This is a genomic window from Lyngbya sp. CCY1209, assembly GCF_055795065.1.
In genome coordinates, this window is sequence record NZ_JAYFER010000260.1 from 1 (window position 1) to 57,671 (window position 57,671).

Below are 57,671 nucleotides of genomic sequence, written 5' to 3' on the forward strand. Positions count from 1 at the left end.
CGACTAAAGCCGCCGTTCGTTTTTCCTCCCTGCTCTAAAGAGACAGAGCTTCCAAACGTATCGGAGATTTTACGTGACGCTCTGTCAGACAGCATACCCGCGATTTCCCACTCCTGTCGTCGGCAGTGAAAAGTGAACAGTGAAAAGTTCCCGATTCCCGATTCCCGACTCCCCTCATTTCCCCGCCGAAAACTCCGAGATATCCAAATGAGCGATCGCCTCAAAAAACTCGAACAGCCGCCCGGAAATCTCCGCCACACCGCCTTCGACATTCGATTCGATATTCAGCGGCAAAACGGGGTCGTGCAGCGACAGCCGCAGCAAAAACCACCCGTCCTCCGCCGGCGACTTGCACGCCACCCGCACCCCCTCGTAATTCTTGGGGACGATTTCCCAATCTTCCTGTTGGGAAACGAACTGTTTCAGGTCGTCGATGATTTGATTGCCGTAGGATTTGAAGTCGTCCGCCAAAATCTTGATGCGAATTTCCCGACTCTCCTCCGGTTCCCGCAAATTGGCGATCAAATCGGTCAAAGATTTGCCCTCTCGGTGGGTTTTCGCCAACTCGATCAATAACTTACTCACCAAATAGGCGCCGTCGTCCAAGAAGTAGTTTTCCTTCATGGCGCCGTGGCCGGAGGTTTCGATCGCCAGCCCGGATTCCTGTCCGCTTTCGTTCAATTTTATCGCTTCGTTGATCACATTTTTGTAACCCCGTTTGAAGCGGTGGTGCACTCCCTTCAATTCCCCTTCGATAAACTGGGTCAAACCGTCGGAGGTGATGGAGTCCGTGACAATCGTCGAACCCGGATGTTCCTGCAAGACGATCGCGGAAATTAACGCGATCAAACGATTTCGGTTGAGTTCCTTGCCATCTTTATCCACCGCCGCGCCGCGATCGACGTCCGTATCGAAAATAATACCAAAATCCGCCTGATTCTCAACTACCGCCTTGCAAATCGACTCCATCGCTGCCCCATTTTCCGGGTTGGGGACGTGGTTCGGAAACGTGCCGTCCGGTTCCAAAAATTGGCTTCCCGAAATATCCGCCCCCAGCGGTTTCAACACCTTTTCCGCGTAGAATCCCCCCGCACCGTTGCCGGCATCGACGATAATTTTTAATCCTTTTAAAGGCTTGTCAAAATCTTCGGGATGGTTCGCCCCTTTCCGAATGGTATTCACTAACCCTTCTGCATAGACGGAGATAAAATCATGTTGGGTGATGCTTCCCGGGGAATCGGAGGTGTTGAAATCGTTCTTTTCCGCCAATTCTAAAATATCGGAAATATTCCCCTTATCCAAGCCCCCATCGGCCGTAAAAAACTTCAAGCCGTTGCGGTTGAAAGGCAGGTGGCTGGCCGTCAACATGATCGCCCCGTCGCACTCCCATCCCGGCGTGACGGTACTCACGAACATGGCGGGAGTGGAGGCGATCGCAAAATCGTAAACCCGACACCCCGTCGAGGCGATTCCTTCCATCGTCGCCGCCATCAATTCGGGGCCGGAAATGCGGCTGTCCCGCCCCACGGCAACGGTCAATTCTGCGGGCGATCGCTTCAATTTTTCCGCCAACCAAGTGACGAATGCCTTGCCCAAAATCCCCGCAATTTCGGGAGTCAAATTGACGGGTTCATTCTCGACCCCTTCGAGGGCGACACCCCGGATATCGGAACCGTTTTGCAGTTTTTTCCAGTCTAACTCGGTGATTTGAATGGTCATCAACTTTTCCCCGGCTGCGATCGAGTGGTTATAGGTTATCATAGATAGATATCAGTATTCGGCGATCGGCCGTCAGCCCCGCCATATTTAAGGATAATTTAAGATTGTGTCGCGACAGTATGATATCAGATCCGGTTATTAACCGGATCGACTCCCTTAAGAGAGGCAATAGGCAATAGGCAACAGGCAATAGTTCGGGAAAAAGGAACGGGAAAACTCGACTCCCGACTCCCGACTCCCGACTCCCCATTCCCTAATTCTCGACTCCCGACTCCCGACTCCCGACTTTAAGATGAACCGACGCGGACGGGAAACAGTTTTTCGATCGCGCGGGTTCCCAACAATCCCAAACTGCTGAATCCCAACCCCAAAACCAGAATAGTGAGTTCGACGCTATCGAACCACATCGCCTGCGGTTGAATGAGGCTGATTCCCAACCCGGACAAAGCCGCCAAACTGCCGATCGCAAACCCGAATCGGACGCTCGTTGGCGACACGATAAACCCTTTAAAATCCGACAAAAAATAGGCGATCAAGGGAACCCACAACACCGAGGCATAGGCGGCGTAGAAGCACAAAATCAAGCCGACGATCTCCCCACCTCTGAGGGCGATGCCGAACGCCAACAGGGCGTTGAGCGATGTTACGAAGACGCGGTTGGTAAACCGATTTTCCACGAGTTCCAAATCCAGCACCGTTTTGGTTTGGATGCGGAGGATATTGCTGCCAATTCCCAAAGCCGGAACCGCCAAAATTAAAATCAATATAATACCGATCGCGGGGTGAGTCCGATTCCCCACCCAAAACAGGACGTAGGGAATTAAAGACTTTCCGTCGATCGCCCCCGGCAGGACTCCAGAACGTTGTGCCGCGATCGCTACCGCCCCCGGTAAAAACGCCAAAATCATCAGGCAAATGCCGGCGACGATACATCCCCAGCGGGCGATTTTAATACTTTTCGCCCGGACGACAAACTGCTGGCATTTCATATCGATCGCCACCAATAAAACGGTGGAAATCATCACTCCCAAGGTACCCCGGACATCCATCGCCCCGACTTCTGGCACAAAATTTTGGACGGTTTCAAAATAAGAAATACCGCCGTCTATTTGCCACAAACAATAGGCGAGGGCGAGGATATTAGAAAGGAGCAAAACCCGAAAGATTAAACTCGCCCGTTCGACGGGAAGAAGGGAAATCAAACAAAATGAAATAGCCAAAAAAATGAGACTCGTAAGGGTCGGAATTCCGGCGACGTTGAGGATGGCGGCGGCCGCGATCAACTGGACGGCGGCGATGCCGATCAATGAAGTCCAGGACATCAAACCGACGCCGATTTTGACGGGTTTGCCGTAGCGATCGCCGAGTAAAGTCCAAATTTGCTCGACTTCCACCCAGTAGAATTTGGCGAGAAACGCCAGGGCGATTGTCCCCAGTCCGATGGCGATCGCGTAGAGACTCCCCGCCGCCCCGTTCAAAAACGATTTTTCTGCCGTCCCCAGGATAAACCCCAAGCCGTAGTGGGCGGATACCAGTAAAGTGGCGAGGGAAACAAGTCCCAACTGTCGCTGTTCTTTCACCGCAGTGATCCCAACTTCAAGGATTACACCTCGCATGGTAAGGATTTTTTCGGGTTTTGGCAAATTAGAAAAAAATCGCGATCGGTTGTATCAATCCGTACAGAAAATTTGGCAAGTCGGAAAGTATTAAAAACACCAATTTCAATCTTTGCAGCCGTCCCACAAACTGGCCTCATGGGGGACAGTCTCTGCGGTGACGCTCAAATCCACCGGATTCAGGATGGGGATCGATGCCAGGGCCAGGGAACCGACGACGACGACCAGCACCATCCCCAGCAGATCTTCGTTGGGGGATATCCTTTCCAGGCGTTTGGAATATTCTCGAATGTTCATATTGATACTCCCGGTGTTCCGGACTACCGATACCAATTTTGTATCAAAAAATACAGACAAATCAATCTGTAACAAGAATTACAGAATTGGAGCGATCGCGGGTTCGGGGTGACGAAATCGCCCATCAAGTCCCGATCGCGAAGCAATCGCGACCTTTCTGTTTGGCTTGGTAGAGGGCGACATCGGCGGCGTGGAGGAGCCGGTCTGGGGAACTTTCCGGGGTGGGAATCAAGCTGAAAATACCCTGGCTGACCGTGAGGCGATCGCTGACGCCGGACGTCTCGTGGGGAATTTCGAGAGCCGCGATCGCGTCCTGGATGCGGCGAGCCACCTCCACAGCTCCCTGAGTATCGGTATTCGACAGGATGACGGCAAATTCCTCCCCCCCGTAGCGGGCCACCAAATCGGTTGGGCGCATCGCCGAGCGATCGAGGGCCCGGGCCACCTGAATCAGACAGTCGTCCCCCGCCAGATGTCCGTACTGGTCGTTGTAGTTTTTGAAATAGTCCACATCGCACAAAATGACCGCGAGCGGCGACCGTTCCCGCCGCATCCGCCGCCACTCCCGCCCCAAAACCTCGTCGAAATGGCGGCGGTTGGCGACCTGCGTCAGTCCGTCCAACCGGGCCAGCCGTTCCAGTTCCCGGTTCGCCTGTTGGAGCTGTTGGTAGAGGCGGGCCTGCTGGAGGGGAAAACTCAGTTGTGCGGCCACGGCCCGCACCAATTCCAAAGTCCGCGGCTGGCAGGGAATAGCCCGGGTATTGTAAAACACCAGAACCGCCGACACCTCGTCCCCCAGCAAAATCGGGACACCGAACATAGCCTTCAAACCCGCCCGCTCCGCAATGGGGGCGCGATCATAAATATCGGGGGAACAGGTCGAACAATCTTCGATCCATTCCGGTTGTCGGGAGAGCCAGACCCGGCCGGCAATCCCCCGTCCGGGGGCGAAAGTGCGCCGGCTCGAATCCCGTTGAAAGGCGGCAAATCGGGCGTCCGTGCCCTGGGGGTTGGCGATATATTCCAACACCTGGCACTCGGAGTCCGGCTGCCAAGCTTCCCCATATTCCCAGAGGATATTTTCGCAGACCGCATCCAGAACCGCCGCGATCGCCACCCGAAAATCCGGCGCGCGGCCGATCGCCCAAGTCGCCCTCAGCAGCAGGCGAGTTTCCCGGGCCGAGAGTTGCAACTCTCGATTTTGCTCGGCGAGGGTTTGATTGGTTTCTTGCAGTTGTTTTTGCAGGGAATGGAGGGCGAGTTGATTGCGGATGCGGGCGAGCACCTCTTCCATCTGAAACGGCTTCGTGATGTAGTCCGCCCCCCCCACCTCGAACGCCTTCGCCTTGTCCAACCCCTCATCCAAAGCGCTCAAAAAAATAACCGGAACGTTCCCCATTTCCGGGTCGGCTTTGATTTGCCGGCACACCTGGTAGCCGTCCATCTCCGGCATCATGATATCCAGGAGGATCAAATCCGGCGCAAAGCGCGTCAGGCTGCGGAGCGCCAACTTGCCGCTGGGGGCAAGGCGGACATCGTAGCCCTGTTTTCGCAGCAGATCTTGAAGCAGGCGCAGGTTGTTGGGAATGTCGTCAACGACGAGAATAGTTGAGGGAGTCGGAGGCTCATTCGGAAGGTTCATAATTCAAATCAGTTTGTTCTTCTAGCATCTGCCAAATCTGTTCGTAATCAAAGTTCTCCGCACAGTGCCGGAGCGCGATCGCCAACTCCGAGCGTTCCGGGGGAATTTCCCCCACCAGTCGCCGTATTTCCGTCTCGTTGAGCGTCATGACCGCATCGGCCAGGGCCGTGCGCCAGCCGGCGGACATTTGAGCCAATTGTTCGGCGACCCGAGCCACATCCGGGGGTTCGGACTCGACCACCGCCGCCACCTCGGCATCCGTGTAGCGGACGCCCAAGTAATCGGACATACAGGCGAGCAGGGTGGACATTTGGATCGGTTTGTAGAGAAAATCGTCGCAGCCCGCCTCGATCGCCAAAATCCGCTCCTCTTCAAAGGCGCTGGCGGTCAAAGCGACAATAATCGTCCGCTCCGGAGCGTCCCCGGACGGCGGTGCGGAGCGCTCCAATTTTCGGATCGTCCGGGTCGCCTCGTAGCCGTCCGCCCGGGGCATCCTCAGATCCATCCAAATCAGGTGGGGGCGAAACGACTGCCACACCGCGATCGCCTCCAGGCCGTCCCGAGCCTCCCGCAGCTCCACCCCCAGAGGGGAGAGCATCTGTTGGAGCAGTTGGCGGTTGTAAACCTTATCTTCCACGATCAGAATGCGGGGGCGGGTGTCCCCGTGGAGGGGCGGCGGGGCATCCGGGGGGAGGGCGATCGCTTCTTTTTGGGGGGGAGGCTCGGGTTCGGCCGACTCCGCCGGCATCACATCCAACTCGAATTCAAACGCCGTCCCCTGCCCCACTTCCGAGCGGATCTCCAGCCGAGCTCCGAGCAGGTGCAGGTATTTTTGACAGATCGACAACCCCAACCCCGTCCCCTCCTGGGATTCCCGACCCGCCCGAGCCTGAAAAAACGGCTCGCAGAGCTGCGAAACTTCCTCCGGGGTCATCCCCACCCCGGTGTCAGCCACCCCCAGGCGCAGGCGGCAGGTCGCTCCGGAGTCCGATGGAGAGACGCGAGACGCCCGCAACTCCACCCGGCCCCGGTCGGTGAACTTGATGGCGTTGCCCAGGAGGTTGATCAGGATCTGTCGCAATTTGAGGCGATCGCCGCGGATGAATTGCGGCACGTCCGGGGAGCGGACACAATTCAAATGGAGGTTTTTTTGGCTGGCCTTGAGACCGAACAGATCCCGAAGTTCGTCCATCATCCGCCACAGGTCGAAGGCCTCCTCGGCGATCGTCACCCGCCCCGCTTCAATTTTAGACAGGTCGAGGATGTCGTTGATCAGACTCAGCAAATGTTCGCCACTGCGCTGGATGATGCGGAGGTTGTTGTGCTGGCCGGCGGTGAGGTTGTCGGCGTGGCCGAGGATTTGGGCGAATCCCAGCACCGCATTCAACGGCGTCCGCAGCTCGTGGCTCATGTTCGCCAAAAAGGTACTTTTCGCCTGACTCGCCAACTCCGCCCTTTCCTTGGCCCGCAGCAACTCCTGGGCCGCCCGCTTGCGATCGCTCACGTCCAAAACCACCCCGTGCCAGACGACATCGCCATTTTCCCGGCGCTCCGGCCGGGAATTGCCCAAAATCCAGCGGGTTTCCCCCGAGGGGAGGACGTGGCGCCACTCGTGGGAAAAGGGGGTCAGGTCGGCCATGCTGGCGACGACTTTCCGGTAGTAGTCCTCGCGGTCGTCCGGGTGGATTTGGTTCGACAGCAGGTTCGGATCGGCCAACACCTGTTCCGGCTCCACCCCGAACAGTTCCCGAGAGCCCTCGCTCATGTATTCAAACCAAAACCTGTCCGGACAGCGGGCGACGTAGCTGTAAATGGCGCCGGGGATGTTCGTCGCCAGACTTTCCAGGCGGGCCTGGGAGCGTTTGAGGGCCTGTTGAGCCCGGCGGCGATCGCTGATGTCCACCACGATCGCCAGGTCGGAAATCGGCCGGCCCTCGGCATTGAAAATCAGGGACAGGCTCACCTGGGTCCAGACCGGCGTCCGGTCCTTGCGGATGTAGCGCTTCTCGATGCACAGGGACGGGATCTGTTGGTGGTAGAGTCTGGCCATCAGCCCGTCGTAGCGTTCCACGTCCTCCGGGTGCGTCACCTCCCGGTAGGTTTTCCGGTACAGTTCCGCCTCGGTGTAGCCCAACAACTCGCAAAAATGCCGGTTCGCCCGGATGAATAAACCGGAGTCAAAGTCCGCCTGGTTAATGCCCACCGCCGCCTGCTCGAAGATCGCCCGCAGTCGGGTTTCTCGCTCGGCCAGTTGCCGTTCCACCTGTTTGAGGTCGGTGATGTCCATCTCCAGGCCGTCCCAGATCGTCCCCCCGTCCGACCGGCGCCGGGGGACGGCTCGCAACTGAGACCAGCGGATGCTCCCGTCGGGGGTGCGCTTCCGCACCTGCATCGAAAAGCCCGACAGGTCGCGGCAGGAGATTTCCAGGAGGCGATCGTATCGCCGCCGGTCCTCCTCCACGATCAAATCGTACAAAATCCTCGGGTCGTCCATCACGGCCTCCGGCGTCACCCCCACCCAGCGCTCGATTCCCGCGCTGATGTGGGAAAAGTGGAACGAGCCGTCCGGCTCCCGGATCAGTTGGTAAATCACCCCCCGGTCTAGGTTGTCCCCCAGAGTCCGCAGCAGGCTCTCCCGCTCCCAGAGGGCCTCTTCCATTTCCCGCCGTTCCGTGATGTCGTCGAAGGTGCCCAAAATGCCCACCACGTTTCCCGAGGCGTCGTGGAGGGGAATTTTGCTGGTTTCGATCCACCGCAGCAACCCGTCGTGCCGCAGCATCGTCTCCAGGAAACGGTATTCGGGCCGGTCGGAATCCATCACCCGGCGATCGCACTGCCGGTACCAGTCCCCCTCCATCTCCCCCCAGGGCAAATCGTAATCCGTCTTGCCGAGCACATCCCGGGTCGATTCCAACCCGGCAACTTCGGCAAAATTTCGGTTGCACCCCCGATAGATTAAATCCCGATCTTTCCAAAAGATCGCCTGGGGGACGCTGTCCATGATCAGTTGCAGGAACTGCTGGTATTCCCAGAGGGCGGCTTCGGCCCGCTTGCGATCGGTGATGTCCTGGACCGTCCCGAAAATCTGCGCCACCCGCCCCGACGAGTCCCGGGACACTTCCCCCTTCCCCAGGGTGTGGCGCATCTCGCCGTCGGGCCCGAAGATCCGGATCTCGTGTTCGTAGGGTTCGCCTTCGGCGATGCAGCGTCGGACGTTTTCCTCGAAGAGCGGGATATCTTCGGGGTGGGTTTGTTCGAGCAGTTGTTCGTAGGTGGGATGGGCCAGCAGGGGGTCGAGTCCGTAGATGCGAAACACCTCATCGGACCAGGCGATGGTTCGGGAGTCCAGGTCGAAGGACCAGTAACCCAGGTGGGCGATGCGTTCCGCCTCCGCCAGACGGCTTTGGCTCTCCCGCAGAGCCTCCTCCACCGCCACGCGATCGCTGACATCGGTTTGCACGCCGATGAAGTGGGAGACGGCGCCATCTTCGTCGTGGACCGGGGAAATGTTCAGTTCGTTCCAGAAGGGCGTCCCGTCCCGGCGGTAGTTCTGGAGTCGCACCTGGCAGGGTTCCCCTGTATCCAGAGCCGCTCTCAGGGCAGCCAGGGCGGGCTGATCTCGCCGTTTGCCCTGCAGGAAGCGACAGTTTTTCCCCAAAACTTCTTCGCGCTTGTAGCCCGTGATCCGCTCGAACCCCCGGTTGACGTAGACGAGGGGGCGGTCTGGCGCCCCGGCGTCGGCGATCGCGATCCCGTTGGTGGATTCGGCAACGGCCCGCTCCAGAATTCTCAGCCGCCGGGTCGTGGCCTTGTGGTGTTCGACTTCCGCCTGCAATTGCCGTTGCAGCGATCGCAATTTCAGTTGATGTTCGACCCGGGCGATCACTTCCACGATTTCAAAGGGTTTGGTAATGTAGTCCGCCCCCCCGACCGAAAAGGCTTTCACCTTATTTAAGGATTCATGTAAAACGCTGATAAAAATCACGGGAATCTCCCCGGTTTCTCGGTCCGCTTTCAGGCGATCGCACACCTGGTAGCCGTCCATATCCGGCATCATGATATCGAGCAAGATCAGATCCGGCGGGTGAGACCGCGCCAACTCCAGGGCCAGGGCTCCGGAGTTCGCCACCTGCACCGCATATCCCCGCCTCGACAACATTCGAGTCAGCACTCTCAGGTTGGCGGGCGTATCATCGACGACGAGCACATTGGCCGGGGATGAAGCGGGTAACTCTGGATGCATGGCTGGCCTCTCAACAATTAATCATTCATAATTAATCATTAATAATTCTCTATTTTTTCTCCCCCCGATTGCGGATGAATTCCCCCGCGAAAGCCAGCATCCCCGACCCCAAAATTAACAGGACGCTGAGGGCGTTGATGTCCGGTTTCACCCCCGTCCGGATGCGGCTGAAAATTTCCATCGGCAACGTGGTCGCGCCGCTGCCGGCCGTAAAACTGGCAATCAAAAAATCGTCCATGCTCAGGACGAAGGCCAGCAGACACCCCGAAATAATTCCCGGCATCAGTTGGGGCAGGAGCACTTTCACGAACGCCTCCACCGGAGTCGCCCCCAAATCCAGGGCCGCTTCTTCCAAGTTCGGGTCTAAATCGGCGAGGCGGGTAGACACCACCAGGGCGACGTAGGCGAGGCAGAAGACGATGTGGGCGGAAACGATCGTCCAGAGGCTCAGGGGAATCGCCAAAGCCGCCAGAAACACCAGCGTCGAAACGGCGATCGCAATGTCGGGCACGATCAGCGGCAGGTAAGAAACCCCCAAATACAACCCCTTGCCCGGAAACCGAAATCGCGCCAGCCCCACCGCCATCAGCGTCCCCAGCACCGCCGAAATCGCCACCGCCGTCAAACCCACGGCGAGGCTATTTTTGAGGGCGTTGAGAATGCGGGTATCTTGGAACAGCCGGACGTACCACTGCCAGGTGAATCCCTCCCACCCCGCACTGTAGCGGGACTTGTTGAAACTGTAAAACGTCAGGACAAAAATCGGCAGGTACATATAGAAATACATGAAGCCGACAAAGATGACCTGCCAAGAAACCCGAAATTTAGGTTTAGCCTTTTCCATCTCTAAAGGGGCGTCAGAGCGGTGATGTTGGATATCCTGCATGGAATAATTGATAATTGACAATTGAGTTTCTTTCTCCCGACTCCCTAATACCGATTCCCTATTCCCTATTTTGACGGCCGGCCGTCGCCGTAGCGGATCAACAGGGCGATCGCGATGCTGACGCCGAAAATCAGCACCATGCTCAGGGCGGAACCGAAGCCCCAATTTTGGGTCGCCCCCAAAAATTGATTGTAGATGAGGCGGGAAACCGTCATGCTCGACGCGCCGCCGAGCAGTTCCGGATCGACGAAATCCCCCAGGGCGCTGATAAACACCAGCAGCCCCCCCGCCACGATCCCCGCCCTCGCCTGGGGGACGGTAATTTTCCAGAAGGTCGTCGCGGGTTGGGCTCCCAAATCCGCCGAGGCCTCCAGCAGGCGGCGATCGAGTTTTTCCAGGGAGGCGTAGAGCACCGTCACCATGTAGGGCAGGTAGCTGTAAGCCATGCCGATCAACACCGCCGGGGTGCGGTTGAGCAGTTCCAGGGCCGGCAGTCCGACGAAGCCCAAAAACGAGTTGAGGACCCCCGTCGGCCGCAGGATGGTGATCCAGGCGTAGGAGCGCAGCAGGGAAGAGGTCCACAGGGGGAGCACGAACCCCAACAATAAGAGGTTGCGCCAGGGTTTGGGGGCCATCTGGGCGATCCAGTAGGCGACGGGAAATCCCAGCAGCAGACAGAGGACGGTGGTGCCGGTGGCGAAAAAGACCGATCGCCCGATCACCCTCAAATTCACGGGGTCGAACACCCGCAGGTAGTTGGCGATGCCGTCGGGGTTGACCACATCCCCCGGGCGGATGTCGGCCACCAAACTGAGTTGAAAAATCACCAGGGTCGGCAGCACCAGCAGCAGCAGCAGCCACAGTCCGGCCGGCCCGAGAAGGAGCAGCGGCCCCGCCAATTTTGACCACTTTTGGCCGATGCCGGTTTTGGGTTGGGGCGGTGGGGGAGGCGTGAGTGGGGGGGTAGATACAGCCATAGCGTCAGCAACGGTGGAGGTAATGGTCGTCGATGTACCCGCCGCCAGTTAACCGCTGGTGAGACGGGTCCAGTAGCGATCGAACAGGGCGTTGATTTCCGGGGGCAGGGGCGAGAGGGTTTCACTCCGGGCGATCACGCTTTCCGGCGGAAACAGGGCTCGATCGTTGCGGAGTTCTTTGGGGAGTTTGCGGAACGCCACCCGGGAGGGGGTGGCGAAGCTGAGGCGTTCGACAATTTGGGCGGCCACGTCCGGCTGCAGCATGAAGTTGATCCACTGGTAGGCCCCGTCCGGGTTCGGCGCACTTTTGGGAATGACCAGGGTGTCGATCCACAGGGAGGAGCCGCTGTCCGGGGTGATGTAGGCCAGATCCTCATTTTCCGGCATCACTTCGGCCGCGTCGGAGGAGTAGCACATCGCCAGGAGCAGGTCCCCGACGATGATTTGGGGCCGCCATGCGTCGGTGGTGAAGGATGCGATCGCCGGCCGGATTTTCACCAATTCTTCGTAGGCGCGGCGGATGTGTTCGGGATCGGTGCTGTTGTAGGAGTGGCCCAACCGCCGCAAACTGGCTCCCATCACCTCCCGCACGTCGTTGACCAGGGTCATCCGCTTGGCGAGTTGGTCTTGATTCTCCCAAATATAGTCCCAGTCCTCCGGCTCGCTGTCGAGCAATTTGCGGTTGTAAATGAGCCCCGTGGTGCCCCAACTGATGGGGATGCTGTATTTGGAGTCCGGATCGTGGGCCGGGTTTTGGAATTGGGGAAATAGGTCTTCCAAACCGACGAGCAGAGAATGGTCCAATTCGGCCAGCAGCCCCAGTTCCACCATTTTCTGCACCATGTATTCGGAGGGGTAGATGACGCTGTAGGCACCCGCGCCCCCGGCCTGCACCCGCGCCAGCATCGACTCGTTGGAGTCGAACACGTCCGCCACCACCTTCAGGCCCGTTTCTTGGCTGAAGCGGTCCAGGAGGTCGCGATCGGTGTACCCCGCCCAGGTGTAGATGTACAGGGTATCCGAGGACACGCGGCTGCTGGCCTGGGTTTGTACCTCGGCCAGCGTCCACCCGCACCCGGACGCCGAAGATGCGATCGCCCCGGCCGCCGAGGTTTGCAAAAACTGGCGCCGGGTCATTCCCCCGGGAAATCGAACTGGACGGAAATTCTTTGGAGGCACTGTTATCTACCGTTGGCATCCAACCCGCGAACAATTAATCCCATTTTCCCACATTTGCAGCCAATGAATTATCAATTATCAATTATCAATTATCAATTATTTTCAGTTATCGTTCGGGGAGGGCGAGACCATCTTCGGGTTTCCAGCAGATGTAGGTGGGGTCCCAAACCGAGGGAATATCGCCGCCGCCAGGTCCCTGACGCACCATGACGGTTTCTCCCGTCTTCAGTTTCACCACATATTGAATGTGGGTCCCTAGATACATCCGGTCGATCAACTGACCTTCAAAGCTGTTGCACTGGCCGTCCGCCGGATGGGAGGTGAGGGAGATTTTCTCCGGCCGGACGCTGACCACCGCATCGGTCCCGGGTCGGAGTTGGACCGGCGTTCGCGACCCGGTGCCGGCGGCCCGCCGTTTGCCCGGGGCGATGACCAGTTGCAGGCCGGTTTCCGTCACCACTCGCAGGCCGGAGGCGTCGGCCGCTTTCACCCGACCCCGAAATAGGTTGGTATCCCCGATAAAGTCGGCGACAAAGGGCGATCGCGGATATTCGTAAATTTCGTTGGGGGTGCCGATCTGTTCGATGCGGCCTTCGTGCATGACCGCGATGCGATCGGACAGACTCATCGCCTCTTCTTGGTCGTGCGTAACCATAACAAACGTCAAACCCAGGTTGCGGTGCAGGTTGGACAGTTCGATCTGCATCTGTTTCCGCAGCTTCAGATCCAGCGCCCCCAGGGGTTCGTCCAACAGCAGCACCGCCGGACGGTTCACCAGGGCGCGGGCTAGGGCCACCCGCTGCTGCTGCCCGCCGGACATCTGGGCGGGGTAGCGGTTGGCAAACGATTCCATCTTCACCAGTTGCAGGGCTTCGCGCACTTTTTCTTCGATTTCCGCTTTCCCCCGCCGCTTCAGTTTCAACCCGAAGGCGATGTTGTCCCAGACGTTCATGTGGTTGAATAGGGCGTAACTTTGAAAGACGGTGTTGACGGGACGTTGGTAGGGGGGGATCTGGTTCATCGACTGGCCGCGGATGAGCACTTCTCCGGCCGAGGGCATCTCGAATCCGGCGACTAGGCGCAGCGTGGTGGTTTTTCCGCAGCCCGACGGCCCCAAGATGCTGAAAAATTCCCCCCGGCGGACATCGAGATCGACTCCCCGAACTGCCGTTTCGCCGTTGAAGACTTTGAAGACTTTGCGGAGTTCTACATCCAGTCCGGAGTCGCTTTGAACTGCACCCGGGTTTTGCGCTGCGGTTTGTAGCATAGTTGCCTCGCGTGTGAGGAGATGTCCCTCCCTTAGCTTATCTGATGGAATCTGGGCTGACAAGATGATGGGGCGATCGCGAGTCGGGAAAGAAGCTGTCGCCCGCCACGGCAACCGCCGGAACTGCTGGGATCGCGGAAAACCCCGAAATCTACTGAGAGGGGGCGATCGGCCGCAAGCTGACCGCTAAATTGGTGAGGACGAAAAAAAAATTTGTCAACCCCTATTTACAAAACGTAACGCTTCTGTTACATTTATTTACATAGCGGTCAAACAACGGAGCCAAGCACCATGTACACCACCGAGGATAACGGCCTTCTCAACAACTTTGCCAAGGAACCGAAGATGTATTGCGCCGATGCACCTTCGTCTCAGCAACAGCGCAACTATCTCCTCCAAGGTGCGGCGGCTATCCTCCTCCTCGCCTCTGTATTGGTGGTGGCAGTCAGCGTCAGCTAACCCGCGACAGTTTTGTTCTCCCTTCCTGCATGGAAGTCTCCTAATTGATATCTGAGCCGGCGATGCCGGTTTTTTTTTGCTTTTTAAAGTTTTTGTCCACAGATTTCGCAGATGATCGCAGATTATATTTTTCAAGAAACCGGGTTTCTACGAGGGTGTCTCTGTTGTCATGAGAGATGGACAAAGAAACCCGGTTGCTACTTCCCACCCGACAGTCAGTTCGTTCTAGGTGTCGATACCATTTTTAAAATTCAGATCTTGGACGAGCTGTTCTGCATCCTGAGCCGTCGGTATCCTCAAGTTGATGTCAATCACCAATTGATTTTGCTCGATATTTATTTTGGTAATGTTAACAATACTCTTTTCTGGCAATAACTGATTGGCATCTACTGTGGCAGAAGATTGAGTTTTGTAGCCGGCTTCCTCCAGCCATTCCGCAATGTTGCGCCAGTTTTCTACTTTTTCGTTACATTTGTTAACCAAACTTTTAACATATCTATAGATACTGGCGCAGAGATCAGTTTCGACGCCATTGACATTTTTACCTAACTGTTCGGCGATTTCCGACGGACTGTAACTGCACAGGAGTCCCCGCAGGTGGAGCTTTTCGACGGGGGTGAGGCGCTTTCCCTTGGCAGAGGCTAAGTCGGCGTACAGGGTTTCCAAGTCCCAGTGCTGTGCCGCTTGGGAAAACTGCTGGTCAGTCGATGCCATAGCTTTCAGTTCCGACAATTCCTGATGAAATCCTAACACAATTCCTGACGCACATCAAGAAAAAGAAAACCGAAATCGGTTTATCATTAACTGAAAGCGACGCGACATCCCATATTTAAATCGGTAAAAAAACGTCGTTTTACTCCGGAATGGCGCCGGACGCTTTTCCGCGAATTCTTATTTTTAAAGAGGATGCAGCAATGGGGATCAATCTCGGCAAAGGGGAAAGAATTAATCTCTCCAAAGAAGCTCCCGGCATGAAACAAGCCGGCATTGGTTTGGGATGGGATATCAATGCCACGGATACGGGGGCGGAATTTGATTTGGACACTTCGGTTTTCATGCTGGGTTCCAGTGGAAAAATTCCCAATGAGCAATATTTTGTTTTTTACAATAATCAAAAATCGGCGGATGGTGCGGTCGAGCATATGGGAGATAATCGCACTGGACAAGGGTCGGGAGATGATGAGGCCATTCAAATTGATTTGACGCGAGTGGATGCTGCGGTTCGAGAGATGGTTTTTGTCGTGACTATTCACGAAGCCGATGCGAGACGTCAAAATTTCGGACAAGTCAAGAATTCGTTTATCAGAATCTACGACCAAGTTACCGGTCAAGAAGTTGCCAAGTACGAACTGGAAGAGGATTTTTCGCGAGAAACCGCCATCGAATTTGGACGGCTTTATCAGAAAGATGGAGAGTGGAGATTTCAAGCGGTCGGACAAGGCTACAATGCGGGATTGCAAAAATTTGTCGATCAATATGCGTCTTGATGTCTTTTAGATTTTAAGTCGATGATTCGTTCCCGAGTCGCGACTCGGGAACGGGGTTTATCTTTTGGGTTCAGATAGCAGTTCAATTGGGGTCTATTATGGCGATATCACTCGAAAAGATTGAACGGGAAGCTCCCGCGCTGATCGATCTGGCTAAAAAGGCAGATATTTCGATCCAAAAAGCCGATTTGAAAAATCACCGAGCCAAGGTGGCGCTGTGCCTCGACATTTCCGGCTCGATGTCTGGGTTGTATCTGTCAGGAAAAATCCAACGACTCGCGGAAAAAATCCTGGCGTTGGGGTGTCAGTTTGATGATAATGGCGCGATCGACATTTTTTTATTCGGACAGAATCCGCACCAAGTCGGTGCGATGAATTTGGCAAATTTTCAAAATTTCATTGCCGAAGTGCAAGAAAAATATCCCTTGGAAGGGGGGACGTATTACGGCAAGGTGATGAAGAAGATCAGAAGCTTTTACTTTCCTTTGGGGAGGGGTGGAAGTCGAAAATCGCCCGTCTCTTCCAAGCAGCCGGTTTATGTAATGTTTGTGACCGATGGGGCGACCTTTGACGAGTCCGAAACGGAGCAACAAATGCGGTGGTCGTCATTCGAGCCGATTTTTTGGCAATTCATGGCGATCGGCAAGTCTCGCAAGGACGTTCAAGGAGAGGGGTTCTTTGGGTGGCTGGCAAAAACATTTGCCAGCGATTTTACGTTTCTTGAAAATCTCGACGACATGAGCGATCGCCATGTCGATAACGCCGATTTCTTCAGTTTGGAAGATCCGGAAATGATCGACGACGATCGCCTCTATGAATTGCTGATGAACGAATATCCGGGTTGGGTGAAGTCGGCAAAACGAAAACAATTATTGCGCTAATTGTTGGGAATAGCAATGAGCGCTGTTGTCTTGATTTCATGTCCGCTAAAATAGTAGTTTTTATGAAAGCTATTTTTTAAAGAAACCGGGTTTCTACGAGGATGTCTCTGTCGCCATGAGAGATGGACAAAGAAACCCGGTTTCTACTCCCCCACCGGACAATCTCAATATCGCTTGCGGTAGTGCAGCTCGGAAAAAATGATGGTGAAAATCGTGCCGTTGTTTTGTCGCATGGTTATTTCTCCTTCCAGTTGTTCCGTGAGGGTGCAGATGAGTTCCATCCCCAAAGATTCCACATTGTGGAAGTCGAGGTCGGGGGGAAATCCCACGCCGTCATCCTGCACCGTGAGGCCGATTTTGTCATCGGGGAGGCGGTGCAGTTCCAGGCGGACATTGCCGGTTCGGCCGTTTGGAAAAGCGTGTTTGAAGGTATTGGATAACAATTCGTTGACGATCAAACCGCAGGGGTGCGCGGTTTCGATGTTGAGGTCGATCGCCTCCACGTCCAACTCGACGGAGATGCGGTCTTCGGCGACGTTGTAGGACTCGAACAGGTTGTCAACCAAGTTCTCCAAATACTCGCCGAAATCGATGCGATCGAGGTTGGTGGAGCAGTACAGTTTTTCGTGGATGAGCGCCATCGAATAAATGCGATCGCGGCTCTCTTCCAAAACCCGGATCAGGGTTTCATCTTCGAGGTAGTCGCCCTGAAATTCCAGCAAATTGGAAACCACCAACAAGTTATTTTTGACCCGGTGGTGAATTTCCTTGAGCAACACTTCCTTCTCTTGCAGGGAACTGACGAGGCGACTTTCCGCCTGTTTGCGATCGCTGATATCTCGGTACATCCACAGGTGGCCCTGATGGCGATCGCCGATGCCGATGGGGACGTAATCCCACTCCATCGTCCGGCCGTCGGCGAAGCGAATTTCCTCGTTGGTGACGGCTTCTCCGACGCTCAAAATCTCCCGGGACCGGCGCACGAACTCCGTCGGATCGGCGAACAAATCTTGATATTCCCGGGCAAAATTGGAACCATCGTTTCCGAACAATTTTTCCGGCGGTGTCGCCACTCCAAACAGGTCGCAAAACGCCTGGTTAACCAAGACGATACCGTGGATTTCGTCCTCCACCAACACCCCGAATTGCAAGTTTTCAATTAATGTACTCAGCCGGGAAGTCGTCGCCCACAACTGCTCCTCGATGCGTTTGCGGTCAGTGATATCGATGCCGATGGACACCACGGAGCGATCGCGGTCGTACTTTTGAGAAACCAACAAATGGTAGCGGGTTTCTCCGTCCAAATGGGTTTCGATCGTCACCTCGCTGGTTTTCAGTTCCGGCTGGTTGAGGAACTCGCGGACAAATCCGGCGAACCCCCGGGAACTCTCCAAAAATCCCACGTCCCGGCCGACAAAATCCTCCGGAGTCAGGCCGAAGGTGCGGGCGAGTTGTCGGTTCACCCCCTGATAGTAACCTTGGCTGTCGATCCAAGACACGAAACCCGGGACGGCATCCAAAATGGCTTGCAATTGTTCGTTGGTGGCCCGGAGGCGTTCCTCCGCCTGTTTGCGATCGCTGATATCGATCCAGTAGCCGACGATTTCCAGGGGATTTCCCTCGCCGTCCCGGATCAATTTCATCTGGTCGTAAATCCAGCGGTGGGACCCGTCACGGTGCAGGAAACGGTATTCGTGATTGTAATATCCCCGCTCGAACAGGGGGGCCAACCCGACCGCTTGAATGTTCGGCAAATCTTCGGGGTGGATGTGATCCATCCAAAATCCGGGGGCCTTCAATTCCGCGATGTCGTAGCCCAAAATTTGGGTGGCATTATTGCTGACAAATGTAGCTCGGAAGTCCCCCGTCACTTGGAGGCTGTAGAGGATGCCGGGACTCGAAGACAGGAGATATTCCAGCCGTTCTTGACTCACCAACAACGCCCGTTCGGCCCGGGAGCGATCGCGCAATTCCGCCTGTAACCGCTCGTACAATTCCGACTGGTGGATGGCGATCGCCAGTTGTCCGGCCAATTGCTGCAACAGTTCGATTTCCTGGGGTTGCCACTGCCGGGGGCGGGAACACTGGTGGACGATCAGCAACCCCCACAACCCTTGACTTTGGACGATGGGGACGGCAATTTGGGCTTTGATTTCTACCCGTTCCAGGAAGGCTTTCATGCAGGGAGTGACGACTTCCCCATCAACATTATCAACATTGCAAAGTGTATAGGTTTGACCGCGAGTATAGCAGTCGTAACAGTCGGGGGGGAACATCATCTCGGGAAACGCCTCATCTAACATCCGATGACCCTCGGGATCGACCGCTTCAGCCACCGCCGCCCCTGTCAAATCGGACTCGATCCGATACACCAAAACGCGATCAGCATCCAACAGATTTTTCACCTCCGTCACCGTCGTATTTAAAATGGACTCCAAATCCAAAGACTCCCGGATGCGGCGGGTCAGGGTGGCCAGCAATTGTTCCCGTTTGACCTGCTTTTGCAGTTGCTCTTGCACCTGTTTGGAGGCGGTAATGTCGTTCTGAATGCCCAGATAGTGGGTGAGGTTGCCCCGGGAATCGAAAATCGGGGAAATGGTCAGTTCGTTCCAAAACAGACTGCCGTCCCGGCGGTAATTCCGCAGCACCACCGTGCAGCTTTGCCGATTTTTGAGGGCATTTCGGAGGGTTTTGAGAGCGGGTTGGCGGCGGTCTTTCCCCTGTAAGAAACGGCAGTTTTTCCCCAGGACTTCGGCAGCCTTGTAGCCGGTGTTGCGCTCGAAGGCCGGATTGACGAAAATGAGGGGATTGTCGGGGAGGGTGGGGTCGGCGATCGCGATGCCGTTGCTGCTGGCCGCGATCGCCCGCTCGCTCAGTCGCAGCCGCTCCTCCACCCGCTTGCGTTCGGTAATGTCGGCGGCCGCCCCGAGCATCTGTTTGGGGCAACCGTCGGGGGTGCGGGCGAACACCGTATCCCGACTCACCAGCCAGTGCCAGTTTCCCGCCTTGTCCCGCATCCGATATTCGATCTCGAAAATTTCCCCGTCGGCGGCGGTGGCAATTTTTTTGATGTATTCGGGCATTTCTTGAAAGTCGTCCGGGTGCATGAGGCTGGGGAAGAAGCTGTCCCCCATGTTTTGAATTTCGGCGGGGGTGTAGCCTATAAGGTTGCCGATCTGGCCGTTGACGTAAACATTGCGATTTTCGATCAGGTCGTAAATGTAGAGGATGTTGGGACTGGTGTCGGCGATGCGCTCGATGAAGCGGCGGCTCTCTTCCAGGTCGAGTTCGGCCTGCTTGCGATCGCTGATGTCGAAGTTGATGCCGATCATCCGCCGGGGTTCGCCGCCGTCGCCGAGCTGGACGAGGCCGAAGGCTTTCAGGTGGCGGACCGAACCGCTCGGGTGGACGACGCGAAATTCCGTGTCGAATTCCCCGTCCCCTTCCAGGGCTTTTTCGAGGACCGAGATGGCAGTTTGGCGGTCGTCCGGATGCAAGCCGCCGATCCAGGCGTCGTAGGCTCCGCCGAAGTCCGATCGCGCCACCCCGTAGAGTTCATACATCCGGTCGTCCCAGGTCAAAACGTCGTTGACCACATCCCACTCCCAGGTCCCGATCGCCCCGGATTTCAGGGCCAGGGCGAGGCGGTCCGAGAGGTCGCGCAACTGCCCTTCGGTGCGCTTGCGATCGCTGATATCCCGGGCCGCAGCATAGATGCGGTCGCCCACCGGGGTAGACCGCCACTCGATCCAGCGGTAGGACCCGTCTCGACAGCGGTAGCGGTTGACAAAATTGAGGATCGGTTTGTGCTCGGACAGGGTCCCCATCGCCTCCAACGTCGTCGCCACGTCGTCCGGGTGGACCAGATCTAAGAAATGTTGCCCCTCCAACTCGGCGATCGGATATCCCAAGGTGGTTTCCCACTGCCGGTTGAGGCGCAGGAAGCGGCCGTCGAGGTCGGCGATGCACAGCAGGTCCAGGGCGATGGAAAAGAAGCGGTCCAACTCCTCCGTCTTCCGTTCCAGGGCGATGGCCGTCTGTTTGCTCTCGGTGATGTCGAAAATCGCCCCGTCGAGCCAGAGCACGTTTCCGGCGTCGTCGAAAGCCGGCTGACCTTTTTCGTAAACCCAGCGGATGCTTCCGTCGGCGCGGACGATGCGATATTCCAAGATATAAGGGCAGCGGCGGGCGATCGCTTCCCAAACGCCCGCTTCCACCTGTCGCAGGTCTTCTGTGTGGATCGTGCTGGCGTAGGTGCGGACGCGGTTATTGATAAAATCCGAGGCGGGGTGGCCGGAAATGTCCGCGATCGCTTCGCTGATGAATTCCATCGTCCAGTTTTCGTCCCGGGCGCAGCGGTAGATGGCGCCGGGTAAATTCGCCAGCAGGGTGCGGAACCGCCGTTCGCTGGCGGACAGGGTTTCGGCGGCCCGCCGCCCCTCGATCGCCGTCGCCAGGGTGTGGGCGATGCTGCGGAGGAAGTGCAGGTCGTCCGGGCTGAAGGTTTCGGAGTGGCGGGAGTAGGCGGCCACGGTGCCCAAACTTCCGCCCCGGCCGAGAATCGGCAGGCAGACGCCGTAAAATCCCCGCCGGCAGGCGATCGCGTCCGGCGTCGTTTCCCCGTCCCGGCGGTCGCCGGTGATGGAAACTTGCAGATCGACCGGCCCGAAAGCGGGGGTTTGCAGGCCGAGGGTGAGGCGGTTGGGGGACTCCGCGCCCGATTCCAGGATCTTGCAATACTCGACGCCCAGGCCGGAAATCACCATCGTCGCGGCCCGCCGGACGATCGCGCCGATGTCGGGGTCGGAGAGGGCCAGTCGGCCCAATTCGGCGACGATCGCCTGTTGGCGGGCGCGGATGTCTTTGACGGCCTCGACTTGCCGCCGCTCCTCGATTTCTATTCGCAGTTGTCGGTTGCTGTGTTGCAGTTCGGCGGTGCGCCGTTCCACGAGATCTTCCAAGTCCCGGTTGAGCCGTTCCAAGCCGAGTTGGGCCCGGCGGCGATCGCTGATATTGCGGATGATGACGATGGTTTGCCCGTCGAGAAAGGGGACGAACCGGGCTTCGTAATATTCGACGCCGTTTTCGTCTCCCCGGAGGTCGCGACATTCCGGGGTGAGGCAATATTCGACCGCCACCAATCCCCCCGTTTCCCGGACTCGGGCCAGGGCGGTTTCAAATTGGCGGGCCAGGTCGGGGTCGGGCAGGCCGGCGGCGGGGCGGTTGAGGAAGGTTTCCGGCGCCCAGGGGAAGGCGGTGGTCGGGGTGGGTTTGTAGTCCCGGATCATGCCCCGGCCGTCGATGCGGAGGAACAGGTCGGGGACGGCGGCTAAAATGGCTTCGAGTTCGGCATTTTTTTCGTGCAGTTCCCGTTCGGCCCGCTGCTGTCTGACGGCCGCGGTGAGGACGTTGGCGATCGCCTGCAGGAAGTCGATGTCGTTGACGTCGAAGGAGCGGGGGCGATCGGCGTACACCCCCAAAACCCCGAAGGGATCGTCGGGCCGGCCGACGGGGAGGGCGACGCCGGAGATGATGCCGGCATCGCGCAGCTCCTTCGAGCCCCGAAATCGGGTTTCGACCCGCAGGTCGTCCACCGTCACGGGCACTCCGGCCGCGAGGGTATAGCCGGCGTAGGTGTCGGGATCGGCCGGGAGGGTGGCGGCGTTGAGCCGGTCTTCGGGCCACCCCACCCCCGCCCTCAGAAAAAGGGTGCCGCCGTCGGGGAGCCGTTCCAATAGGGCCACATATTTGATTTTGAGGGTGTCGGCCGCGATTTCGGCGGCCTGCCGCAGCAGGGGGTCGAGGTCGGTTTGGGTGAGGGCGGCGCGGCTCAGTCGGGCGATCGCGGCCTGTTGGGACGCCCGGGCGGAACTGATTTCTTCGAGGCACCGGCGTTTCACGCTCTCGGTGCGGGCCTGTTGGAGGAGGGTGGCCTGTCCGATGGCGATCGCGACTTGGGCGGCGAGTTGTCCGAGCAGCTCCCGTTCCCACGCCCGCCACGGCCGGGGACTTTGGCAGTGTTGGACCGCCAACAACCCCCACAACTGCGGCGATTCCGAGGTTTCGGAGGCGAGGAAAATGGGGACGACCAGGTTGGCCCTCACCCCGATCTCTCGCAACAAGTCCCGGTGACAGGGGGTGAGGGAGGCCGTCTCGATATCCGTGATCGCCTGGATGCGCCCGTTTTTGTAACGTTCGGCGAATTCGGCTTCAAAGTGGGGGTCGCAGATCTTCTGCCCGAGGATGGATTCGCACCCCTTGGCAACGGATTCGGCGACGACGAACCCCCCGGAGTGGGGGTCGAGGCGGTAGATGATGGCGCGATCGCACTCGAGCAGGGGGCGGATTTCGGAGACGGCGGTGTTGAGGATTTGGTTGAGGTCGAGGGTCTGCCGGATTTTGTGGGAGAGTTCGGCCAGCAGGCGGACGCCCCGGCGGGATGCGGGTTGGCGGCGACGCAGGTCGCGTTTTTCTTGCTCTAGGCGATCGATGCGAGACTGTAGGTTTTCCACCACGGCGTACCAGTCGCCCGGATCGTCGGGCGAGAGCTCCGAAGCGGGGGCGAACAGGCCGCAAAATTCCCCCCGCTCCCCGGTGACGATCAGGGTCTCGCTTCCCTCCCGTTCCATCCGCCCCCGCGCCTCCCAGAGGCTGGCCGTCCGGGGGATGCAGGGGGGGGGCGATCGCATGAGAGTGCCGGCATTTCCCCCCCCGAAGCCGTCCCGAATCAGCGCGGGCACCAGGTCGGTTTCGGTCACCAGGCCGACGGGGGTGGGTTCTGAGGGATGCCCGGACGGTTCGACGACCGCCACCGCCCCGAGGCGGCGCTCTACGAACAACCGCGCCAAGTCCGGCAGCGATGGGGTCAGGGAAACGGCTAACGGGTTCTTCTCCATGCGATCGCCGACGCGACAGCGTTTGAGGTGGCGCTCGGACGGTTTCAGGAGCGAGTGCAGCCGTTCCCGGGTGACGACGCCCACCACCGCTTCCGTTTCGTCGAGAATCGGCAGGCGATCGACCCCCCACTCCCGCAACGCCGAGAGCAGGGTGAGGGGATTTTCCACCTCCCGCCGGTGCAGGGTTCGCGGATCGGACTCCATCGCGTCGCCGGCGGTCAGGCCGTCGAGTCCCCCGCCGGCCAGGGCGAGGCGGAGCAGATCTCGCCCGCTCAGAATGCCGAGCAATTGATTCTCGCGGACGACCAAAGCGTAGGGCGTTCCGACACCTCCCGTGCCCCGAGTCGGCCCGGATACGTCCCGTTCCCGAGTCGGCCGATACATCCGATCCGCCACATCCGGCACGGGGAGATCGGGTGTTACAGTAAGAAAGGGAAGCTCCATCGCCTTTTCTAGCAGGGGCGAGTCAAAGTTTGTCGTGTTGGATTTCATGGGTATTGGGATGAACCGGGAGCATGATAATCTTGGGTTCGGATTAATTTGATCTTAGCCCTGAAGCTCGGAATCAGTCCGCCTCTGTTGTCTCACAAGGAACGACCCCCCTGAAACTTTTGGTCGGCGAGTTGAGAACCCTCGGAGATCAACACCCCATCCGGCATGATGTCTGGAGCCGGATTTTTCGCTCGCAAACACCCGGCTCGGGAGCATATCCGTTGTGACATTCAACTTTAAATGGATTGATGATTCTCCAAAACATTGATGGTTTCGCCAGTGCAGTTCGGGCTGAACTTGCCCGTTTATATTGGGTCGAAATTGGGCGATAAACACTTGAAGATAACGGTCAAATTTGGGCGGTTTAATCTGTCCGAGAGTCCCCGTATCCATCCACTCTGTATGATTGAGTATGTCGAGTCATCCTAAATTTTGGCAGACGGGTCTGTTGGAAAATCTGATTCTGGAACCCTCCCCGGTGACGATCGCGCCGGAAACGGTTCTGCACGATGCGATCGCGACGATGAGTCGGGGGGCCGTCGATGTCCTGGTCGTCCTTGACAATCAGATTCCCGTCGGCCTGCTGACGGCGGCTGACGTGGTGCGGGGGGTCGCCGAAGGGATCGATTTCACCCGGGTTCCGGTCGCCGAGGTGATGGGTTCTTTAGCCCCCACCGTTACAGCGTCGGAGTTGGCCGATATCTCCGCCCTCTGGCAGTTGTGCGATCGCACGGCCGCGGATTATTTGGTCGTCGTCGGCGACGGGGATGAATTCGCCGGCTTGATTTCTCGCTCGAACCTTTTGAAAAGTATCGACCTCGCCGCCCTCTGGGAGCAGGTCGCACGCCTGGAAGCCGAAAATGCCGAACTGCGCGATATGGGCCGCCAGAGATTTCAAGAAATCGAGCAAGAATTTAACGACCTCAAAAGTCGCTTTATCACGACAGTTTCTCACGAATTTCGCACCCCCCTGACCACCATTTCTTTCTCGGCGGGATTGCTGGAAAATCACGGCAAAAAATTTTCTGACGAAAAACAAAAAACCCATTTCCACCGGATCAAGTTGGGCATCCAGCAGATGACCGAAATGTTGAACGAAATTCTGATCATCGGGCAGGCGGAAGCTGGGAAAATTGTCCCCCATCCCACCGCGATCGACATCGCCCAATTTTTGACGAATTTGATCGAAGAATTTCAACTGACGACGGACAGACACAATTTGATGATGACCGGCCAGACGGACTGTCCTCAAGCCCACCTCGACGAGGATCTTCTCAACCAGATTGTGGGCCACCTCATTTCCAACGCGATCAAATATTCTCCCGAAGGAGGGGATATCAAAATTGACTGGTTCTGCTCGGGCGATCGCCTGATATTTCGCATCCAGGACTGGGGAATTGGCATCCCCGAAAAAGATCGGGAGTATCTGTTCGAGCCCTTTCATCGGGCGAGCAATGTCGGTACAATATCAGGGACGGGCTTGGGACTGCCGCTGGTCAAAAAAGCTGTGGACCTACAGGGCGGAGAAATCATCGTGGAAAGCGAAGAGACCGGCGGCACAACCTGTACTGTCATACTGCCACTGATGCTAAAAAAATGAAAAAAATATTGGTGATCGAAGATGAAGAGCTGGTCCGCGAGAACTTGGTGGACTTGCTCCAAATTGAAGATTTTCAGGTATTGGAAGCCGCCGACGGCCGGCTCGGCGTAAAACTGGCTCAGGAGGAGCAGCCCGACCTGATTTTGTGCGATGTCATGATGCCCAGACTCGACGGCTACGGCGTCCTCTCCCAACTCCGCAAGAATCCGAAAACAGCCATGATTCCTTTTATTTTTATGACGGCTTTGGCCGACCGGACCAACGCCCGCAAGGGGATGGAATTGGGGGCCGACGATTATATTACCAAACCCTGCACGGCGACGGAACTGCTGACGGCGATCACCGTCCGCTTGGAGAAACATTCCGCCGTTCAAAATCATTATCAAAATCAACTCCTTTCCATCGAAGAAAAACTCAATCAACTCATTTATCGCGACGGGGTGACGGAGTTGCCCAACCGGCTGGCCCTGCGCGATCGCTTCCATCAAATTCGGGACGAAGCAGAACTGTTCCGTTCCGGACTGATTCCCATCTTCTGTTTGAGTTTGGATCGATTCAACCGCATCAACGATACCTTGGGCTATGAATTCGGAGAAAAACTGCTGAAAGCCGTGGGAGAACGCCTCCAGAATTTTATCGCCTCCCAAGGTACCGTCGCCCACCTGAACGGTGAAGAATTCGCCGTGATTTTGGAGACGATGAGAACCGAAGCGGAGGTCTGCCAACAGGGAGAAATCATCCGAAATTCTCTGTCCCAACCCTTCTCCATCGACGGACATGAAATTTTTCTGACGGTGAGTCTCGGCATCGCCCTCTACCCCCGCCACGGAACGGAGATTGATTCCCTCCTCAAAAACAGCAAAACAGCCCTGCACGAAAGCCGCCGGCAGAACGGCAATTGTTGGACGATGTATCAGGAAATATTGGATGCAGCCGATTCCGATTATATCGCTTTGGAAGCGGATCTCCAACACGCGATCGAGCGGAACGAATTGCAGCTTTACTACCAGCCTAAAGTGGACTTGAAAACCGGCGAAATCGTCGGGGCGGAGGCGTTGCTGAGGTGGCAGCGGGGCGATCGCGGCTTCGTCTCGCCGGCGGTCTTTATCCCCCTCGCTGAAGAAACCGGTTCCATCGAAGCCATCGGAGAATGGGTTGTAAAAACCGCCTGCCGCCAGCTCAAATCGTGGCAGGCCGTCGGCATCTCGCTGCCGGTGGCGGTGAACATTTCCGCCTGCCAGTTCAACCAAACTAACTTCCGGAAACAGTTGATCGATATTTTACTCCAAGAATCCTTGGATGCCTCCTATCTGGAATTGGAACTCACCGAAAGCGTCTTGGTCAAAAATGAGGAACTGTCGATCCGAAAATTGAATTCGTTGAAAGCTCTGGGGTTGGGAATCGCGATCGACGATTTCGGCACGGGTTACTCCTCCCTCAGCTACCTGAATCAATTCCCCTTCGACACCTTGAAATTGGACCGCTGCTTCGTCCAAAATGTAGACCAAAATCCGAAAACCCAAGCCATCGTCCGGGCGGTGACGGCGATGGCCAAGCAACTCAACCTCCGGATCATCGCCGAAGGGGTGGAAACGGAAGCCGAACTCCGCTTTATCGCCGAAAATCTCTGCGATGAAATCCAGGGTTATCTCTTCAGTCGCCCCCTCCCCGCCGACGAATTTTTGGCCCTGGTGAAAAGCGGGAAAAAATTGCAACTACCCGACTAAATTGCGGTCGTGGGGTTCCATAAAATCAATTTCCGGGCCGAGGGGGACGATGCCAGTCGGATTGATGCTTTTATGGCTTTCGTAGTAATGCCCTTTGATGTGTCGGAAATTCACCGTTTCCGCCACCCCCGGAATTTGATATAAATCCCGCAGATATCCCCACAAATTCCGATAGTCCGCGATGCGGCGGAGATTGCACTTGAAATGCCCCACATAAACGGGGTCAAAACGCACCAACGTGGTGAACAATCGCCAGTCCGCCTCCGTGACGCGATCGCCCGTCAAATACCGCCGCGAAGACAGCCGATCTTCTAACCCATCCAGGGTTTCAAACAGCGGTTTCACCCCCTCTTCGTAGGCGGCTTGGGTCGTCGCGAATCCGGCCTTGTACACGCCGTTATTCACGGTATCGTAAATGCGATCGTTGAGGGCGTCGATCTCCCCCCGCAACGGTTCTGGATAGTAATCCCCCGGTTTCGCCCCCACCCCGTCAAACGCACTGTTGAACATCCGGATAATTTCCGCCGACTCATTGTTGACAATCGTCTGCTTTTGCTTGTCCCAAAGCACCGGAACCGTCACCCGCCCGGAATAATTCGGATCGGCTTTCGTATAAACTTCGTGGAGGTATTTCGCCCCATGAATCGGGTCGGGAATCACCCCTTCCGCCGGTTCAAACGTCCAGCCATTTTCCCCCATGTACCAATTGACGACGGACAGGGAAATCATCGATTCGAGTCCCTTCAACGCCCGAAAAATCAGAGTCCGGTGGGCCCACGGGCAGGCGTAGGAAATATACAGGTGATAGCGTCCGGGTTCGGCTTTGAAGCCGCCGGACCCCGCGACTCCCGGACTGCCGTCGGCCGTCACCCAGTTGCGAAATTGGGACGCTTGCCGGACGAAACGGCCCCCCGTGCTTTCGGTGTCATACCACTGGTCATGCCAGACGCCATCAATCAAAAGTCCCATAATTTTTCACGACTCAATGTATTATTTAAACGTTATTATAAAGCCGTCCCAAATTATTTTAAAAAAATTATGTCTTCCATCCCCTCCGGTTTGATCGTTTCCTGTCAGGCGCCCGCCGACTCCCCCCTCCACGATCGCGAAATGATCGCCGCGATCGCCCAAACTGCTGTGATGCGGGGGGCCGTGGGGGTGCGGATCGACAGCCCCGCCCACGTCGAAGCGGTACGAAAGCGGATTTCCGAACCCATCATCGGCTTGTGGAAACGGCAAATTCCGGGTTATTCCGTCTACATCACCCCCCAATTTGAAGATGCCGCCGCGATCGCCGCCGCCGGGGCGGATATCATCGCGATCGACGCCACATTGAGGAAGCGTCCGGGGGGCGAAACGGTGTCCGATTTGATCGCACAAATTCACGACAAACTCGGCAAATTGGTGATGGCGGATATCGATACTTTAGACGCCGCGATCGCCGCGATCGAAGCCGGTGCGGATGTGGTCGGAACCACGCTATACGGCTACACAGAAGCCACTCAAAACCTGTCGCCCCCCGCCTTTGAACTCCTGGAAGAATTGGCGAAACGGGCGGAGATTCCGGTGATTTGCGAGGGGGGAATCGCATCCCCGGAGATGGCAAAACGGGCGATCGCGTTGGGGGCGGATGCGATCGTTGTCGGCACGGCAATTACCGGCATCGATTACTTGGTAGAGGGATTTAATGAGGCGGTGAAAGCGGCTTTTTCTTGATTCGATGGGGGGTGAAATTTGGGTGCGATCGCACCCCCTAAAATTTCCCATTCTACCCGGTGACAAATCCCTCAAACTTTGCTATAATCGGAACACCACAAGCCCACAATACACTCGGCGTTGGATTGTTGATATGGCTCAGGCAACTCTTACCCCAAAAGTTAAAGACGAAATTACCCGTCTTTCGGAAACCAATAAAGTTGATGCAAAGCTCCTTGAGGAGTTTGCCTATTTTGTAGTCAAAAATTCCGACAAGAAATCCGATAAAAGCGTCAAATCTTTGAGCATCGACGAATTGAAAACAGCAATTTACAATCGCTTTAGTGTTAACAATACCGATGATTTGAAGCGATCGGGTGCCTTTAAAATGGCGACAGAGGGCATGGAAAAATTAAATTTTCGATTCAAATCGAGCTGGGAGTTAATGTATCGAAAATTTATTGGAATATTGCCCCACGAGCAGAATCAAGAAGGGTATGGTTGTATTAACGGAATCGATGTGTTTCAATATTTCAAGCCTTGGCAGGTATTTGGTTTAGACCCTAAAATTGCTACCAAAGATGACATCAAAAAGGCTTATTATCGGTTATCTAAAATTTATCATCCCGACAATCCAGAAACTGGAGACAGGCAAATTTTTGAAAAAATTGAAATCATGTATAAAAGCATTGTATTCGAGTTGTAAATACGTCAATAATTGATATTGTGCGATTAATTTTCGTTATCTATTTTTCGATAAGCCGGTCAATTTTAAAAATAATTGGAAGATAAATTGGCATGAACTTTGACAGCACAACATTTTACATTAAAGACACTCAGCTTAGTATTGCTTTGGACTTGAAACCCCAAAATTTTGATGTGAAGGTCAATGCTATTGCTTCTTCACGCAGTGGAATGGTGGCAATGACAAAAGCTGTACGGTGGATAACTTTATCGACTTTATTGAGTGGCATTATCCGAACAAACATCAAGCCATTTTAAAGTTATACAATAGGCGCAGAATTCTATTGTTGAAATTAAGTCAACTCCAACGCGCATTACCTGCCGGACCCGAACGGGTTGCAGAAACGATGCGACAACTCTCTCTTTTCGATGATTTAGACGATCGCTCCGACTTCTCCTAAACCGACACCAATTCCTGATTCCGGGGGATCTCGTAAGTCATAAAATCGTGAGCCATTTCCGTATTCGGAAAAATCGCCCGGGCTTCCTTCAACAAATCCTCCAAAATGATATCGTTTCCCGGCGCGTAGCGGGGGCTGAAATGGGTCATCAACAGCGTTTTCACCCCGGCGGCAAGAGCCACCTGCGCCGCCATCGTGGAGGTGGAATGGAGGCGCTGAAATGCCATCTCCGCATCAACGTGGGAGAAGGTCGCCTCGTGCACCAAAACGTCCGCACCCTGGGCGAGTTCCACGGCCCCTTCGCAGAAAACCGTGTCGGTACAGTAAACGAATTTGCGGCCGATTTCCGGCTGGCCGCAGAGGGCGGAACCGTTGATGATGCGGCCGTCCGGGAGGGTGACAATTTCCCCCCGTTTCAGTTGGGCGTAAACGGGTCCGGGCGGGATGCCCAACGCCTTGGCTTTTTCCACGTTAAACCGTCCGGGGCGATCTTTTTCTTCCACCCGGTAGCCGAAGGCCGGGACGCGGTGTTTCAGGGGGCCGCAGCGGATGATATATTCGTTATCTTCGTAAATGATGCCGGGTTGGACGGGGTGGATTTTGACGGGGTAGGAAAAATGGGTGTGGGAGTAGCGGATGCAGGATTTGATGTACCTTTCCAAGTCGGCCGGACCGTGGATATCGATGCGGGTGGCATTTCCCGCCAGACCGCAACTGGCGAGTAACCCCATCAATCCGAAAATGTGGTCGCCGTGCATATGGGTGATGAAGATACGGTTGAGTTGGCTGACCCTGAGTTCGCTGCGGAGAAATTGGTGCTGGGTTCCCTCGCCGCAGTCGAACAGCCAAACTTCCGCCCGCTGGCTGGGACGCAGGGCGATGCCGGAGACGTTGCGCGATCGCGTCGGGACGCCGGAACTGGTTCCTAGAAAGGTAATTTGCAAAACTTCGATTCCCCCAATCCAATTTCACTGTGTGTTATAAATCCAGGATGTGGCAGGCACAGACGCACTGCCCCTGAATGCGGCAGGCACAGACGCACTGCCCCTACCACGATTCTATCGGGATTTAATTGTATCTAGGTATACCATCTACCGAATACCGACACCATGACTTCTGGCATCTTTGTAACTTCCCTCGTTTTTCGGCCTCTGAAGCGTTACGGGGGGCTGTCTCTGCTGTTCTGGCTGCTGTCAGTTTCCCCGGCGGCGGCTTCCGTTTTGATGCGGGTGGCGGTGGAAACGGGAGCCTCCCAGGTGAAGGTGGGAAGTTCCACCGCCGCCACGGTTCGGGACGGGAGCGGTCGCGTGTTGGGCCAACTCTCCCAAATGGGGGGAAGCGTCGCCCAGTCCGCATCGGGTCAGGTGGCGATCGGAGAGTGGAAGGCGAGCCAAATTTGGGTGGAACCGGCGGAAAACGGCCAGGTGTGGATCGGGGATGGATGGTATCGGGGGCGGGTGTTGCTCGTGCCCCGCAACGGCGGTCTGACGGCGATCAATTATGTCGATCTCGAACAGTATCTCTACAGCGTCCTGGGGGCGGAAATGGGGGGAAATTGGCCCCAGGAGGCTTTGAAAGCCCAGGCGGTGGCGGCGCGGACCTACGCCCTCTACAAGCGTCAAAATAACAGCGGCGAACTCTTCGATCTCGGCGACGACCAGAATTCCCAGGTGTATCCGGGGGTGTCCGGGGAGTCGGCGGGAACCCAGGCGGCGGTGAATGCCACGGCGGGCCAGGTGTTGACCTACAACGGCCAGGTGATTTTGGCGGTGTTTCACTCGTCTTCCGGGGGGCACACGGAAAATGTGGAGGATGTCTGGGACAACCCGCTGCCCTACCTGCGGGGGGTTCCGGATTTCGATCGCGGTTCTCCGGTGTTCGAGTGGACAAAAACTTTTTCGGTGAGTGACCTCAGCAACCGCATTTCTGGGGTGGGCGAAGTGACATCCATGACGCCGGAGCGGACTTCGGCTTTCGGCAGTGTGATTACTATGAAGGTGGTGGGAAGTGGGGGGACTCGGGTGGTCAGCGGCGAGGATATCGCCCGGGCGTTGGGGTTGCGGAGTACCCGATTTCGGGTGAATCGCAACGGCAGTTCGGGCAATTTTGTGGTCAACGGCCGCGGGTTCGGCCACGGGGTCGGCTTGAGTCAGTGGGGGGCGTATAATTTGGCGAATTCGGGTTACAATTACCAGCAAATTCTCGCCCATTATTATCGGAATACGACTCTGGCACGGATTCAGATTCAGTAAATTATCGGGTCTAGAAACCCGGTTTCTTTCAATATCTGTGCGGGGAAAAAGAAAAGCTTCTAGAAACCGGGTTTCTTTCAATATCTGTGCGGGGAAAAAGAAAAGCTTCTAGAAACCGGGTTTCTTTCAATATCTGTGCGGGGAACGAAAACTCTTCTAGAAACCCGGTTTCTTCTGTCCACAAGGCACTCTTCCCCATTCCGCCAATATCGGTTTAAAATAGAATGTCACGACCCGCAGGATATCGACAGAGAGCAATTATAAATTATGGCACAGTTAAATTACTATAGAGTCTTGGAAATTTCCCCGCAAGCCACCCAGACGGAAATCAAAAACGCCTACCGCCGGCTGGCCAAAAAATTCCATCCGGACAGCCAAAAAGAAACGGCAAATCACGACCGGATTATCAGGATTAACGAAGCCTACGAAGTGCTCGGCGACCCCCAAAAGCGGCGCGGGTACGATCGCACCCTCTCCAGCCGACCCACCGTCAACCGGGGCGCCTCCAGAACCCCGTCCCGGCGATCGCGTCAGACGGCGCGATCGGTGGATTTCGACCTGCAGAGGTGGCTGCAACAGGTCTATCAACCCGTCAATCACAATATTGATCGCATCTTCAAACCCTTCAAACGGGAACTCGACAACTTATCCGGCGACCCATTTGACGACGAATTGATGGCTGATTTTCAAGATTATATCGAAACCTGCCGGGACATTCTCGCCGAAACCCAAACCCTGTTCCGTTCCACCCCCAACCCTTCCAATATCGCCGGAGTTGCCGCCCATTTGTACTACTGCCTCAACCATATCGGCGACGGCATTGAAGAACTGAATCTGTTCACCCTCAATTATGACGATTCCTACCTGCACGCCGGACAGGAATTTTTCCGAATTGCGGAGGGACTGAGGCGGGAAGCCCGGGCGGAAATGAATCAATTTTTCTGAGTCAACGGCGATCGCAGCGCGATGGTTCGGAGCGCGATCGCCCCGGCGGGGATATCGGCCTTGAAAAAGATTGCCAAACTCATTAGATTAGTTGAAACGAACTTAACAAGAAAAAATTAACGTGCTTTTATGGAATGCATTGTCACTCGTCGGGCGCAGTTTTCAGCCAGTCACCGCTACTGGTTGCCGGAACTGAGCGAAGCGGAAAACTTTGAACGGTTCGGGCCGACCGCCCGCGCCCCCGGTCACGGACACAATTACGTCCTGTACGTTTCGATGGTCGGGGAACCGGACGAATACGGCATGGTCTTCAACCTGTCCGATGCCAAGCAGACCATCCGAAAGGAAGTCACCGACCAACTCGACTTTTCCTTTCTCAACGAAGCGTGGCCGGAATTCAAACAGACGTTGCCCACCACTGAATGTCTGGCCCAGGCGATCTGGAACCGTTTGGCCCCCCACCTGCCCCTGACCAACATTCAAGTATTTGAACACCCGGAACTTTGGGCCGATTATCGAGGAAATGGAATGGAAGCTTATTTGACCGTCAGCACCCACTTTAGCGCGGCCCACCGACTCGCCCACCCGGATCTCAGCTACGAGGAAAATTGCCGGATTTACGGCAAGTGCGCCCGCCCCCACGGTCACGGCCACAACTACCACTTGGAAGTCACCATCTGTGGCGACATCGACCCCCGCACGGGGATGATCGCCGACCTGGCCGCCGTCCAACGGGCGATCGCGGATCGGGTGGTCGAACCCTTCGACCACACCTTCCTCAACAAGGATATCCCCCACTTCGCCAAAGTCGTGCCGACGGCGGAAAATATCGCGGTTCACATCCGGGATTTGCTGCAAAATCCGATCCGCGAGTTGGGCGCCGAACTCCACAAAATCAAACTGATCGAAAGCCCCAACAATTCCTGCGAGGTTTACTGCACCCGGTCGGAGGGGCAATCGACCCCCAGTCAAGACCGGGAACCGATCGCGGTCGGGGTGCGATCGATTCCCGATATCAGCCACAATTGAATCCAGACACGGCGGGCATTTGGCCCGCTTTTTTGTCAGGGGAACTGAAATCACCTGAATCTGAGGGTTTCCCCCTTTCCATTCCCCATTCCCCATTCCCCATTCCCTGCCCTGAAATTCCTGAGCGATCGAAATCCCCCCGTAGTTAGGAAGTAGCCGTGAGCCCCCCCGGAGTGCCGGCTCCGAAGGCAGATGGGGGGTCGCGTCGAGCGGTCCGTCGCCCATCCCCCCCATTATCAACAGTGAGATCCATGAGGTTATCGACCATAGCCCTTCTGACCCTGGCGGCCCTGGCGGCTCAGGAATCCCTGAGCGAGGCGAGTCCCGTCCCTGAACAGACCTGGGAAAACAACCCCGTTTCCGAGGCGGAAAATTTTGTCGATGCGATCGATATCGCGACGCCCCAAACCGTCGCTTCCGTGAGCGCCCCCGAAACCTGGAGTCGCCCCCAGTTGGGCGGAGAATCGCCATTTTCAGCGACGGTCGCCTCGACTCAATCCGCCCAACTCAACACCGGGTCGGGTCAATCCGAATTGGGCGCCACGATTATTTTACTCAATACGTTACTTTTGAGCGCGACATTATCGCCCATTTTGACCCTGATGTTTTTCTGGATGGTGCGGCGGTTTGTGATTCGGGAACTCGTGGGCGAAACGGCAAAACGCCTGCGGCAGGTGGACGGCTTGGAAACGCAATTGAAAACCTCCAATCACCGTTCCAGGCGATTGATCCAAGATTTAGAACTGCAAGTTCAAACCGCTCAAAAATCCATCGATTTTCTGACCCGAGAAGCGGAAGCATCGAAGGCTTCGATCCGGGAATTGGAACAACTCAAAGCCCAGTTTATCAGCCAGTTGCAGGGGATGATCGCAGAGGTGCGGCAGGCGAAAACCGAGGCCTTGGGACGGGTGGAAAAGCCGACCGTGCCGACCCCTAAAACGCCACCGAGCGCGCCGAAACCCGCGCCGAAACCGCAGGCGGCGACGATCCCACAGAAGAAGCATTCCCCGCCTCATCAATCGTTGATTGCGGACGATTATTTGAAACAGGGAGAAGCGCTGATTTCTCAACGCAAATATACGGAAGCGATCGCCGCGTGCGATCGCGCCTTGGAACTCAACCCCAATTTGGGGGAAGCCTGGTATCAGCGGGGCAATGCCCTGGTGCGGTTAAAGCGCCATTCGGAAGCCCTCGGGAGCTATGATCGCGCCCTCTCGATGCAGTCCGGGCGAGCGGAAACCTGGTACAATCGGGGCAACGTGTTGGTGCGCCTGAAGCGCTACTATGAGGCTCTGGAGTCCTACGATCGCGCCCTAAAAATCCGACCGGACGATTACGAAGCTTGGCACAATCGGGGGGCCTTGCTGCGGAAATTTAAGCGGTATGAAGAAGCGATCGAGTCCTACGATCGCGCCATCGCGGTGGAACCGAACCACTACGAAACTTGGCACAATCGGGGTAATGTATTGAGTAAATTGCGGCGCTACGAGGAGGCGATCGGGTCCTACGACCGCGCCATCCAAATCAACGCCGGCCAATTCGAGATCTGGGCGAATCGGGCGATCGCCCTGTGTCACCTGAACCGATACGCCGACGCGGTGGCGTCCTATGAACAGGCGATCGCCATCCATCCGAAAGAACCGGAATTGTGGAGCGCCCAGGGGGCACTTTTTGCCAAGTTGCGGCGGTACTCTGAGGCCCTGGAATCCTACGATCGCGCCACGAGTCTCAAACCGGACAATTATGCGGCGTGGATGGCGAGGGGGGAAGTGTTGGGGGCGTTAAAAAAATACGACGATGCGGTTGCCAATTGGGACCGGGCGATCGCTTTGAAACCGGACGCCGGCGACGCCTGGCGCCGGCGGGGAATTTGTTTGGAAAAATTGCAACGCCACGACGACGCGATCGCCTCTTTCGACACCGCGATCGCCCTGAAGCCGGACGACGCGGAAAGCTGGCGGCACCGGGGGGCCCTGCTGTCGAGACTCAACAAATACCAGGAGGCGATCGCTTCTTTGGGAAAGGCGATTTCCATTCAAAAAGAGTTGCGAAATGGCAAAGTTGAGGGCGACTCGCCGACGCAACAGAACGGCTTTTCTGCGGTGGCCACTTAATTGATACCGTTTCGTCGATAGAAAAGCACTCGGAGTTCCCGATGACCGATGACCGATGACCGATGACCGATGACCGATGACCGGCGCGCCACGCTATTCTCGCCAAAAAAAATCCCCTGGCCGTAGCCGGGGGAAAGCCATCAGGGTGCATCTATGATTGATATTTCCTGTCCTGGGTGAAGCGATCCGGGAAATTTTTAAAAAAGACGTGCGCGAACTGGAAATCCCCGCAATCCGGCGATCGCGGGGATGTTGTTCGGTATTGCACCCACAAATATCAGGCGATGATGGTGTCGGGATTAACATAAAAAACCGCCACCGTCGTATTTTTTACGGATATTTTAATCTTTTGAGCCAGACGCATCAGCGAAACCGGTTCCTGAAGCAGAGACTTCGAGGTGGCGATCGCTTCTGCGAGATCCTGACTCATGCACTGAATGTGCAGAACACCCCACCGCCGATATACCTTACATTGCCCCAAGGGCTTGAGCTGTTGCAGTTCCGCTTGGTTCTCCCGGTAGAAGTCCCAGATCAATCGTGTTAACTGTGAAGGTCTTCTCATGTCACTGATGGCAATAACATCACATTCAGCAGTATCGGCGCCCACAAAAATTGTTAAAGTGCGCGTTCTTATATTACTCATTGAAACTCATATTTCGGATTCTGAGTATGACTTCGACACAAGACTTAATAAGCGAATGATCGCGACAACTTGGCTTTAAAAGCTAAAAGCCAATTGTGACACGAGTTTGGAGTGGCGGCCTCGTCAATTCCATGTAACAAAATTGAAAATGATCTTTACAAAACGCGATAAACGTGAGATGAGCTGTCCTCTGACCTTTGCCTTTTAGTCGCCGCAATACACCACCAAATCGATCTCGACATCGCCGAAACCCGCCAGTCCCAAGACCCCCACCGTCGTCCGGCAGGGGAGGCGTCCGGCTTGGAAGTAGGACGCATAGACGGCGTTAACCGCCTCGTAATAGCGAAAATCCGTCACGAACACCCGGGACATCACGACGCGATCGAATCCCGTCCCAGCCTGTTCGAGGACCAATCTCAAGTTTTCCATCACCCGCCGCGTCTGTTCTTCGATGGGTCCGGTGACGACTTCCCCGGTTTGGGGATCTTCCGAAAGCTGGCCGGTCACGAAGAGAAAATCTCCCGCCCGCACGGCGTGGGAATAGGGCGCAACCGGGGGAAGCAGGTTGTCGGGGAGGGTGAGATATTCCAGCATGGGGGCGACCAGAGGGTTCGAGTTCGACTTCACTTTAAATCAAACCGGTTCGGTTGCCCACAGTTTTTCCAAAATTTTCTCACAATTCTCTAAATTTTCTAAAATTGGCGACATCGCGCCCATTTCCCACGATCCGCAAATCGCACCCCCCGCATCGGTCGGCCGCCGTGATAGGATATTAGTTTTGCAATAACTCTTACACACGACTTGCACCGAAGGAGATCTCCGCTATGGCCCGTATGTACTACGATGCCGATGCCAACCTCGACCTATTGGCCGGTAAAACGATCGCGATCGTCGGTTACGGCTCCCAAGGCCACGCCCACGCCCTCAACCTCAAAGACAGCGGCATGAACGTCATCGTCGGGCTGTATCCGGGGAGCAAGTCGGCCGCCAAAGCCAAAGATGCCGGACTGACGGTGTACCCCGTGGACCAGGCTGCCAAACAGGCGGATATCATCATGATCCTGCTGCCGGACGAAGTGCAAAAAACCGTCTTCAAAAACGAGATCGAACCCAACCTCAGCGAAGGCAAAGTGTTGGCATTTGCCCACGGATTCAACATCCACTTCGGCCAGGTCGTCCCCCCCGAAAATGTGGACGTGATCATGGTGGCGCCCAAGGGCCCCGGACATCTGGTGCGCCGCACCTACGAGGAAGGCCAGGGCGTCCCCTGTCTGTTCGCGGTGTACCAGGATGCCTCGGGACAGGCTCGCGATCGCGCGATGGCCTACGCCAAGGGCATCGGCGGTACCCGGGGCGGCATCCTGGAAACCACCTTCCGGGAAGAAACCGAAACCGACCTGTTCGGCGAACAGGCGGTCCTGTGCGGCGGCTTGAGCGCCCTGATCAAAACCGGATTCGAGACCCTCGTCGAAGCCGGCTACCAGCCTGAACTGGCCTATTTCGAGTGCCTCCACGAAGTCAAACTGATCGTGGATTTGGTCGTCGAGGGCGGCTTGGCGCAGATGCGGGACAGCATCTCCAATACCGCCGAATACGGGGATTATACTCGCGGCCCCCGGGTCGTCAACGAGGCCACCCGCCAAGAAATGCGCCAGATCTTGAAAGAAATTCAAAGCGGCCAGTTCGCTCGGGAATTCGTGTTGGAAAATCAATCCGGCAAACCCGGTTTCACAGCCATGCGCCGCCAGGAGGCCGAACATCCCATCGAGGAAGTGGGCAAAGACCTGCGGGCCATGTTTAGCTGGCTGAAGAAGAAAGCCTAGGGCGCGGCGCGGGAGTCGGGAGTCGGGAATAGGGAATAGGGAATAGGGAATAGGGAATAGGGAATAGAAAGCAGAGCCCCTTTGCTCCCTCCGCTTCCTCTGCTTCCTCCGCTTACCGAAGCCCCTTAGCCCCGCCCCACCTAATCTTCTTCGGCGGGTTGGCCTTTTTGCTCCAACTGTTCCACATCCTTTTCCCGCTGTTCGTTGAAATTCTGAGGAGTCAGCCAGTCGGGGACGAGTCCGACCAAAAACTCGCGGCTCGTCTGGCTTGCACTCCGGACGGACTTCGGCAGGAATTCAAAACTATCTCCGGAGGTGATAAAGGTAATCACCAAAATGATCAACGCAGTCCCAAGAATTTTTTTAGGGGTCATATCGCACCATTGGGGATGAAATGTTATCGCAATTTACCATCGCCGAAGTCGGTGGAAATTCAAGTGACCGACTCGCCACGACCGGCCAAAATTGTCATCTACAAAGAATTATAGACACCGGCAAAACCCAATTCCCTGACCGGAGGACTCAGTCCCAGGAGAATGGAAATCGCGTCGTGTTAAGGTATCACAAACCCGCGACCGATGTCTCATGTTCAGAACCTTACTTCAACTGCTGGTTGCCATTCCCGCATCTTTGCCCGACGTGCTGCAACTGCCGGCAGTCCGCAATCCGATCGCGATCGCTTTCGGGGCGGTCGCCGGGGCGCTGTCCCGCTATTATCTGACCCTGTGGTTTGTCGAGCGATTCGGGGTGGCCTTTCCCTACGGCACGTTGTTGATCAACCTCACCGGATCGATGGCAATGGGTTTTTTCGTCCCCCTCGCCCTCAATTCCGGAATCATTTCTCCGGAAGTTCGCCTGATCGTTGCGGTGGGCTTTCTGGGATCTTACACCACCTTTTCCACCTACGAACTGGAAACGTATAATTTATTTCAACAACAGCGTTTTGCGATCGCGGTTTTGTACTGGGCCGGCAGCGCAATTTTGGGGGTATTGAGCGTTTTGCTGGGGACGATGTTGGCGCGATCGCTGCTGCGATGAATGGGGGGGAGTCGGGAGTCGGAAGTCGGGAGTCGGGGATGGAAATTCAGGGGAGGGGGAGTCGTTCAGAAACTTGGGTTCTCAACTATCCATCACCGCATCGAGCAAAATATCCGCCCCGAAGCGGACGGCATCGGTGCAGGGCAAACCCGTTTCGTCCCGGGTTTGGGCGATCGCGTCCCGGGCCTCAGCGTCGCCCAAACCGTAGGTGTTGAGGGCGATACCGACAACCTTGGACGGTTCCATTGCCCCGGCGGCGGAAGCAACGAGTTCGTACAGGGCGATCGCATCCCGCAGGGGGGGGATCGGGACGTGGGGATGTTTTTTAATGTGGGTCCGTCCGGCCGCGTGGGCCAAAATCAGGTGGGTAGGCTGGCTCCCCCGCAGCAGGGGCAGGGTGGCGGTGGAACCGGGGTGGAGCACGGACCCCTGCCCCTCCACAATCAGGAGGTCATGGCCCTGCGCGAACCGCATCACCATCTGCTCGACGGCCCCGGCGGCGAAATCCACCCGCACCGAATCCAGGGGGATGCCATCTTCCCCCAACATCAAGCCCCCCTGGCCCGTCGCCAGGAATTTGGAGCGGATGCCGCGTCCTTGAGCCGCCCGGTCCAGTTCCAGGCTGGTGGACATTTTCCCGATCGCCATGTCCGTCCCCACCGTCAGCACCCGCCGGCAGTCGAGCGATCGCGCTTGAGCCGAGGCGATGGGGAGATTCGGGGGTTCCTGTCGCACGTCCCAAATCCACTGGTTGCCTCTGAGCAACGCCTCCAAGCTCGCCCCGTGCCGCCGTTCCACCAAGGGAATCAGTCGGGTGTGGAGGCCGTTGACGATGGAGAGTCCCCCGTGCACGGCGCGATCGAGATCCCCCCACCAGGCCTCCGGCAGGGCGCCGCCGGGGGGGGCGATGCCGATTATCAAAATATTGGGATTGACGGCGAGGGCCTCTTCCACCGAGGCGAAAATCGGCACGTCCCGCTCAATTCCCGTCAGTTCCGGAAGCGATCGCCCCGCACAGTCGCGATCGACGACCGCCACGATATTCGCCCGACTGTAGCGCAGCAGGGACAGGCCCGTTTTTCCGATCGCACTCCGGATACCTTCGTGGAGTAGAATCGCCAACCGGCCCGCTTGAATTTTGGCTTGGGGATTGTCAGGAATCATCTGTTTTGGGGTGTGGGGTGTGCTCGGTGGGGTGTAGGGGAGCGGAGGGAGCGGAGGGAGCAGAGGGAGCAGAGGGAGCGGTTGGGACATCCAGACCGCTTGGAAATTAATTCCCAAGGGCGCAAGCCAGGGGCCCCGACCAGCAAAAATCATCGGTCGATGATTGGGGAATTTGTACGGTTCAAAAACTGGATCTGATATAAACTTGCCCCCCTGCCTCCGGTCGCCTCCGGTCGCCTCCGGTCGCCTCCAGGAGCCCCCTCCGCTTCCTCCGCCTCCCCTGCCTCCGGTTGCCCCCATCCTCATCAACCGAGGGGGGGAATCCCGGCGGCGTCCAAAATTTGGGGAATCAAATCTTCCCGCTTGACGGCCATCAGGTGGACGCCGCGGCAAATTTGGCGGGCGATTTGTACCTGTTCAGCCGCAATTTTAACGCCCTCTTCCAGGGGGTGGGGGGCTTTTTCCAAGCGATCGATGATGGGATCGGGGATGTTGACGCCGGGGACGTACTTGTTGATAAAGCGGGCATTTTTGGCGGATTTTAACAGGAAAATTCCCGCCAAGATCGGCTGGTCTGTTTCCGAACCGATTTGATTCATGAATTTGTAGAGGCGATCGAAGTCGGTGATCAGTTGACTTTGGAAAAAGCGGGCGCCCGCCTTCAGCTTGCGGTTGAATCGACTTTTCAACCCCGACCAACTGGGGGATTGGGGATCGACGGCCGCGCCGGGAAACAGGTCGGTGCCGCCTTGGGGAAGGGTTTTTTCGTTCCAATCCAGGCCGTGGTTAAGTTTGTCGATCGCCTGCAACAATCGCACGGATTCAAAGTCGAAAACGGCTTTGGCTTCGGGGTGATCTCCGGCTTTCACCGGGTCCCCCGTCAGGGCGAGAATGTTGCGAATTCCGAGGGCGTGGGCGCCCAAAAGGTCAGCCTGCAAACCGATGCGGTTGCGATCGCGGCAGGCGACTTGCAAAATCGGCTCAATTCCATGATGTTGGAGAATGGCACAGGAGGCCAGGGAACTCATCCCCAGCACCGCCCGACTGCCGTCGGTGACGTTCACCGCGTGGACGCGATTTTTGAGCAACCGCCCCATTTCGATCATGTGATGGGGGTCGCCCCCTTTCGGGGGGGCCACTTCGGCCGTGATGACAAATTCCTTGGGGGTCAAACAGGCGTTCCGAAAACGATTCATAGAATGTAGAGTTTAAAAGGGATATTGAATGGGATAATGCTTTACCCGTTTGTTTGTTAAAAATTCGGGTAATTCCGAGCCGATGGCGGGGGGAAAATCCTCGTTTTTTCCGTTTTCTTTTCCCGACGATCGCACCGAGTTGATGGGGTGGGCAATTGTCGAATTGCCAGAATTGGCGAATCCCATTGCAGGTTGACAACGGTTGAGAGCGGCCGGCGACGATGGCGGGAAGCGCACCGGCAAAGCCGATCGCCCTGATATCGGATGGGATAAAATCGTTTGGATTCCGACGATTTCGGGAATTCAATCATCAGAAATCTATCCGATAACTGATGCTCCGAACTCGAGATCACAGGGGTTTGGAATAGCCCAGGGCATCCTTGACGCGACTCAAAGTCCGGTTGGCGACCGCCTCCGCCTTTTCCCGGCCCGATCGCAACACCGACTCCAAATAGCCGCGATCGTCCATCACCGCTTTATAGCGCTCCTGAATGGGTTTGAGCCGCTCGATCGCCGTTTCCGCCAGCAGGGGTTTGAACTGTCCCCAACCCATATCGGCGCACTCTGCGGCTACCTCCGCCTTGGTTTTGCCCGCCAGCAGGGCGTACAGGCCCAGCAGGTTGTGGCACTCCGGGCGGTCGGGGTCGTCGAAACTCAAGCCCCGCACCGAGTCCGTCTTGCACCGCTTCACCTTCTTGGCGATCGCGTCCGGGGAGTCGAGGAGGTTGATCCGGCTCAATTCCGACGGATCGGACTTGGACATCTTGCGGGTCCCGTCGGTCAGACTCATGATCCGGGCGCCCTCGGTGCGGATCAGGGGTTCGGGGATTTTGAGGATCTCCTCGTCCTTTTGGCCGAACAGGTGGTTGAACCGGGCGGCGATGTCCCGGGTCAGTTCCAAGTGCTGTTTTTGGTCTTCTCCGACGGGGACGCGATCGGCATCATAGAGCAAAATGTCCGCGGCCATCAACACCGGGTAATCCAGCAGGCCCGTGCTGACGTTTTCCCCTTGCTTCACGGCTTTTTCCTTGAACTGGATCATATCTTCGAGCCAGTTGATCGGCGTCAGGCAGTTGAGCAGCCAGGTGAGCTCGCTGTGGGCCGGAATGTGAGATTGGACGAAGATCGTCGAGTGGTCGAGATCGATGCCGCAGGCGAGGTACAGCGCCGCGACGGTGTAAGTGTCCGCCGCCAGCGTCGCCCGGTTGTGCGGGACGGTGATGGCGTGCAAGTCCACCACGCAGAAGAAGTTGTCGTACTGGCTTTGACCTTCCACCCAGTTGCGGATGGCGCCGAGGTAGTTGCCCAGGTGAAGGTTGCCGGTCGGCTGCACGCCAGAGAGAACTCGCTGTTTACCCATGAGCTTTGATGTCAGTTGAACTTAATAATCTATCTTGGCACGATCGACCGTCGTAACCGGCATCCGGCTCGGGAAAATGTCTCGGATGCGAGAGGGCTTGACGAATTTGACCGCCCGTCCGACTCACGGTAGATATTATCGGAGGGGGCGGGGGAAAGACAAGGGTCAAAAGGGGACGGCAGTCGCGCCCCGATTCATTAATTTTCTTGAAAAAGCCAAAATTTTTATTAACTTGCGAACTCTCCTTTCAGGTCGATCGCCCGATCGCCGCCCGAACCTGCAGAACCGCTACCATCCGAACCCACCCGAAAGTTCGGTCAATTCTCCCACCCATTCGATCCGGCTCTAGGAACGGACCGAATCTGGCAAAATTAAAGAAGTAGATCCCGCCCATTTTGATAGATCAGTACCAATGTACCTGGGGACGATCGCCCGACATTGATCGAATTCTCAAATCCTTTTGGCGGAGAAATGCGATCCCCGGGTGTTCGGGTGGAGACGGAGGAATTATTTCAAGGGTCAATTCTTCAAGTTTAAACAGATTTTAAAGCGCAATATTTGAACAAAAAAAATTAAAATCGACGATTTGGACTCGGATTTTTAGAAAGGGGAATAGGAAGTGAATCGACAATCCTCGGCACGGCACGAACGGCCCGGAAACCCGACAACGTGGGAGAGTTTGCTGCTCAACGTCGCCCGCCAGATTCACTCGTCCTCAGATATCAAGACAATTTTTGAGACGGCCACAGACGAAGTGCGCCGGCTGCTCCAAACCGATCGCGCCCTGATTTACCGCCGGGAAGCGGATGGCGGCTGGCGGGGGGTGGCTTCTTCTCCCCTGCTGAATTGGGCTAACTTTCCGGCTCCAATTGGACTCATTTCCGGATGGGAACCGATCGCGATCGCGGACTTTCAAAATGCCGATATTGCCGCCCATCTGAAGACATCGAAAATCGGAGCCTGCGTTATTCTCCCCATCCACATCGAAGGCGATGTGGGGGGGCTGCTGGTGGTCTGTGAGGACGACAAAACTCGGGACTGGCGGCCGGAGGACATCGATCGCCTCGAAACCCTCTGTATCCACCTGGCGATCGCGATCCGACAAGCAACCCTCCTGGAAAACAATCGCCACCTGCGACAGAAACTCGACCGCCAGTCCAAACTAGCCGGAATTTTGGAGATCGCCGAAGATGCGATCGTTTGCGTGGACGAGTCCGGGCAAATTACCCTATTCAATCAAGGTGCCGTGAGACTGTTCGGCTACTCCCGGGAAGAGGCGATCGGGCAATCTCTCGATATTCTGTTACCCGAACGATTCGCCCGAGTCCACCGCCGCCACGTCCGGGAATTCCGCAACTCTGACGACTCGGCCCGCCGGATGGGCGATCGCGATGTCACCATTTGGGCCCGCCACAAAGACGGCCGGGAATTCCCCGCCGAAGCCTCGATCTCGCGGTTCGAGAGCGGGGGGGAAGTCATTTTGACGGTCATCCTGCGGGATATCTCGGACCGCAAGCGGGCCGAAACCGCCCTCAAAACCAGCGAAGCGCAACTGCGATCGATTTTGAACAGCGCCTTCACCACGTCGATCGTCAATTTTAAAGTGTTTGCCAATCGGGATTGGAAATACAACTACCAATCCGACGGTTGCGAAGCCCTGTTCGGCTACACGGCCGCAGAAATTTTGGCGGACAAAAACCTGTGGATGTCCCGGGTGTGGCCCGAAGATCGGGAACGGGTAATTTTACCGCTGTTCGATCGCTTTTTTGCCGAAGAACCGGCCTCCGTCGAGTATCGCTTTCGGCACCGAGATGGAAGTATCCGCTGGATTGCCGCCAGCTATACCGCCGTGCGGGACGAGGGGGGCGAGTGTTGGAACGTGACCGGCATCAGCGCCGACATCAGCGATCGCAAACGGATGGAAACCCTTTTGGCCGAGAGCGAGGCCCGGTTCCGCACCCTGGTGGGCAACCTCCCCGGCGCCATCTACCGCTGCGCCTGCGATGAAAATTGGACGATGGAATTCATCAGCGCCGCCATCGCCGATATTTCCGGATATAAACCCGAGGAATTGATTCAAAATCGGGTGCGAGCTTACGCCAGTCTCATCCACCCCGATGATAGCCTGACGGTGGAAACCGGAGTGTTGGAGGCGATCGCACGACGGCAACCGTTTATTTTGGAATATCGCATCGTCCACCGGGATGGTGGCATCCGCTGGGTGTACGAAAAAGGCCAGGGAAAATTCGACGCGGGGGGAAATCTGCTGTGGTTGGACGGGGCGATTTTTGATATCAGCGATCGCAAGGCCGCGGAGGTCGCCCTGAAGGAGAAAACCAAAGAACTCGACCGCTTCTTTTCCCTGTCCCTGGATTTGCTCTGCATCGCCGATCTCGAAGGACATTTCCTGCGCTTAAATCAACATTGGGAGGCGACCCTCGGCTATCCGCTGCAGGAGTTGGAGGGCACCTCGTTTTTGGATTTCGTCCACCCGGACGATTTGGCCCCCACCCTGGATGCGATCGCCGAGTTGTCCCAACAACACCCCGTGATCAATTTTGTGAATCGCTACCGGTGCCAGGACCGGTCCTACCGCTGGATCGAGTGGCGTTCCACTCCGGGGGGAAATCGCATCTACGCCGCGGCCCGGGATATCACCGAACACAAACGGACCGAACGGCGGTTGCGCGACCTCTCGGACCGCCTGAGTTTGGCCGTCAAGTCGGCCGCGATCGGGATTTGGGAGTGGGATATCGTCCGCAATCTTTTGATCTGGGATGATCGGATGTACGAACTCTACGGGGTGAAGCGGTCGGAGTTCGGCGGCGCCTATGATGCTTGGGTGAAGGGCATCCATCCCGACGATCGCCAACACGCTGATCGGGCGATCGCATCGGCCCTGGCGGGGGAAAAAGAGTTCGATACGGAATTTCGCGTCCTGCACCCGGACGGGACGGTGCGCTGTTTGAAAGCCTACGGTTTGGTACAGCGGGACGAGCGGGGCGAACCCCTGCGGATGATCGGCATCAATTTCGATATCAGCGATCGCAAGCGCATGGAAGCGGCCCTGCGGGAGAGCGAGGAACGCTGGCAATTCGCCTTCGAGGGCAACGGGGACGGGGTTTGGGATTGGAACGCCCAAACCGACACGGTTTTTTTCTCCCGGCGTTGGAAGGAAATTCTCGGCTTTGAGGAGTGGGAGATCGGGGACGATCTCTCGGAGTGGGAAACCCGCATTCACCCCGACGACCAACCCGAAGTCTTTGCGGTTTTGGAGAAACATTTGAACGGGGAAACCGCCCGATATGTGAGCGAACACCGGGTGCGGTGCAAGGACGGCAGTTATAAGTGGATTCTCGATCGCGGCCGGGTGATCGACCGCACCCCCGACGGTAAACCCCTGCGGGCGATCGGTACCCACACCGACATCAGCGATCGCAAACAGACGGAACTGGCCCTGCAAGAGAGCGAAGAAAAATTCCGCCAGTTGGCTGAAAATATCCGCCAGGTGTTTTTCATGACCTCCACGACCGGGGAAATGCTCTACATTTCCCCCGCCTACGAGGAGATTTGGCAGCGGTCGCGGGAGAGTTTGTACGAAGATCCCCGCCATTGGCTGCTCTCGGTCCACCCCGAGGAACGGGGGGCGATCGGGGAGATGTTGACGCGACACATCCGGGACGGAGAAATTTTTAATGAAACCTACCGCATCCTGCGGGCCGACGGAGAAATCCGGTGGATTGAGGCTCGCTCCTTTCCGGTTCGGAATGACAACGGGGACATTTATCGATATACGGGGATCGCTGAAGATATTACCGATCGCAAACAGGCGGAAGAAGCCCTGCACAATCAACTGCAAAAAATTCTGTTATTGCAGCAGATCACGGACAAGATTCGCCAGAGTTTGGATGTCAACGAAATTTTTCAGACGGCGGCCCGGGCGATCGGGGAAGCCTTTCAAGTGAATTGCTGTCTGATTCATACCTATACGTCGGAACCCATCCCCCGCGCTTCGTTGATGGCGAAGTATTCAAAATCAAACTGTCGTTTACTCGATGCCTTGGAATCCGAAATTTCCCTAGATGGAAATGCCGATATCGAAGCGTTGATGCGCCAGGATCGGGCGATCGCATTTCAGATTTCCACCTTTTTGGGAATGCAATGTGCCGCGCCACATCGGGGTTTAGTTTCTCCGATTCTGGCCTCGATTCAAGAGTTGGAGCGGGGGCCGACACCGACCCTCAAATCGATGCTGGCGATCGCCACATTTTATCGGGGCAAGCCGAATGGTATTATCAGCTTGCATCAATGTGAATATGAGCGGAATTGGAGTGCCGATGAAATCGAATTGATCGAGGCCGTCGCCTCCCAATTGGGGATCGCGATCGCCCAGACTCAACTGCTCTGTCAAGAGCAGCAGCAACGCCAAGAATTGCTCCGCAAAAATATCACCCTCAAACGGATCACCCGGGAGGCGGAGGCGGCGAATCGCGCCAAGAGCGAATTTTTGGCGAATATGAGCCACGAAATCCGCACGCCGATGAATGCCGTTTTGGGGTTCGCAGACTTGCTCCAATCGATGATTGCCGACCCGACGGCGCGTTCCTACGTCGATGCGATCGCCTCCAGCGGCCGCACCCTCCTCGCTCTGATCAACGATATTTTAGATCTGTCTAAAATTGAAGCGGGGAAACTGCAAATTCATTGCGAACCGGTGGAAATTCGGGCGATCGTATGGGAAATTCAGCAGATCTTTTTACAGAAGGCGATCGAGAAGAATTTGCAACTGCACGTTGCGATCGACGAACAACTGCCGAAAATGATCATGACGGACGAAGTGCGATTGCGTCAAATTCTGTTTAATGTGGTCGGAAATGCGATCAAATTTACCGAATTTGGCTCCGTCCAGATCGCCGTCCGCCGCTGCGAAAATCAAATCAATCCCTCTCCAGACCACCTCTGCCTTGAAATTGCCATTTCGGATACGGGAATCGGCATTTCTGAGGACAATCAACAAAAGATTTTCGATGCCTTTACCCAGAGCGAAGGTCAAAGCAACCGCAAATACGGGGGGACGGGTTTGGGTCTGGCCATCACCCAACGCCTCGTCCACCTCCTGGGGGGGACGATTCACCTGGAAAGTGAATGCGATCGCGGCAGTACATTTACTTTTTATTTTCCCGAAGTCGAACCGGTGGAAATCGAATCAAATTTGACTAAAAAATTTGATGCAGATATCAACTTACAACAATTCCAACCCGCCACTATTTTGGTCGTCGATGACGTGCAGTCAAATCGGGATCTGATCGCCGGATATTTTGCCCCGACAAAACACGAAATCCTGATGGCAAATGACGGACAGGAAGCCATCCGATTGGCGCTCATTTATCATCCCGATATCATTTTTATGGATTTGCGGATGCCACGCATGGACGGACGGGAAGCCGTCCACTTCCTGAAAGATCGTGAAGACACTGGCAACATTCCCATTATTATTTTGACCGCATCTCCCCAATATCAAAACGAACAGGATTTGAAAGAGTTGTGCGAGGGGTTTTTAGGAAAGCCGGTGAGTCAGGCCCAAATTGTGACCGAACTGAAGAAATATCTCACCCCGATTCCAGTGGAAACGACGCCGGAATTGGCGTCACCTCCCCCGGCGGCTTCCGATGTCGCGCCGGCAACGGTTCGGTTGCCGGAATTAATGAAAAAACTCCGCCGGGAAGCGGAAACGACCTGGCTCGAGTTGCGAGAAACTCTGGTCAATCGCGATTTAAAAAAGTTTATCCGACGCCTGGAAAGTTGGGGGAAAGAACACCAATGTTCGACATTACTCGATTATGTCGAAACCCTCAATCAACAATTGCAGGCTTTCGATTGGGATCGGATTCCCGAAACCGTCCGTCGCTTTGGGGAATTGTGCGATCGCATCGAAGAAAGTGAGGAGGGTTGACATGACTCAATCAGTTATAGTTGGCGCTGTCGCCCCCCGCCGCACCCCCACCCGCACCTCAGAAACCGGGTTTCTATGAGACGCTTTGCATCCTCACCGAAATATTGCCAATAAACCCGGTTTCTTACTACCCCAAAAATAACTTGTAGGCGGGATTTTTATTTTCGTCCCAATAGCGATAACCCAAGGTTTCCAAAAATTCCTGCCATTCTTCCATTTCGCTGGGTGGCACCTGCATCCCCACGACAATTCTACCATAATCCGAACCGTTATTTCGATAGTGAAATAAGCTGATATTCCAGTTCGGACTCATCGATGCCACGAACTTCATCAGCGCCCCCGGACGTTCGGGAAACTCGAAGCGGTACAATAATTCATCGTGGGCCAGAGGCGATCGCCCCCCCACCATGTGCCGCAGGTGCATTTTGGTCAATTCGTCGTCCGTCAGGTCGATCGCCGTCAACCCGTGAACCGCGAAACTGTCCGCCAATTTCCCCGCATCTTCCCGATCTTTGATCTGGACTCCCACGAAAATATGGGCTTCTTTTTTATCGGCAATTCGATAGTTAAATTCGGTGAGATTGCGCTTCCCCAAACAGTCGCAAAACTGCCGCAAACTGCCCGGTTTTTCGGGAATTGTCACGGCGAAAATCGCCTCGCGGCGTTCCCCCAACTCCGCCCGTTCCGCGACAAATCGGAGGCGATCAAAGTTCATATTCGCCCCGCAAGCCACGGCAATTAACGTTTGTTCGCTGATTTTTTCCCATTCCGCATAGGCTTTCATTCCGGCGATCGCCAGTGCCCCGGCGGGTTCCAAAATCGATCGCGTATCCTCGAAAACATCCTTGATCGCCGCGCAGGTGTCGTCCGTGCCCACCAAAATGATGTCGTCCACATATTTTTGACACAGGCGAAACGTCTCTTCCCCCACCTGCCGCACCGCCACCCCGTCGGCAAATAGCCCGACTTCCGACAACTTCACCCGCGATCCGGTTTTCAAAGATTGAGACATGGCGTCGGCATCCACGGGTTCGACTCCGATCACCTTAATTTCGGGCCGCAACCGCTTCACATAGGCGGCGATGCCGGAAATCAATCCCCCGCCCCCGATCGCCACGAAAATGGCGTGAATGGGCTGCTGGTGCTGCCGCAAAATCTCCATGCCGATGGTCCCCTGCCCCGCGATCACGTCCGGATCGTCGAAGGGGTGAATAAACGTCAAACCCTTTTCCACCTCCAACTCGCGGGCGTGGGCATAGGCATCGTCGAAGGTTTCCCCGTGCAACACCACTTCGCCGCCCCGGGCTTTCACCGCCTCGACTTTCACCTCCGGCGTGGTGACGGGCATGACAATAATAGCCCGGGTTCCCAGGCGACTCGCCCCCAGGGCGACGCCCTGGGCGTGGTTTCCGGCGGAGGCGGCGATGACTCCCTGGGCGAGGCGATCGGGGGGCAGTTGCGCCATCTTATTGTAGGCGCCCCGCAATTTGAAGGAAAACACCGATTGCATATCTTCCCGCTTCAGCAAAACGGTGTTGTGCAGCCGTTTGGAGAGTTGGGGGGCGGACTCCAGGGGGGTTTCCTGGGCGACATCGTAGACGCGGGCGGTGAGGATTCGTTCGAGGTAGTCGGAGTGCATTCTGTCGGGCCAATCATCGCATGGGATTCAATTGTACTGGATCGGGTGCGATTTCGATTCTGAGATTTGTATCTGAATCCGGTATTTTCCCGAAAATCGATGGAAAACCCCCTCAAGCGATCGCGTTTTGAGAAGTCTTAAAAGTCCGAAAATTGAATGATATCGAATCCGGTTCAATACCAGAAGCCAAGGCATTCTCTGTCTCCCCCCTTTTTAAGGGGGGCTGGGGGGGAGCTACAATTTTCAAATCAATCAAGGCATTCTCTGTCTCCCCCCTTGTTAAGGGGGGCTGGGGGGGATCTACAATTTTCAAGTCAATAACCGAATCCGATCTTAAATTTGATGAGATTCGTAGATTCCCGGAACTTTGCCCAAAACGGAGGCATCCGCCCGTTCTCCATCGGTTCCTTTTTTGATGACGGCGATCTTCCCCGCCGACTCCATGACGATCGCTTCCACCGCCTCCAAAGAGCCAATTTTCTTTTGGCGCACGACCGCCAACAGTTGGGATTTCGTGACCCGCTGCTTTCGCATTGCCGGCTGTAAAAATTGCCCCCGAAAATACAGAAGCGACGGGTCGGCCGTCACCAAGTCGGCAAATTTCGGCGATCGCACGGTCAGCCAAGATAACAGGTATTGCAAGATGATCAGGGTCAAAAATGCCGTGATACTTTCGGCCAGCGAGACGCCTTTGGCGGTGATCAGGCGCCCGAGGGTGGAACCGATCGCGATCGTGATGACAAAATCGAAGGCGTTCAACTGCGCCAGGGTGCGTTTGCCCGATATCCGCAGCAAAATTAACAAGCTAAAATAAGCCAGCGTCCCGATGACGACGATGCGGACGATGGGTTCGATACTTTTATAAAAGAAAGCGACATTTTCCATTATCTAAATCGGGATTAAATTCGACAGTTTTAGTTTTGAAATTGGGGAATTATAGCGAACCTTGGGGCCACCTGAAGCTGTTGCGTTCGACCAAGCCCAAAAGGAGTTTGCGGCGGTGGTTCAGGTCGTCGAGCGATCGCGCAAATTCTTCGTCGCTGACGACGGGAATTCCCGCCTTTCGCAGGGGCGCGAGGTCGGGGGCGGGCGGCACGCGATCGGCCGGATAAATGGAGGCGGATGCCAGGGTTCTCAGGTAACTTTGCACGGTCGATCGCGCCGATTTCAGCAGGGCGGGGGGCGGTCGGTAGGACTCCTGCAACCCGTAATTCATAATTGTCAGCGCATCGTCGAAAATCGCCACCGCCGGGGCGCTGTCTTCCTGGGGAGACGCGCCGTGATAGCGGTGCAGCACGGGGTAAGCGAGTTGTTGCTCGGTCAGAGTTCCCAGTTGGGAAGACATGGAAATCAGTTGCAGATCCAGACCGGAAAATCCCTTCCCGTCCCAAACATTTAAAATAAATTCTTCGGCCGAATTTCCCAGTCCGGTAATTTGACTCGCCAAAGATTGTTTGGTCGTCACGCCGCCGATCACGGACAGCAAGAAACTGACGACCATCGTGATCAAAAACATCCCGCTCAGGGTCGTAAAAGAGGCGGCGATCGACCAGCCGCCGCGGCTCGGATAAAGGTCGCCGTTTCCCATCGTTGACATGGTGTAGGCGACGAAGTAGATGCGATCGATCCAAGTGCCGGATTCCGGTGCCGGCGTGCGGGTGTAAACTAGCGCGCCGGAGTCGGAACTGAACATCAGCACCCACCCGGCCCACAACAAACCTACCCAAGCAAAAACCGTCAATATTTGAATTAATGGACCGGCCAAACTGAGCCAATAATTGCGTTTGGTGCGAATCGACTTTTTCATCACCCACCAAACCCCGTTGGTGATTTGAGCGGTGACGGGTCCCGCGCCGCCATCGACCCACACGGCCGTCCACAGCGCATCGAGGAGGGATAACACCACCAAAAACAGTCCGAGAATAAACAGTAAAACGTTCACCGCGACTTCCATGACCCGAGATTTCATCCCTATTGATTGTCGCCGGAAACGCAATTTCTCGAATCTAGCCAGAGACATATAGCGCTGCGCGCAGGGAATAGGTAATAGGGAATAGGGAATCGGGAATCGGGAATCGGGAATTTTTCACTTTTCACTTTTCACTTTTCACTTTCCCCACACCCCACACCCCACCGAGCACACCCCACCGAGCACACCCCACCCGATATTGACAAAAATATTAAATTTCAATACGAAAAATTCCGGCGGTTCTCCCGACGGCATAAAATTGAAGGAAATTGAGTTTAATTCGAGGAGGTCGCCCCATGGATCGATCTATTATTCAGTTGGTTGACGATCTGCCCCAAGATAATATTACGGTTAAAGTTTTAAATGCGATCGACGCGATCGCGCCCTCCCAGTGGAATAACCTCGTCGGTTTTGAAAATAGCATCCGCAGCATCACCGGGGAAACCGACCCCCAGATTATCCAACAAATCCGCGATCGCGCCGTCGTCTTCTACCACGACCCCCAATATGGCTATCAAAACGCCGTCAAACTGTACCAAACCGTAGACAAGGCGGACGCGGCGATCGGGGCGATGGCGCTGGCGAATAAAGTTGGAGAAAAAATTAGCTTTCTCTCCTTTTTAAATAATATCACACCCAAGGCGGATACGACGCAAACGGTCGATTTATTGATTAAAATTGCCGTCGAAATAATCGCGTTTTGTCAACTCAACGGCATTCCGCAGCCCAACCCGCAGGTTTTTGCAGCGAGTCTTAGCAACAATTATAAAGATGCGGCGCTGATGCGAATGGTCGCCCTCGTCTGTCTGGATGCCGTCCTGCCCTTGGGGGCAAATTTCCTGGCTAAAATTCACGGCATCATCGACAATGCCGATGCCGGAATTGTCACGAATAACCCGGTTTTTGGGGCGGCGAGCGGTTTTCTTCCGGGCAATAGTACCTCGGAAAAATTTGGATTTATCACCCAAAGTTTCAATGCCGTTCAGGGGTGGATGGACGGCTTCATTTCCCAAACCGGAATCACGCCCCAATCGATTTTTGACAGTTTGGGAAATATGATTCAGATTGCCGACGACAATCTGGATTTTGTCGCCGCTTTTGTGGATCAAGTCACCAACTATTACGAACACACTGGCATTCAAACCGTCGCCCAAAAACTGATCGAACAAACCTACAGTTCCATGCAGTCGGAATTGGGGAGCGATCGCACCCTTTCTGCACCGCCGCCGTCCGCGAGTCAAACCATTTCGGATGGGGGCGAATATGCGATCGCCCAGGCGGTTGAGGTGTGGGATGAAGACGAGGAAGATTGGTATCAAGCGACGATTTTGAAGGCGAAAGACGGCGAATATTTCGTCCATTATGTCGGCTACGGTTCCTCGGATGATGAATGGGTGAATGGGGAAGATGTCCGGGTTCGGGATCATTCCAAAACCGACGATAACGGATTTGCGGAGGGTCTGAAAGTCAAAGTTTGGGACGACGATAAAGAAGAGTGGTATACCGCCCAAATTCTCCGATGCAAGCGGAAGAAATATTTCGTCCACTACTTCGATTTTGACGAGTCCGAAGACGAGTGGGTACACAAAGACGACCTCGTTTGACCCCATTCTTCGGGTTTCACCTTGAGCTAAAAAAAAACATGGCATCGGACCGAAAACTCGGACTCGATGCCATGTGGGGATGAAAGTATAGCAACGAGGGCTCCCAAATTAACAGTGTCGTTCAGGGGGCAAACCTTGAAATCCTTATTTAAAGGTCGTTTCAGTTCCCTACACCCCACACCCTGCGTGCAGCGCTATATCATCCGGAAGTTAGTCTTCCGCTTCTTCCTCCTCTTCCTCTTCGTCACCTTCCTCTTCGTCACCTTCCTCTTCGTCACCTTCCTCTTCGTCACCTTCCTCTTCGTCGCCTTCCTCTTCGTCACCGTCTTCCATTTCCGGAGCTTCTTCTGCCGGGGTTTCCGGTGCCGTCTGTTCGGGGGCCGGGGTCGAACAGGCTCCCAGGAACGCAACTAAACCGAGGGCAAGAAATAGTTCTACGGGTTTGACGCGCATTTTGGCACTCCTCACAGATCGCCTAAATTTAACTTCTACTTAATATAATCTTAAACTCGGCGATCGGGACATCCATCAAAAAAAAATCTCATTATCGGGGGACTTGAGAAGGCGCTCCCCTACCCCCGGCCAGAACAGAACTCGGGCCGGAACCCGTGAAGTCCCCCATGACAAACCCCGGCGGCGAAAGGTGCGAGTGTCATGAGGGGGGGATTTCTCTATCCATCCACCACCGGGGTATCGTCGAGTTCGTTCATGACTCGTTCGTAAAACCGACGGTTGCCATCGCGGCATTCGGACAAACTTTCGGGATAGGAGCGACAGTTTTTGAGGTGCGATCGCCAACCTTCAGTATCGCATAAAAACTTCGTTTGGTCGTAACGTTGGTAGAGGGTTTTGCCAAATATCCTCAAACTGAGATCCGGTTGTTTCCAGCGTTCCACCGGATAGAGAGTTACGGGGTGTTTGAGGGTAAAAAACTTGCTCGTAAATGGAAAAGCCAACACTTTTCGCCCCAGCAGCGTCCCCCAGTATGCACCGTGAAAAGAGCTGGTGAGAATGGTTTCCCCTGATGCCAAAAATCTGACAATTTCTTCAAAATTTTGGGCTTCGTTCGTCATCCGGGGAAAGTTTTCAATATTAATTTGAAATTTTTTATGGGAAAAAACAACAAACTCGTGTTTGATCGGGTATCGGCGATCGAAGACTTCGTGCATACAGCTCACGCAGGGAACCCAATCATATCCGTCGTCAAAATCTCGGATGCCGACAATATCAAATTTTTCTAAATAAGGAAGATAGTCAAATTTGACATCGCGATCGCGTTGATAGATTTGATGTCCGGCTCCCCACATCACCAAACGGCGGTCGTTTTTTCGAGCTTGCAAACGCTGAAAATGATTGAGAAATCGCTCGAACATGAGCCCCCCACCTCCGACGATCGCATGGTGAGGTAATGGGGAGTCGCCATCGTCTTCGGGGCGTTCTTTATCCAAAGTCCGAAGGTCGATTTTGCTCACTTCGTAGCCCGGAAAATTAAAGTAATGTAACGGAGAGGAAAAGAAGTCTCCGATATTGGTCTCGTCGATAACGTGATAGTTGGCGATCGCTTTCATTGATAACTTTTAATTGATCAGTTGTGGAGGAGTTAAAATCTTGTAGATATCCCTTCAATATAGCAGGGTTTGGATAGCCCAATCAAAATATAACCCACGACTCGATCCGATGTCAAGACCGCGATCGCCCGAAAATCCCCGATTTCACACGGGACTTGCACCCCATTCCAAAATCAGGTATAATACAAGTATAATACAAGCTACCCGATGGGCAAAAAAACCCATGAATCGTATTGAAATCGAGAACCGGACGATCGCGATCGCCCTGACGGGTTCCCGGGGTTACGGACTGGCGACAGAAACCTCCGATTACGACTATCGCGGTGTTTTCATCGCCGGCAAACCCTATTATCTGGGACTCCAACACATCGAACAAAAGGATCGGGGTTGGGATGTCGAACCCTCGGAAAAATTTCCCTTTTTGTCGGAAGATACCTGCATTTACGAATTGCGGAAATTTCTCAACCTCTCGATTGACAACAACCCCAACATTTTGGAGCTGCTTTGGTTTCGGGATTACGCCCACCTCACCGAAGTAGGGGAACGGCTGCGACAACACCGACACCTGTTTTTATCCAAACGGGTGAAATGGACCTATTCCGGCTACGGTTACGCCCAGATAAACAAGCTGGAATCGCACCGTCGCTGGCTGCTGAATCCCCCCACCCACAAGCCGACACCGGGGGAATTCGGACTGGTGGAAACGCCGCCCTTAACCGTAAGTCAGGCGAACGGTTTTTTGGAATATTTATATCTGTTGGTGCGCGATCGCATCGAGTTTTTAGAACCCGCCCAGAAACTCTACGAACTACTCAACGGGGAAATCGACTACAAGGGGATTTTAAAACAGCATCCCCTCCCCGACGAGGCGTTGGATTACACCCAAACCCTCGCCGGTTCCTCCAAGGAATTTTTGCAGCGGTTGCAGAAAAGTCAGCGGTATCACCGGGCGGTTAGGGACTACAAAAACTATCGGCAATGGCAGAAAAACCGCAACCCAGCCCGGGCGGAAATGGAGGCAAAAGTCGGCTACGACTGCAAGTTCGCCATGCAGGCGATCCGGCTATTAAAAACGGGGATCGAAATTCTCAGGGATGGAATCCTGATCGTCGATCGCCGGGAAGCCGGAGATGCCGAAGAATTGCTCGACATCAAAACCGGCAAAT

At 55.7% G+C, this 57,671-nt stretch carries 40 protein-coding genes (1 of these 40 running past the window's edge); 16 read left to right on the forward strand and 24 right to left on the reverse strand.

Annotated elements, in window-relative coordinates; all coding sequences use genetic code 11:
* Positions 1–174: 174 nt before the first annotated feature.
* From AC0QHF_RS07170 to AC0QHF_RS07210, 9 genes are all read right to left on the reverse strand, one after another.
* Entirely contained in the window at positions 175–1,719 is a 1,545-nt protein-coding gene (locus AC0QHF_RS07170; RefSeq protein WP_324703558.1) for a phosphomannomutase/phosphoglucomutase, read from the reverse strand.
* A gap of 287 nt (positions 1,720–2,006) precedes the next feature.
* A complete protein-coding gene (locus tag AC0QHF_RS07175; protein ID WP_324703513.1) occupies positions 2,007–3,299 on the reverse strand; it encodes an SLC5/6 family protein in 1,293 nt (430 codons plus the stop codon).
* A 141-nt stretch (positions 3,300–3,440) separates the two neighbouring features.
* Positions 3,441–3,632 carry a hypothetical protein gene (locus AC0QHF_RS07180; protein ID WP_324703514.1) on the reverse strand — a complete coding sequence of 64 codons (192 nt, stop codon included), beginning with the start codon at positions 3,630–3,632 and terminating at the stop codon, positions 3,441–3,443.
* A 124-nt stretch (positions 3,633–3,756) separates the two neighbouring features.
* Positions 3,757–5,274 carry a diguanylate cyclase domain-containing protein gene (locus AC0QHF_RS07185; RefSeq protein ID WP_324703515.1) on the reverse strand — a complete coding sequence of 506 codons (1,518 nt, stop codon included), beginning with the start codon at positions 5,272–5,274 and terminating at the stop codon, positions 3,757–3,759.
* Positions 5,258–9,517, reverse strand: coding sequence for a PAS domain S-box protein (locus tag AC0QHF_RS07190; RefSeq protein WP_324703516.1), 4,260 nt, complete (start codon positions 9,515–9,517; stop codon positions 5,258–5,260). Before AC0QHF_RS07190 ends, AC0QHF_RS07185 begins: the two co-directional genes overlap by 17 nt.
* 49 nt (positions 9,518–9,566) lie before the next feature.
* On the reverse strand, positions 9,567–10,403 hold the full coding sequence (locus AC0QHF_RS07195) for an ABC transporter permease (protein ID WP_324703559.1): 837 nt from the start codon (positions 10,401–10,403) through the stop codon (positions 9,567–9,569).
* Positions 10,404–10,468: 65 nt separating this feature from the next.
* Entirely contained in the window at positions 10,469–11,380 is a 912-nt protein-coding gene (locus AC0QHF_RS07200) for an ABC transporter permease (RefSeq protein ID WP_324703517.1), read from the reverse strand.
* Between the two features lie 48 nt (positions 11,381–11,428).
* A complete protein-coding gene (locus AC0QHF_RS07205) occupies positions 11,429–12,517 on the reverse strand; it encodes an ABC transporter substrate-binding protein (RefSeq protein WP_324703518.1) in 1,089 nt (362 codons plus the stop codon).
* Between the two features lie 148 nt (positions 12,518–12,665).
* On the reverse strand, positions 12,666–13,826 hold the full coding sequence (locus tag AC0QHF_RS07210; protein WP_324703519.1) for an ABC transporter ATP-binding protein: 1,161 nt from the start codon (positions 13,824–13,826) through the stop codon (positions 12,666–12,668).
* Between the two features lie 291 nt (positions 13,827–14,117).
* On the opposite strand from AC0QHF_RS07210, the gene psb34 reads away from it, so the two are divergent.
* Positions 14,118–14,285 carry a photosystem II assembly protein Psb34 gene (gene psb34 / locus AC0QHF_RS07215; RefSeq protein ID WP_324703520.1) on the forward strand — a complete coding sequence of 56 codons (168 nt, stop codon included), beginning with the start codon at positions 14,118–14,120 and terminating at the stop codon, positions 14,283–14,285.
* A 225-nt stretch (positions 14,286–14,510) separates the two neighbouring features.
* Here psb34 and AC0QHF_RS07220 read toward each other — a convergent pair whose 3' ends face one another.
* Positions 14,511–14,999, reverse strand: coding sequence for a helix-turn-helix domain-containing protein (locus tag AC0QHF_RS07220; protein ID WP_324703521.1), 489 nt, complete (start codon positions 14,997–14,999; stop codon positions 14,511–14,513).
* Positions 15,000–15,199: 200 nt separating this feature from the next.
* Between AC0QHF_RS07220 and AC0QHF_RS07225 the strand changes: the two genes are divergently transcribed.
* On the forward strand, positions 15,200–15,772 hold the full coding sequence (locus AC0QHF_RS07225; RefSeq protein WP_324703560.1) for a TerD family protein: 573 nt from the start codon (positions 15,200–15,202) through the stop codon (positions 15,770–15,772).
* A 98-nt stretch (positions 15,773–15,870) separates the two neighbouring features.
* Complete coding sequence (locus tag AC0QHF_RS07230) at positions 15,871–16,653, forward strand: VWA domain-containing protein (RefSeq protein WP_324703522.1); 783 nt, start codon at positions 15,871–15,873, stop codon at positions 16,651–16,653.
* Positions 16,654–16,817: 164 nt separating this feature from the next.
* Here AC0QHF_RS07230 and AC0QHF_RS07235 read toward each other — a convergent pair whose 3' ends face one another.
* Positions 16,818–24,041 (reverse strand): PAS domain S-box protein, encoded by a 7,224-nt coding sequence (locus AC0QHF_RS07235; RefSeq protein ID WP_324703523.1) that lies wholly within the window; start codon positions 24,039–24,041, stop codon positions 16,818–16,820.
* Positions 24,042–24,453: 412 nt separating this feature from the next.
* Here AC0QHF_RS07235 and AC0QHF_RS07240 point away from each other — a divergent pair, with 412 nt between their 5' ends.
* Entirely contained in the window at positions 24,454–25,641 is a 1,188-nt protein-coding gene (locus tag AC0QHF_RS07240) for an ATP-binding protein (protein WP_324703524.1), read from the forward strand.
* Entirely contained in the window at positions 25,638–27,368 is a 1,731-nt protein-coding gene (locus AC0QHF_RS07245; RefSeq protein ID WP_324703525.1) for an EAL domain-containing response regulator, read from the forward strand. Before AC0QHF_RS07240 ends, AC0QHF_RS07245 begins: the two co-directional genes overlap by 4 nt.
* Here the strand turns inward: AC0QHF_RS07245 and AC0QHF_RS07250 are convergent.
* The gene (locus tag AC0QHF_RS07250; RefSeq protein ID WP_324703526.1) at positions 27,357–28,337 is read right to left on the reverse strand and encodes a glutathione S-transferase family protein; all 981 of its coding nucleotides are present in this window, start codon (positions 28,335–28,337) and stop codon (positions 27,357–27,359) included. The two genes, AC0QHF_RS07245 and AC0QHF_RS07250, sit on opposite strands and share 12 nt — an antisense overlap.
* Positions 28,338–28,406: 69 nt before the next feature.
* Here AC0QHF_RS07250 and AC0QHF_RS07255 point away from each other — a divergent pair, with 69 nt between their 5' ends.
* Both AC0QHF_RS07255 and AC0QHF_RS07260 read left to right on the forward strand, forming a co-directional pair.
* On the forward strand, positions 28,407–29,084 hold the full coding sequence (locus AC0QHF_RS07255; protein WP_324703527.1) for an N-acetylmannosamine-6-phosphate 2-epimerase: 678 nt from the start codon (positions 28,407–28,409) through the stop codon (positions 29,082–29,084).
* 133 nt (positions 29,085–29,217) lie between these two features.
* Complete coding sequence (locus AC0QHF_RS07260; protein WP_324703528.1) at positions 29,218–29,769, forward strand: DnaJ domain-containing protein; 552 nt, start codon at positions 29,218–29,220, stop codon at positions 29,767–29,769.
* Between the two features lie 435 nt (positions 29,770–30,204).
* On the opposite strand, the gene AC0QHF_RS07265 is transcribed toward AC0QHF_RS07260, so the two are convergent.
* Positions 30,205–31,152, reverse strand: coding sequence for a ribonuclease Z (locus AC0QHF_RS07265; protein ID WP_324703529.1), 948 nt, complete (start codon positions 31,150–31,152; stop codon positions 30,205–30,207).
* Between the two features lie 165 nt (positions 31,153–31,317).
* Here AC0QHF_RS07265 and AC0QHF_RS07270 point away from each other — a divergent pair, with 165 nt between their 5' ends.
* From AC0QHF_RS07270 to AC0QHF_RS07285, 4 genes are all read left to right on the forward strand, one after another.
* Positions 31,318–32,460: a SpoIID/LytB domain-containing protein gene (locus tag AC0QHF_RS07270; RefSeq protein WP_324703530.1), complete on the forward strand. Its 1,143-nt coding sequence runs from the start codon at positions 31,318–31,320 to the stop codon at positions 32,458–32,460.
* Between the two features lie 267 nt (positions 32,461–32,727).
* Positions 32,728–33,405: a J domain-containing protein gene (locus AC0QHF_RS07275; protein ID WP_324703531.1), complete on the forward strand. Its 678-nt coding sequence runs from the start codon at positions 32,728–32,730 to the stop codon at positions 33,403–33,405.
* Positions 33,406–33,534: 129 nt separating this feature from the next.
* Positions 33,535–34,434: a 6-carboxytetrahydropterin synthase gene (locus AC0QHF_RS07280; protein ID WP_324703532.1), complete on the forward strand. Its 900-nt coding sequence runs from the start codon at positions 33,535–33,537 to the stop codon at positions 34,432–34,434.
* Between the two features lie 251 nt (positions 34,435–34,685).
* Entirely contained in the window at positions 34,686–36,548 is a 1,863-nt protein-coding gene (locus AC0QHF_RS07285) for a tetratricopeptide repeat protein (RefSeq protein ID WP_324703533.1), read from the forward strand.
* 277 nt (positions 36,549–36,825) lie between these two features.
* On the opposite strand, the gene AC0QHF_RS07290 is transcribed toward AC0QHF_RS07285, so the two are convergent.
* Both AC0QHF_RS07290 and AC0QHF_RS07295 read right to left on the reverse strand, forming a co-directional pair.
* Entirely contained in the window at positions 36,826–37,110 is a 285-nt protein-coding gene (locus AC0QHF_RS07290; protein ID WP_324703534.1) for a hypothetical protein, read from the reverse strand.
* Positions 37,111–37,395: 285 nt separating this feature from the next.
* Positions 37,396–37,818, reverse strand: a complete 423-nt coding sequence (locus AC0QHF_RS07295; protein WP_324703535.1) for a RidA family protein — start codon at positions 37,816–37,818, stop codon at positions 37,396–37,398.
* Between the two features lie 197 nt (positions 37,819–38,015).
* On the opposite strand from AC0QHF_RS07295, the gene ilvC reads away from it, so the two are divergent.
* Positions 38,016–39,014: a ketol-acid reductoisomerase gene (gene ilvC, locus AC0QHF_RS07300; RefSeq protein ID WP_324703536.1), complete on the forward strand. Its 999-nt coding sequence runs from the start codon at positions 38,016–38,018 to the stop codon at positions 39,012–39,014.
* A gap of 140 nt (positions 39,015–39,154) precedes the next feature.
* Here ilvC and AC0QHF_RS07305 read toward each other — a convergent pair whose 3' ends face one another.
* Positions 39,155–39,388: a hypothetical protein gene (locus AC0QHF_RS07305; protein ID WP_324703537.1), complete on the reverse strand. Its 234-nt coding sequence runs from the start codon at positions 39,386–39,388 to the stop codon at positions 39,155–39,157.
* A gap of 211 nt (positions 39,389–39,599) precedes the next feature.
* On the opposite strand from AC0QHF_RS07305, the gene crcB reads away from it, so the two are divergent.
* Positions 39,600–40,052 (forward strand): fluoride efflux transporter CrcB, encoded by a 453-nt coding sequence (gene crcB, locus AC0QHF_RS07310; protein WP_324703538.1) that lies wholly within the window; start codon positions 39,600–39,602, stop codon positions 40,050–40,052.
* Between the two features lie 81 nt (positions 40,053–40,133).
* On the opposite strand, the gene AC0QHF_RS07315 is transcribed toward crcB, so the two are convergent.
* The 3 genes from AC0QHF_RS07315 to trpS form a co-directional block, all read right to left on the reverse strand.
* Positions 40,134–41,216, reverse strand: a complete 1,083-nt coding sequence (locus AC0QHF_RS07315; RefSeq protein WP_324703539.1) for an N-acetyltransferase DgcN family protein — start codon at positions 41,214–41,216, stop codon at positions 40,134–40,136.
* 305 nt (positions 41,217–41,521) lie between these two features.
* Positions 41,522–42,412 (reverse strand): methylenetetrahydrofolate reductase, encoded by an 891-nt coding sequence (locus AC0QHF_RS07320; protein ID WP_324703540.1) that lies wholly within the window; start codon positions 42,410–42,412, stop codon positions 41,522–41,524.
* Between the two features lie 349 nt (positions 42,413–42,761).
* Positions 42,762–43,772, reverse strand: a complete 1,011-nt coding sequence (gene trpS / locus AC0QHF_RS07325; RefSeq protein WP_324703541.1) for a tryptophan--tRNA ligase — start codon at positions 43,770–43,772, stop codon at positions 42,762–42,764.
* 619 nt (positions 43,773–44,391) lie between these two features.
* Here trpS and AC0QHF_RS07330 point away from each other — a divergent pair.
* The gene (locus AC0QHF_RS07330; RefSeq protein WP_324703542.1) at positions 44,392–49,725 is read left to right on the forward strand and encodes a PAS domain-containing protein; all 5,334 of its coding nucleotides are present in this window, start codon (positions 44,392–44,394) and stop codon (positions 49,723–49,725) included.
* Between the two features lie 127 nt (positions 49,726–49,852).
* On the opposite strand, the gene ilvA is transcribed toward AC0QHF_RS07330, so the two are convergent.
* The 3 genes from ilvA to AC0QHF_RS07345 all read right to left on the reverse strand — a co-directional run bounded on the left by ilvA (position 49,853) and on the right by AC0QHF_RS07345 (position 53,333).
* Positions 49,853–51,364: a threonine ammonia-lyase, biosynthetic gene (gene ilvA / locus AC0QHF_RS07335; protein WP_324703543.1), complete on the reverse strand. Its 1,512-nt coding sequence runs from the start codon at positions 51,362–51,364 to the stop codon at positions 49,853–49,855.
* Positions 51,365–51,697: 333 nt separating this feature from the next.
* On the reverse strand, positions 51,698–52,249 hold the full coding sequence (locus tag AC0QHF_RS07340) for a DUF421 domain-containing protein (protein ID WP_324703544.1): 552 nt from the start codon (positions 52,247–52,249) through the stop codon (positions 51,698–51,700).
* 49 nt (positions 52,250–52,298) lie between these two features.
* On the reverse strand, positions 52,299–53,333 hold the full coding sequence (locus AC0QHF_RS07345; RefSeq protein WP_324703545.1) for a potassium channel family protein: 1,035 nt from the start codon (positions 53,331–53,333) through the stop codon (positions 52,299–52,301).
* A gap of 296 nt (positions 53,334–53,629) precedes the next feature.
* Here AC0QHF_RS07345 and AC0QHF_RS07350 point away from each other — a divergent pair, with 296 nt between their 5' ends.
* Positions 53,630–54,937 (forward strand): Tudor-knot domain-containing protein, encoded by a 1,308-nt coding sequence (locus AC0QHF_RS07350; protein WP_324703546.1) that lies wholly within the window; start codon positions 53,630–53,632, stop codon positions 54,935–54,937.
* A 210-nt stretch (positions 54,938–55,147) separates the two neighbouring features.
* Here the strand turns inward: AC0QHF_RS07350 and AC0QHF_RS07355 are convergent, their stop codons facing one another.
* Together AC0QHF_RS07355 and AC0QHF_RS07360 are read right to left on the reverse strand one after the other, a co-directional pair.
* Positions 55,148–55,390 carry a hypothetical protein gene (locus AC0QHF_RS07355; RefSeq protein WP_324703547.1) on the reverse strand — a complete coding sequence of 81 codons (243 nt, stop codon included), beginning with the start codon at positions 55,388–55,390 and terminating at the stop codon, positions 55,148–55,150.
* A 218-nt stretch (positions 55,391–55,608) separates the two neighbouring features.
* A complete protein-coding gene (locus AC0QHF_RS07360; protein WP_324703548.1) occupies positions 55,609–56,505 on the reverse strand; it encodes a glycosyltransferase family protein in 897 nt (298 codons plus the stop codon).
* 223 nt (positions 56,506–56,728) lie between these two features.
* Here AC0QHF_RS07360 and AC0QHF_RS07365 point away from each other — a divergent pair, with 223 nt between their 5' ends.
* Positions 56,729–57,671: the 5' portion of a nucleotidyltransferase domain-containing protein gene (locus AC0QHF_RS07365; RefSeq protein WP_324703549.1), read on the forward strand. 146 nt of this gene lie beyond the right edge of the window; 943 of the gene's 1,089 nt are visible here — the first part of the coding sequence; the start codon lies at positions 56,729–56,731; its stop codon lies beyond the right edge, outside the window.

Excerpts from the sequence above, each read along its gene's own strand:
- AC0QHF_RS07170 (WP_324703558.1), bottom strand. The coding sequence starts at position 1,719 with ATGACCATTCAAATCACCGAGTTAGACTGGAAAAAACTGCAAAACGGT.
- AC0QHF_RS07180 (WP_324703514.1), bottom strand. The coding sequence starts at position 3,632 with ATGAACATTCGAGAATATTCCAAACGCCTGGAAAGGATATCCCCCAAC.
- AC0QHF_RS07185 (WP_324703515.1), bottom strand. The coding sequence starts at position 5,274 with ATGAACCTTCCGAATGAGCCTCCGACTCCCTCAACTATTCTCGTCGTT.
- AC0QHF_RS07190 (WP_324703516.1), bottom strand. The coding sequence starts at position 9,517 with ATGCATCCAGAGTTACCCGCTTCATCCCCGGCCAATGTGCTCGTCGTC.
- AC0QHF_RS07195 (WP_324703559.1), bottom strand. The coding sequence starts at position 10,403 with ATGCAGGATATCCAACATCACCGCTCTGACGCCCCTTTAGAGATGGAA.
- AC0QHF_RS07200 (WP_324703517.1), bottom strand. The coding sequence starts at position 11,380 with ATGGCTGTATCTACCCCCCCACTCACGCCTCCCCCACCGCCCCAACCC.
- AC0QHF_RS07205 (WP_324703518.1), bottom strand. The coding sequence starts at position 12,517 with ATGACCCGGCGCCAGTTTTTGCAAACCTCGGCGGCCGGGGCGATCGCA.
- AC0QHF_RS07210 (WP_324703519.1), bottom strand. The coding sequence starts at position 13,826 with ATGCTACAAACCGCAGCGCAAAACCCGGGTGCAGTTCAAAGCGACTCC.
- psb34 (WP_324703520.1), top strand. The coding sequence starts at position 14,118 with ATGTACACCACCGAGGATAACGGCCTTCTCAACAACTTTGCCAAGGAA.
- AC0QHF_RS07220 (WP_324703521.1), bottom strand. The coding sequence starts at position 14,999 with ATGGCATCGACTGACCAGCAGTTTTCCCAAGCGGCACAGCACTGGGAC.
- AC0QHF_RS07225 (WP_324703560.1), top strand. The coding sequence starts at position 15,200 with ATGGGGATCAATCTCGGCAAAGGGGAAAGAATTAATCTCTCCAAAGAA.
- AC0QHF_RS07230 (WP_324703522.1), top strand. The coding sequence starts at position 15,871 with ATGGCGATATCACTCGAAAAGATTGAACGGGAAGCTCCCGCGCTGATC.
- AC0QHF_RS07235 (WP_324703523.1), bottom strand. The coding sequence starts at position 24,041 with ATGAAATCCAACACGACAAACTTTGACTCGCCCCTGCTAGAAAAGGCG.
- AC0QHF_RS07240 (WP_324703524.1), top strand. The coding sequence starts at position 24,454 with ATGTCGAGTCATCCTAAATTTTGGCAGACGGGTCTGTTGGAAAATCTG.
- AC0QHF_RS07245 (WP_324703525.1), top strand. The coding sequence starts at position 25,638 with ATGAAAAAAATATTGGTGATCGAAGATGAAGAGCTGGTCCGCGAGAAC.
- AC0QHF_RS07250 (WP_324703526.1), bottom strand. The coding sequence starts at position 28,337 with ATGGGACTTTTGATTGATGGCGTCTGGCATGACCAGTGGTATGACACC.
- AC0QHF_RS07255 (WP_324703527.1), top strand. The coding sequence starts at position 28,407 with ATGTCTTCCATCCCCTCCGGTTTGATCGTTTCCTGTCAGGCGCCCGCC.
- AC0QHF_RS07260 (WP_324703528.1), top strand. The coding sequence starts at position 29,218 with ATGGCTCAGGCAACTCTTACCCCAAAAGTTAAAGACGAAATTACCCGT.
- AC0QHF_RS07270 (WP_324703530.1), top strand. The coding sequence starts at position 31,318 with ATGACTTCTGGCATCTTTGTAACTTCCCTCGTTTTTCGGCCTCTGAAG.
- AC0QHF_RS07275 (WP_324703531.1), top strand. The coding sequence starts at position 32,728 with ATGGCACAGTTAAATTACTATAGAGTCTTGGAAATTTCCCCGCAAGCC.
- AC0QHF_RS07280 (WP_324703532.1), top strand. The coding sequence starts at position 33,535 with ATGGAATGCATTGTCACTCGTCGGGCGCAGTTTTCAGCCAGTCACCGC.
- AC0QHF_RS07285 (WP_324703533.1), top strand. The coding sequence starts at position 34,686 with ATGAGGTTATCGACCATAGCCCTTCTGACCCTGGCGGCCCTGGCGGCT.
- AC0QHF_RS07290 (WP_324703534.1), bottom strand. The coding sequence starts at position 37,110 with ATGAGAAGACCTTCACAGTTAACACGATTGATCTGGGACTTCTACCGG.
- ilvC (WP_324703536.1), top strand. The coding sequence starts at position 38,016 with ATGGCCCGTATGTACTACGATGCCGATGCCAACCTCGACCTATTGGCC.
- AC0QHF_RS07305 (WP_324703537.1), bottom strand. The coding sequence starts at position 39,388 with ATGACCCCTAAAAAAATTCTTGGGACTGCGTTGATCATTTTGGTGATT.
- crcB (WP_324703538.1), top strand. The coding sequence starts at position 39,600 with ATGTTCAGAACCTTACTTCAACTGCTGGTTGCCATTCCCGCATCTTTG.
- AC0QHF_RS07315 (WP_324703539.1), bottom strand. The coding sequence starts at position 41,216 with ATGATTCCTGACAATCCCCAAGCCAAAATTCAAGCGGGCCGGTTGGCG.
- AC0QHF_RS07320 (WP_324703540.1), bottom strand. The coding sequence starts at position 42,412 with ATGAATCGTTTTCGGAACGCCTGTTTGACCCCCAAGGAATTTGTCATC.
- trpS (WP_324703541.1), bottom strand. The coding sequence starts at position 43,772 with ATGGGTAAACAGCGAGTTCTCTCTGGCGTGCAGCCGACCGGCAACCTT.
- ilvA (WP_324703543.1), bottom strand. The coding sequence starts at position 51,364 with ATGCACTCCGACTACCTCGAACGAATCCTCACCGCCCGCGTCTACGAT.
- AC0QHF_RS07340 (WP_324703544.1), bottom strand. The coding sequence starts at position 52,249 with ATGGAAAATGTCGCTTTCTTTTATAAAAGTATCGAACCCATCGTCCGC.
- AC0QHF_RS07345 (WP_324703545.1), bottom strand. The coding sequence starts at position 53,333 with ATGAAATCTCGGGTCATGGAAGTCGCGGTGAACGTTTTACTGTTTATT.
- AC0QHF_RS07350 (WP_324703546.1), top strand. The coding sequence starts at position 53,630 with ATGGATCGATCTATTATTCAGTTGGTTGACGATCTGCCCCAAGATAAT.
- AC0QHF_RS07355 (WP_324703547.1), bottom strand. The coding sequence starts at position 55,390 with ATGCGCGTCAAACCCGTAGAACTATTTCTTGCCCTCGGTTTAGTTGCG.
- AC0QHF_RS07360 (WP_324703548.1), bottom strand. The coding sequence starts at position 56,505 with ATGAAAGCGATCGCCAACTATCACGTTATCGACGAGACCAATATCGGA.